The following is a 54041-nucleotide window of genomic DNA, read 5'->3' on the forward strand; positions in this document are numbered from 1 at the left end:
GGCCGGATCCCCTCGGGGTCCGGCCCGTCCGCCGTTTCCGCGGTGCTCCGGCCGTCAGACCGTCAGTGTCGGCACCTGGCTCCTGCCCGGGGCCCAGCAGCGGATGATGTCGCGGACCGAGACGATGCCGGTCGGTTCGTTGCCGTCCATCACGATCAGATGCCGGAAGCCGCCGTGCGACATGGCGTCGGCCGCCTCCTCCAGCGTCCAGGACGGTGCGGCGAAGACGACTTCGGTCGTGGTGTGGGTGCCTGCGGTCTCGGTGTCGGGGTTCTGCCCGAGACCCAACGAGATGAGGACGTCGCGCTCGGTCAGAATGCCTAGGCCGGTGTCGGCGTCGAGGACGACCGCCGCGCCGACGCGGCGCGTCGACATCAGCCTGGCCGCCTGGCGCAGTGTGTGGGCGGGACCGATGGTGAGGACCATCGTGCTCATGGCGTCGCGGACGAGCATGGGCTTGAGCCACCTCCTGAGTGGACCGCAAGAGAAGCGATTCACAAGTTCACAAGTGGGGGGACTCTCAGAGTCGCAGCCATGCGGGTCGTCAACAAGGGGGCGCGTGCTGCCGGTTCAGGGCGTGCGCGCGAGGGACGCGCGGGGTACGCGCGCCTCAGTAGCGCTGATTGAGGTAACCGAGCAGCTCGTCGTGGAGCAGGCCGTTCGAAGCCGCCGCGTTGCCGCTGTGCGGGCCAGGAGCGCCGTCGAGGCCGGTGAAGGTGCCGCCCGCCTCGGTCACGATGATCGCGGTGGCCGCCATGTCCCAGAGCGAGAGCTCGGGCTCCGCGCAGATGTCGACCGATCCCTCGGCGACCATCATGTACGGCCAGAAGTCGCCGTATCCGCGGGTGCGCCAGACCGCGCGCGTGAGGTCCATGAACCCGTCGAGGCGGCCCTGCTCCTCCCAGCCCGTGAGCGAGGAGTACGCGAAGGAGGCGTCCTGGAGCCGCGACACCTTGGAGGCGTGGATCCTGGTCGCGGAGGTCAGGCTGCGCCCGGTGTAGGCACCGGCGCCCTTCGCCGCCCACCAGCGACGGCCGAGCGCGGGCGCCGACACGACACCCACCACCGGCTGGAAGCCGCCCTCGCCCGCCTCCATCAGGGAGATCAGCGTGGCCCAGACCGGCACCCCGCGTACGTAGTTCTTGGTGCCGTCGATCGGGTCGATCACCCAGCGGCGCGGGCCCGTGCCCTCGACGCCGAACTCCTCGCCGAGGATCGCGTCGCGCGGCCGCCCCCGCTTCAGGTTCGACCGGATGAGTTCCTCGGCCGTTTTGTCCGCCTCGCTCACCGGCGTCATGTCCGGCTTGGTCTCGACCTTCAGGTCGAGGGCCTTGAACCGGTCCATCGTCGCGGCGTCGGCGGCGTCCGCGAGGACATGGGCAAGACGCAGATCATCGTGGTAGTCGGGCATGAGTGAACAGTATCGATCTCGTTCTGGCTGAGCCACAGCGCCGTATGTCCGGGCAGTTCCGGGACATGACGTATCCCGTGCGAGGTCGCGCCGGAGCTATTGACACCGCCTCTGGGCACGTCAACGCTGGCCGCAGAGCCGCTTCGGCCCCGGGAGGCGACGATGCCTGCAGCACGGGAATCCTTACTGGACGCGGCCGCCACGGCGTTGGCTCGCCGGCCGTGGCCAGCAGTCCGCATGGTCGATGTCGCGGCCACCGCCGGAGTGTCCCGGCAGACCCTCTACAACGAATTCGGCAGCAAGGACGGCCTGGCGCGCGCCCTGCTCCGGCGCGAGACCGACGCCTATCTCCAGGGCGTGGAGCGTGCGTTGGCCGTGGAGGGCGGTCCGGTGGACCGGCTCGCGGCCGTGAGCGCGTGGACGATCGCCGCCGCGCGCGGGAACGAACTCGCGCGGGCCATGCTCACCGGCTGCTGGAGCGAACGCCTGCCCGCGCCGACCAGGCCGGGGGTCTCCGCGTCGCCCGTACCGGCACAGCGGCGCGCGGACGCGGGTGTTCCGTCGCCCGCCGAACTGCTCGCCCTCGTCCGGGACAAGGCGGTGAACGCGCTGAACGGCAGGGCGAGGCCGAAGGACACGGAAGAGCTTTCCCTGGCGTGCGAGAGCGCGGTGCGGATGGCGTTGTCGTACGTCGTCGCGCCCTCGCCCGCGGGCGAGGATCCCGTGGAGCTGGTGCGCGGGGTCCTCGGGCGCTGGACCAACGCCTGAGGGCCCTGCTGCTGCCGGTGGATCAGTGGGCGGAGCCCGAGAGCTGGAGGCCGATGACGCCGGCGATCACCAGCGAGATGGAGACGATCTTGAGGGTGGAGACCACGTCACCGAGGAAGACCATTCCGTAGATCGCGGTGCCGGCGGCGCCGATGCCCGTCCAGACCGCGTACGCGGGGCCCACGTCGAGCTTGCGCAGGGCCAGCGTGAGCAGGCCGAAGCTGCCGAGCGCGAAAGCGGCGAAGGTGATGGTCGGCCAGAGCCGGGTGAAGCCGTGCGAGAGCTTGAGGCAGACCGCGAAACCGGTCTCCAGGAACCCCGCGACGATGACCAGCAGCCACGCCATGTTTCTGCCTCCCGCAACTCTGCGTCCGGTGACCGCTTCGCCTGGCTTGGTACGGGCTTGGCACAGGCTTGGTGTGATTATGCCTTTGCCGCGACGCCCCGGCGCAAACAACCGCGAGGTCAGTCGCCCTCGCGCCGCTCACGGGTCGCGAGGAGCCTGCGCAGTGAGTAGAGCCGCGCGGGATCCGCGTGTCCCTCCTCGACCCAGGCGTCCAGCGCGCAGTCCGGCTCGTCGTGGCTGCACGCGCGCGGACAGCCTTCCGTTCCCGGCACCAGGTCGGGGAAGGCGAGGATGACGCGGGACGGGTCGACGTGGTGCAGGCCGAAGGACCGCACGCCGGGCGTGTCGACCACCCAGCCGCCGGAGCTCCCCGACAGGGGGAGCGCGAGCGCCGACGTGGTGGTGTGCCGGCCGCGTCCCGTGACGGCGTTGACGTGCCCGGTGCTGCGCCTGCGCTCCTCCGGGACCAGGGCGTTGACCAGCGTCGTCTTGCCCACCCCGGAGTGCCCGACGAACGCGGTGATCTTGCCGTCGAGCAGCTCGTGCACGCGGGCGAGCTCCGCGCCGTCGGTGAACTCCTCGCGGCTGGTGACCACGTAGGGCACGTCGAGCGTGGAGTAGGTCTCCAGGAGCTTGTCGGCCGATGCCAGGTCGGACTTGGTCAGGACCAGGATCGGCTTGAGCCCGCCGTCGAACGCGGCCACGATGCAGCGGTCGATCAGACGCGGGCGCGGCTCCGGATCGGCGAGCGCGGTGACGATCGCGAGCTGGTCGGCATTGGCGACGACCACCCGCTCGTACGGGTCGTCGTCGTCGGCCGTGCGCCGCAGGACGGACGTGCGCGGCGAGATGCGCACGATGCGCGCGAGGGTGTCCTTTTTGCCGGAGAGATCGCCGACGAGCGAGACTTGGTCGCCCACCACAGCGGCCTTGCGGCCCAGTTCGCGGGCCTTCATGGCCATCACGATCCGGTCGTCGACCAGGACGGTCAGGCGGCCCCGGTCGACGGTGAGGACCATGCCGTCCGACGCGTCCTCGTGCTTGGGCCTGATGTGGGTGCGCGGGCGGTTGCCCTTGCGGTTGGGACGGACGCGGATGTCGTCCTCGTCGGGGTTCTTTCCGTAGCGGCGCATGTTCTGGATCCGCCCGTCAGTTCCCGAGCATTCCGGTCCAGAGGTCGGGGAAGTCGGGCAGCGTCTTCGCCGTCGTCGCGACATTCTCGATCTGTACGCCCTCCACCGCCAGGCCGATGATGGCGCCCGCGGTGGCCATGCGGTGGTCGTCGTACGTGTGGAAGATCCCGCCGTGCAGCCGTCGCGGGCGGATGTGCAGGCCGTCGGCGGTCTCGGTGACGTCGCCGCCGAGGCCGTTGATCTCCTTGGTGAGGGCCGCGAGGCGGTCCGTCTCGTGCAGCCGCAGGTGGGCCACGCCGCGCAGGGTCGAGGGGGAGTCGGCGAGCGCCGCGACGGCCGCGATGCCGGGGGTCAGCTCGCCGACCTCGCTCAGGTCCACGTCGATGCCGTGGATCGATCCGGAGCCGGTGAACACGAGCCCCTGCGGGGTCAGTTCGCAGGAACCGCCCATCTCGGTGAAGATCTCCCGCAGCTTGTCGCCGGGCTGCGTGGTGTGCGCGGGCCAGTCCGGGATGGTCACCCGGCCGCCGGTGACCAGGGCCGCGGCCAGGAACGGCTGGGCGTTGGAGAGGTCCGGCTCGACGGTCAGGTCGCGGCCGAGCAGGGCGCCGGGGGTGACCCGCCACACGTTCGGCTCGCCGCCCGACTCCGGGGTGTCCACCTGGGCGCCGACCGCGCGGAGCATGTCGACGGTCATGCGGATGTGCGGCATGGAGGGCAGCGCGGAGCCGGTGTGGCGGACCTCGACACCTTGGTTGAAACGCGGGCCCGAGAGCAGCAGGGCGCTGACGAACTGGGAGGACGAGGAGGCGTCGATCTCGACCGGACCGCCGTCCAGGGCGCCGCCGCCGTGCACGGTCAGCGGCAGGGCGCCGCGATTGTCGTCGTCGATGCGGGCGCCGAGCGCGCGCAGGGCGTCGATCACGCCGTGCAGCGGGCGCTCGTACGAACGGGGGTCGCCGTCGAAGCGGATCGGGCCGTCGGCGAGGGCGGCGACGGGGGGAAGGAAGCGCATGACCGTGCCGGCGTTGCCGACGTCGACCGTGGCGGGTCCGTGCAGGCCGGAGGGGATGATCCGCCAGGCCTCGCCGGAGCCGTCCGGGCCCACGCCCTCCTCGATGCCGACGCCGAGTGCGCGCAGGGCGCCCGCCATCAGGAGGGTGTCGCGGGAGCGCAGCGGGCGGCGCAGCCAGCCGGGCTCGGCGGCGAGTGCGGCCAGGACGAGGCCGCGGTTGGTGACCGATTTGGACCCGGGCACATGGACCGTCGCGGCGACGGCTCCGCTCGCGTGCGGGGCTGGCCAGAGGGTGTCGTGCGCTGGGTTCACGGTCATGCCCACACTTTAGTGGCTCACGGTGACGGCGCAGTCGGCGCTGCTCAGAGGCCGAGCAGCCAGCGTCCGCCGCCTATCAGTGAGCACAGTGAGACGGCGTGGAAGAGGAAGAGCCACATCCCCGCGGGTACGTGCGTGAGCCGGGAGAGCTGATCGGCGTCCGAGTCGCCCGCACCGCCGCGCCTGCGCTTGGACTGCAGCTCGAAGGCGGGCCGCACGCCTCCCAGGAGCAGGAACCACACCACCGCGTACGCGAACGCCGCCTGCACCTGCGAGCTGGTCAGCCAGGAGACGAGCAGGAAGGTGCCGCCGGTGAGGATCACGGTGAGGGCGCCGTACGCGTTCCGGATCATGACGAGCATCACGATGAGCAGCGCCGTCGCGATCCACAGGAACGCGGTGATGTGCCCGGCGGCCAGGAGCGCGGCACCGCCGAGGCCCAGCAGGGGCGGCGCGGTGTAGCCCGAGGCGGCGGTGAGGATCATGCCGAGCCCGGTGGGCTTGCCGCGGGAGACGGTGAGGCCGCTGGTGTCGGAGTGCAGCCGGATGCCGTCGAGGCGGCGCCCCGTGAGCAGGGCCACCAGGCCGTGGCCGCCCTCGTGCGCGATGGTGATGGCGTTGCGGGCGACCCGCCAGATCCCGTGCGGGACGACGACGGCGAGCGCGACGAGACCGGTGATGATCACCAGCCACTCGTCGGGGGCGGCCTGGGTGCCGAAGACCCGGTCCCAGAGGTCGGTCAGGCTGGCGTTCGCGGTGGTTTCCATTGCTGCAGCCATTGTCGGGACCGGCTCCTCTGGTCGTACGGGGTCTGGCAGTCTGGCACGTATGTGCGGACGGTATGCATCGAGTCGTAGGCCCGAGGATCTCGCAGGAATCTTTGAGATCGAGAAGTGGGAGCCGGAGGAGGCCCTCGCCCCCGATTTCAACGTGGCCCCCACCAAGGAGGTCTACGCGGTCCTGGACCGTCCGGTGAAAGACGCCGAGGACCCGCGTCCGGTTCGCCAGCTGCGCACGCTCAAGTGGGGCCTCGTGCCCTCCTGGTCCAAGACGCCCGAGGGCGGCGCCCGGATGATCAACGCCCGCGCGGAGACCGTCCACGAGAAGCCCTCGTACCGCCGGGCCTTCACCTCGCGCCGCTGCGTCATCCCGGCCGACGGCTACTACGAGTGGGTCACCGGAACCGGCGAGCGGGATCTTGAGGTCGAGGGCAAGAAGAAGCGCCCCCGCAAGCAGCCGTACTTCGTGACGCCCGCCGACGGCTCGGTCTTCGCGATGGCCGGGCTCTACGAGTTCTGGCGCGACAAGACACTGCCGGACGAGCACCCCCTCGCCTGGTGGGTGACGTGCACGGTGATCACCACCGAGGCGGAGACCGCGCCCCTGGCGGTCGCGCCGGAGGAGGGCCCGCGCTCGCTGCACGACATCCACCCGCGGATGCCCCTGATGCTGACGCCGGACCGCTGGGACGCCTGGCTCGACCCGTCCCGCACGGACCCCGAGGACCTGCGCACCCTCCTGGAGCCGCCGCCGCACGGCCTGATGCGGGCCTTCCCGGTGTCCACGGCGGTCAGCAACGTCCGCAACAACGGCCCGGAGCTGCTCAAGGAGCTGGAAGGGCCCGAGGAAGGCACACTCTTCTGACGTGACCAAGAGCGAGATCAAGAGCGGGACCAAGAGCGAGATCGTCGAGACCGACGCCGGTGAGGCGCGCATCACCTGGCACCACGCCCCCAAGAACAAGGCCCGCATGGTGCTGGCCGTCAGCCACGGCGCAGGCGGCGGCATCGAGGCCCGCGACCTGCGAGCCATCGCCGCCGCCCTGCCCGCCCACGGCGTCACCGTCGCCCTGGTGGAGCAGCCCTGGCGGGTGGCGGGCAAGAAGCTGGCGCCCGCCCCGAAGACCCTGGACGTGGGCTGGCGGGGCCTGTGGCCCGCTGTGGCGAAGCACGGCCTCCCAGTCATCGCGGGCGGCCGCAGTGCAGGGGCCCGCGTCGCCTGCCGCACCGCCACAGAGCTGGGCGCGGCCGCCGTGCTCGCCCTCAGCTTCCCCCTGCACCCGCCGGGCAAGCCGGAGAAGTCCCGCGCGGACGAGCTGCTCGGCGCCGGGGTGCCCACGCTCGTCGTACAGGGCGGCAACGACCCCTTCGGGAAGCCCGCCGAGTTCCCCGAAGGGGCGTACGAGCTCGTGGAGGTTCCCTACGGCGATCACGGCTTCGCTATTCCCAAACGCGCCGACATCTCGGAGGCCGAAGCCATGACGCTCATCACGGATGGCGTCGCTCGGTGGACGGGAATGTTGGGTGCGTGACCTCTGTTGTGCCGAACAGAAGCTAAACGCTGTTGGTACGAGAGGAAGTCAGCCGCATGGGTTCGACCATCTGCCCACCCGTCTCCCGCCGCCGCCCTTCTTCGGACGGGCAGAGCCCGGCACCTTCTTTCTCTCGCTCCAGCGCCCCTGACCTGGAATGGACGGTGCTGAGCGCGCCCAAGACCGCTCCTATTCGAGCGGCGGCGGGACCGGATCGTCGTCTATCCTCCGATTCGAGTGGGACTGCTTTTGGTTCCATCACGTCTTTGGAGGAGGTGGGTCCGGTCACTGGGACCGACGCAGGGGCCGAGAACGGCCAGGCGGAGCGACCCGACGGAGGCGCCGAGACGTCGGCGGAGCGCACGGCCCGCTTCGAGCGGGACGCCCTGGGCTTCCTCGACCAGATGTACTCGGCGGCGCTGCGCATGACGCGCAACCCGGCGGACGCGGAGGACCTGGTGCAGGAGACCTACGCCAAGGCGTACGCGTCGTTCCACCAGTTCCGTGAGGGCACCAACCTCAAGGCGTGGCTGTACCGCATCCTCACCAACACGTTCATCAACTCGTACCGCAAGAAGCAGCGCGAGCCCCAGCGCAGCGCCGCCGAGGAGATCGAGGACTGGCAGCTCGCGCGTGCCGAGTCGCACATGTCCACAGGTCTGCGCTCGGCCGAGTCGCAGGCGCTCGACCATCTGCCGGACTCGGACGTGAAGTCCGCGCTGCAGGCGATCCCCGAGGAATTCCGCATCGCCGTCTACCTCGCCGATGTAGAGGGCTTTGCGTACAAGGAGATCGCGGACATTATGGGGACACCCATCGGTACGGTGATGTCCCGGTTGCACCGCGGCCGTCGCCAACTGCGCGGCATGCTCGAGGACTACGCCCGTGACCGCGGCCTCGTCCCCGCAGGCGCCGCCTCAGAGTCGTCGAACGAAGCGAAAGGCTCAGGCTCATGAGCTGCGGAGAGCCGCACGAGACGGATTGCAGTGAGGTCCTGGACCATCTGTACGAGTTCCTGGACCGGGAGATGCCGGACAGCGACTGCACCAAGTTCGAGACGCACTTCGAGGAGTGCTCTCCGTGTCTGGAGAAGTACGGCCTCGAGCAGGCGGTCAAGAAGCTGGTGAAGCGCTGCTGCGGTCAGGACGACGTGCCGACCGACCTGCGCGCCAAGGTCATGGGCCGCATCGATCTGATCCGCTCGGGCGAGGCCGTGCCCGAGCACGACGTGACCGTGGAGACGGTGACCGCCGAGGGCGGTGTGCAGGCCAAGGGTCTGCGGGCCAAGGAAGCCTGATCTTGCGGTAGTTGAGGCAGTCGAGTCGAAGCAGGTCGTGACGGGAGTCCGTCACGACCTGCTTTTTTCTGTCCTCCATCACTCGTACGTGCCAATTTCCGCGAGCGGGGCTCGGAGCGGGGTGCGGCCGTTCTAGTCTCCGGACCTTGGACGGTCACGGGGAGGAGACAGAGCCATGCGGTCCATCGCTCCGTGGGCTCGTGCCTACATCCTGTGCGTCACCCTGGCCGGTGCCGCCTGCGCCGCGCCCGTACTGACCACGCACACGCCGTGGGGCGCGCTCGGGCTCCTCGCCGGGCTCTACGCCGGGTGCGAGCAGGCCTCGCGGTGCCGGGTCATCGGCCGCCGCGGACCGAACGGCCTCGGCACCTTCTTCCCCGTCCTGCTCGCCGCCGTCTTCCTGCTGCCGCCCGCCGCCGCCGCGCTCGTCGCGGTGCCGGGGGCGCTGCTCGCCCGCGTCGAGCGACGGCCCCGGTGGGTGCGCAAGGTCTGGCGCGCGGCCCAACTCGCCGTGGCCGCCTCGGTGTCGGCCCGGGTGTACGGGATGCTCGGCGGTGTCGACGCGGTGGCCGCGCCCGATTTCCCGTACGCGCTGCTGCCCGCGGGAGCGGCCGTGGTCGCGTTCTCCGCCGTACTGACCGTCCTGGACGGCGGCATCCTGGCCACCGCGGAACGGGTGCCGGTACGGGCCGCCTGGCGGGGGCTCTTCCTGCGCTCGTTCGCGCCGGTCGCCGTGCACGGCCTCGCAGGCCTGATGATGGCGGTCCTCTGGCGCAGTCCGTACGGGCCGCTCGCAGCCCTCCTCGTGCTGCTTCCGATGGGGGTCTCCTGCTGGGTCTTCGCGCAGTACCACCGGGAGCGGGCCGCCCACCAGGCCACGATCAGGGCGCTCGTCCAGGCCGTCGACATCAAGGACCGGTACACCCGCGGGCACAGCGAGCGCGTGGGGCACGCCTCCGTGCTGATCGCGCGGGAGCTGGCGATGGCGGACGAGCGGGTGGAGAGCCTGCGGTTCGCGGGGATCCTGCACGACGTCGGCAAACTCGGCGTACCGACCCGGCTGCTGCGCAAGGACGGGCCGCTGACCCCGGACGAGCGGCGGGTCATCGAGCTGCATCCCGAGTACGGACACGAGATGGTGCGGGGGATCGGCTTCCTCGGGGAGGCGCGGGCGGCGATCCTGCACCATCACGAGCGGATCGACGGGAGCGGGTATCCCTACGGGCTCGTGGGGCAGCAGATTCCGGAGTTCGCGCGGGTGGTGGCGGTCGCGGACGCGTTCGACGCCATGACGTCCACCAGGTCCTATCGCCGGGGGCGGCCTGTCGCTGCCGCTCTGGCCGAGCTTTCCCGGTGCGCGGGGTCTCAGTTCGACCCCGCGATGGTCGCCGCGTTGCGGCGGGCGCTTGACCGGCACGGGTGGGACCCGGCGGTTACCTCTGATACCGGGGAGGTGGTGCCCGGGCCCCGGCTGGGGGCTGAGGGTGTTCCGGCTGTACCCGGGGCGGGGGCGCGGTGAGCCCCCCTTCGTCGGCACCCGGCAACGGGGGTCGTGCCCACCCGTCCCGCCCTGCGGGACGCCTGCCCACGACGGTGGCGGTCATGATCTACGGCTCTGCCGGGCTGATCGTCCTGGTCGGTCTCGGGTGGACCCTCTGGCACGGGGTGGCCGAAGGCGGGGTTGCGCTTGCCTTTGGGGGGCTTGTCGCGGTGGGGGAGCTGGCCCGGTGGGGGGCCGGGGGCAGTGACCGGGAGCCCGCGCCGCTGGGGGCCGCGGGGGCGCTCGCCTACGCGCTGCTCGGGGAGGTCGGGGGGCGGCCCACGCACCACGGGGTGTTCCAGGTGATCGCGGTCGTGGTCGCCGCCGTGCTCGTCGGGGCCGTGCCGCACGTGGCGCTCGGCAGAGGCTCCGCCCTCGATCACGTGGCGCGGCGCGTGCTCACCGTCGGCTTCGCCGCAGCGTGCTTCCAACCGCTCTACAACGCCGGAAAGTTGGGGGAGTGGGCGGGACAGGGGCCCGGCTTCGCCGTCGTCATCGTCGCGCTGCTCGTCCTGACCGCGCTCTGTGACGCCGTGCTCGCCGCGGCCATGGCGTACGCCCGCACCCGCTGGCCCTTCGGACCGCTGCTGCGCGACGAGCTGCGGGCCATGCCCGGCATCGGGTCCGCCGTGTGCGCCACGGGGGCCGTCATGGCGCTCGCGGTCGCCGTGGCGGGGCTCTGGGCCCTTCCGGTGTTCAGCCTGCCGCTGCTCCTGACCCAGCTGTCCTTCGGGCGGTACGCGGCGGTGCGGACCACCTACCGGCAGACCATCACCTCGCTCGCCCGGTCCACCGAGATCGCCGGGTACACCCCGCAGGGCCATGCCCGCCGGGTCGCCGCGCTCAGCAGGGCCGTCGGACGTGAGCTGGGTCTCTCCACGCCCGACCTCGCCGTCCTGGAGTACGCGGCGCTGATGCACGACATCGGGCAGCTCTCCCTCGTCGACCCCGTGCCTGCGGGCGCCACCGCCGTTCTGCCGGACGCGGAACAGCGGCGGATCGCCCTGCTCGGGGGCGCCGTCGTGCGTCAGACCGGGGTGAAAGGCGACGTCGCCGTGGTCGTGGAGCGGCAGGCGGACCCGTACCGCGAGCAGCCGCTCACCGCCCGTATCGTGCGGGCGGCCAACGCGTACGACGAGATGGCCAGGGGAGAAGGACCCGGAGGCCCTCTCAACGCCCTGGAACGGCTGCGTCTGGGCACCGGGCGCGACTACCAGCCCGAAGTAGTGGAAGCCCTGGCCCGAGTGCTTTCACGGGGCGGTCATAGCTTGCCGCCGGTTGGGTAACCCATGGGTAATGAGCGGCCGTCCGACCGTACGTGGTTGGATGCGAAGAGGGCCCTCAGGGGCACGGCGGGACCACAGGAACTCAGTAATCGGCAGGCGGGAATCGTGAGGATCTTCGGCAAGGGACGGCACCGGCCCTCCGCCTCATGGCGGCAGGCCACCGACCGCGCCTTCACGCTGATCGGCGACGGGCGGTACGAGGACGCGGGCGCGCTGCTTACCCGCGCGGCGGATCTCGAGCCGTGGCTCTCGGAGTCCTGGTTCAACCTCGCGCTGCTCCACAAGTTCCGGCACGACTGGGAGCAGGCACGGGCCGCGGGCCTGCGGGCCGTGGCGCTGCTCGACAAGTCGGCCGGCGCCCCCGACTGGTGGAACGTGGGGATCGCGGCCACCGCCCTGCAGGACTGGCCGCTCGCCCGGCGCGCCTGGCAGGCATATGGCCTGAAAGTGCCCGGTGGCGTGGCCGCCTCCGGGGAGCCGACCGGCATGGACCTGGGCAGCGCCGCCGTGCGGCTCTCGCCCGAGGGCGAGGCCGAGGTGGTGTGGGGGCGCAGGCTGGACCCCGCACGCATCGAGGTGCTCTCCATCCCGCTGCCGTCCTCCGGGCGCCGCTGGGGCGAGGTCGTGCTGCACGACGGCGTCCCGCACGGCGAGCGGACGACAGGGGCCGGGGACTCGTACCCCGTCTTCGACGAAATCGAGCTGTGGGCTCCCTCACCCGTTCCGACCTGGGTGGTTCTCCTTGAGGCCGCCACCGAGGACGACCGGAACGCCCTGGAGAGGCTCGCGGCGGACGCGGGCTTCGCGGCCGAGGACTGGTCGTCGTCCGTGCGGCTGCTCTGTCGCATGTGCTCCGAGAGCCGCATGCCGAGCGACGAGGGCGACGGCGAGCACCTGGACCCGCACGACCACAGCGAGCCCGGTCACCCGGGGCCGCTGGGACATCGCAGCCCCGGCGCCCTGTGGGTGCCCGAGCGCGAGTGCGGCATCGCGGCTCCCGCGGCTCTGGTGCGCGGGTTGCTCGACGGCTGGGTCGCGGACAGCCCGGACTCCCGTGACTGGCGGGATCTGGAAGAGGTCTGCTGACTCCTGGCCGTAGGCTGTACCGGCACTATCTCTTGTGGTTTCCCAGGAAGGCGTACGTCGGACAATGGCGCAGGACACTGAGCAGCAGGCCTCGGGCGGGGTCCTCCCCGTGGACGACGAAGGCTTCGTCATCGACACGGAGGACTGCGAGGAGCGGGAGACGGCGTTCCGCGAGCGCGGCACGTCCCGGCCCATCACGGTCGTCGGCAACCCTGTGCTGCACAAGGAGTGCAAGGACGTCACCGCCTTCGACGACGAGCTCGCGCGGCTCATCGACGACATGTTCGCCAGCCAGCGGACCGCGCAGGGCGTGGGCCTCGCCGCCAACCAGGTCGGCGTCGACCTGAAGGTCTTCGTCTACGACTGCATGGACGACGAGGGCGTGCGGCACGTCGGCGTGGTCTGCAACCCCGTGGTGCGCGAGCTCCCCGCCGAGCGCCGCCGTCTGGACGAGTCGGGCGAGGGCTGCCTCTCCGTGCCCACCGCCTACGCCGACCTGGCCCGCCCGGACTACGCCGAGGTGACCGGGCAGGACGAGAAGGGCAACCCCATCAAGGTGCGGGGCACCGGCTACTTCTCGCGCTGCCTGCAGCACGAGACGGACCACCTGTACGGCTACCTCTACATCGACCGCCTCTCCAAGCGCGACCGCAAGGACGCGCTGCGGCAGATGGAAGAGGGCACTCCGCGCTACCCCGTCGTGCCGAACGACTGAGTCGGCGTGTGCCGAACGACTGAGTCGGCGTCGTGCCCCGTGACTGAACTGACGCCGTCCTGAACGGCTGAGATCACTTCAGGCCCGCGCGCACCGCGAGCCACCTGCGGCCCCTGGTCGGGAACTCCCTCCCGTCCGGGGGCCGTTCGCATTGGCCGGTCAGTTGTGCGAGCAAAACAGGCTTGTGATGATCCATAATCAGTCACGTAGGGGGATTTTTTCGGCGTTGGGGGGTAGTGAATGGCGCAAATCTGTTCCCTGAACGGTCAGTTGTGGTGCTGAATGGAAAGCGCGGGGATACGCAACGGCGCGCGCCCGGTACGGCGGGAGGGGCGTGCGTCCCCAGGCGGCTGAGAGGGGCTCGTTCGTGCCTGCATATTCATATGGCACTTCTTCGACACAGCCACAGACACCGGCGGTCTCCGTGCCACCGGCGTTGGCACTTCCGGTGATCGAGGCAGATTTTCCACGACGGCTACATCCGTATTGGCCGAAGCTTCAGGAAAAGTCCAGGACATGGCTGCGCGAAATGCGCCTGATGCCCCCGGACAAGGTGGAGCGGTACGCCGACAGCCTGTGCTACACGGACCTGGTGGCCGGCTACTACATTGGCGCGCCGGACGAGTTGCTCAGCGCGATAGCCGACCTCAGCAGTTGGTTCTTCGCGTGGGACGACCGGCACGACCGCGACTCGGTGCACGGCAGGGCGGCCCAGTGGCGGCGCCTGTGCCGGGGCCTGCACGAGACGCTCCGGGCGCCCCGGCAGCAACTGCGCCACCGCGACCCTCTGGTCGCGGGGTTCGCCGACTGCGTCCTCAGGCTGTACTCGCAGCTCGGCCCCAGTTGGAACGCCCGGTTCGCCAGGCACTTCCACAGCGTGATCGAGGCGTACGACCTGGAGTTCAGGAACCGCAGGACCGGCACGGTCCCCACGGTCGAGGCCTACATCGAGCTGCGCAGGCTGACGTTCGCCCACTGGGCGTGGATCGACCTGCTCGAGCCCACGGCGCGGCACGAGCTGCCGGGAGAGGTGCGGAAGCATCCCGCATATCGGCGGGCCGCGCTCGCCACGCAGGATTTCTCCGCCTGGTACAACGACCTGTGCTCGCTTCCCAAAGAACTCGCGGGAGATGAACTGCACAATCTCGGGATCAGTCTGATCCAGCACGAGGGCCTTTCGCTCGAAGAAGCCGTTGCGGAAGTGCACCGGCGGGTGACCCGATGCATCTCGGATTTCCTCGCGGCGGAAAAAGATGTACTGCGGCTCGCAGGTCAGCTGGCGGACGGAAGTGCGCACGGAAAGAAACTCTCGGACGCGGTGGAATCCTGCGTCTTCAACATGCGGAACTGGTTCTCCTCGGTGTACTGGTTCCACCACGAATCCGGCCGCTATCGGGTGGACAGTTGGGACGACAGGTCCATTCCTCCGTACGTGAGCGACGCGGGGATCAGCGAAACAGGAATCACCGACATGGCCGAAATCGAATTGGTAGGTGAGGAATGAGCGTCGAATCCGTCATACCCGCGACAACTCCCCCGCTTGTCAGCGGCGGCGCCCCGCTCATCGGCCACGCCTGGAATCTCGTGCGCGACCCGCTCGGCTTCTTCGCCGCACTACGGGATCACGGTGATCTCGTACGCATCAGGCTGGGACCCAAGACGGCGTACGCGGTCTGCGACCCGGAGTTGGTCGGGCAGCTCCTGCGGAGTCCCGACTACATCGTCGGAGGGCCGCTCTGGGACACCCTGGAGGTGCTCCTCGGCAAGGGCGTGGCGACCAGCAACGGCAAGCTGCACCGGCGCCAACGGCGCATGATGCAGCCCGCGTTCAAGCGCGAGCGGATCGCGGACTACGCCAAGGTGATGGAGGAGGAAGCCCGTGCCACGGCGGCGCGCTGGCGTCCCGACGACACGGTTGACATCGGATCGGAGATGTTCCGCACGGCCGTGCGCGTCATCTCGCGATCGCTCCTCGAGGTCGACGCGATCGGCGAGAAGGCGGACCGCATCGCCGAGTCGCTGCACACCGTCTTCGAGGGTCTCTACCGCCGGATGGTCCTCTCGGTCGGGCCGCTCTACCGCGTACCGACCCAGGGCAACCGGCGCTTCCAGAGTGCGCTCGCCGATCTGCACGCGGTGGTCGACGAGATCATCGCCGCCGGCCGGGAGGCGGGTGCGGAGCGGGACGACTTGTTGGCCGAAATGCTTCGGGCGCGCGATGAATCAGGGCAGCCGCTGAGCGATCAAGAAGTCCACGACCATGTGGTCTCCCTCATCGTGGCGGGTGCCGAGAATATCGCGTCGACCCTGGCGTGGACGTTCCATCTGCTGGCCGAACACCCCGAGCAGGAAAGGCGACTGGTTGAAGAGGTAAATTCCGTCGCGCCGGACCGGGAGATCACATTCCGCGACCTCGGGTCCCTTCCGCACACCAGAAATGTCGTCACCGAGGCCATGCGCATACAACCGGCCGCCTGGATATTCACCCGCCGGTCGGTGGGCGAAACCAACTTGGGTGGCTACCGCATTCCGGCCGACGCTGACATCGTATACAGCGTGTACGCGATGCAGCGCGATCCGCGTTCCTTCGAGCAACATCTCCGGTTCGACCCGGACCGCTGGAATCCGGAACGCGCTTCTGACGTGCCGGAGTTCGCGATGATGCCGTTCGGTACCGGTAACCGCAAGTGCCCGGGAGACCATTTCAGCCTGGCGGAACTCGCCATCATCCTGGCGACCGTGGCTCCGAAGTGGCACCTGGCGCCGGTCGCGGAGACCGACGCCGAGACGAAGATCGGCATCACCCTGCAGCCGAAGAAACTCGTCCTGCGGGCCGAGCGGCGCTGAGGGCCGACGGACCGCGGAAGGTGCGACGGTAGGCGTTCGGTGTGGTGCCGAGCGCCCGCAGGAACTGATGGCGCATCGCCGCGGCGTTGCCGAAACCGGCACGCCCGGCGATGGCGTCCACCGTCTCCTCCGAGCCTTCCAGCAACTCCTGCGCCAGGAGCACCCGTTGACGCAGGAGCCAGCGGTAGGGCGTGGTGCCGGTCTCCTGCTGGAAGCGGCGCGCGAAGGTGCGCGGTGACATGTGCGCCCGCTCGGCGAGCCGCTCGACCGTGATGTCGTCGGCGTCCAGATGGCGCTCCATCCAGGCAAGGACCCCGCCCACGGTGTCGCACTGCGTGCGCGGCAGCGGGCGCTCCACGAACTGGGCCTGCCCGCCGTCGCGGTGGGGCGGTACGACCATGCGGCGTGCGATGGCGTTGCCGACCTCGATGCCGTGCTCCTGGCGCACGATGTGCAGGCAGGCGTCGATCCCGGCGGCGGTGCCCGCGGACGTGATGACCGGGCCCTCGTCCACGTACAGGACGTCGGGCTCGACCCGGGCGCGCGGGTACTGCACGGCAAGCTCAGTGGAGTGCCGCCAGTGCACGGCGCAGCGGCGGCCGTCGAGCAGCCCGGCGGCGCCGAGCACGAAGACGCCGGAGCAGACGGAGAGGACACGGGCCCCGCGGTCCACCGCGCGGCGCAGGGCGGCGAGCAGATCCTCGGGATAGTCGCGGTGCGCGAACGACTGGCCAGCGGGGACGGCGATGAGGTCGGCCTCTTCGAGCCGGTCGAGACCGTGCCGCGTGGTGATCGTGAACCCCGCGTGATTGCTCAGGGCCCCGCTCTCCCCGGCGACCACCGCGAAGTCGTACACGGGAAGGCCGTCCTCGCTGCGGTCGAGGCCGAACACCTCGCAGACGACGCCGAGTTCGAAGGGATTGACGCCGTCGAGCAGCACGACGGCCACGTTGTTCAGCATGTCTGCCAGTGTGCCGCAGGGCTGGCAGTAAGTCGATGGTGTGTGGCAGTCCTGCCACTGACGCGCCGGCCCGGCGCGCAGGACAGTAAGGACATGAACGCAATCCTCGATTACGCGACCGTCCTGACCGTCCTCCTTCTCCTGGCCGCACCCGGGCTCGTCGGGTACGTCCACGACCGCCGGATCGACCGCGAGCTGCGGGAGGCGGCGTCCGCCGCCCCCCGCGGCCCGGTGGGGCTAGAACTCGTCGTCGAAGGAGACCGAACCCTCGACCGCGACCTGGTAGGCCGAAGGACGCCGCTCGAAGAAGTTGGTCAGCTCCTGGACTCCCTGGAGCTCCATGAACGAGAACGGGTTTGAGGAGCCGTAGACCGGCGCGAACCCGAGCCGCTGGAGCCGCTGGTCGGCGACGCACTGCAGGTACTCGCGCATGGAGTCGGTGTTCATGCCGGGCAGGCCCTCACCGCAGAGGTCGCGCGCGAACTGCAGCTCGGCCTCGACGGCCTCCTTGAGCATGTCCGTGACCTGCGTCTGCAGCGCGTCGTCGAAGAGCTCGGGCTCCTCCTTGCGCACGGTGTCCACGACGTCGAAGGCGAAGCTCATGTGCATCGTCTCGTCGCGGAACACCCAGTTCGTGCCGGTCGCCAGGCCGTGCAGCAGGCCGCGCGAGCGGAACCAGTAGACGTAGGCGAAGGCACCGTAGAAGAAGAGGCCCTCGATGCACGCGGCGAAGCAGATCAGGTTGAGCAGGAAACGGCGCCGGTCGGCCTTCGACTCGAGGCGGTCCAGCTTCTCGACCTCGTTGATCCACTTGAAGCAGAACTCCGCCTTCTCCCGGATGGAGGGGATCTCCTCCACCGCGTCGAAGGCCGCCGCGCGGTCCTCCGGGTCGGGCAGGTAGGTGTCGAGCAGCGTCAGATAGAACTGGACGTGCACGGCCTCCTCGAAGAGCTGGCGGCTCAAGTAGAGCCGGGCCTCGGGGGAGTTGATGTGCTTGTAGAGAGTGAGCACGAGGTTGTTGGAGACGATCGAGTCGCCGGTCGCGAAGAACGCGACCAGACGGCCGATCATGTGCTGCTCGCCGGGCGAGAGCTTGGCGAGGTCGGCGACGTCCGAGTGGAGGTCGACCTCCTCGACGGTCCAGGTGTTCTTGATCGCGTCCCGGTAGCGCTCGTAGAAGTCCGGGTAGCGCATGGGACGCAGGGTCAGCTCGAAGCCCGGGTCGAGGAGGTTCTTCTCGGTGTTGGTGGTGGAGCTCATTACTGGCAGGCCTCGCAGGACTCGGGGTTTTCCAGGGAGCAGGCGACGGCGTCTTCGTCGGCCGTGGCCTGCGCGGGTACGGGAACGGGCTCGGCGGCCTGGCCGGCCGCCGCGCGGGCGATCCGGGTCGCCGGGCGCGAACGCAGGTAGTACGTGGTCTTCAGACCCTGCTGCCAGGCGTAGGCGTACATCGAGGAGAGCTTGCCGATGGTCGGCGTCTCCAGGAACAGGTTCAGGGACTGCGCCTGGTCCAGGAACGGCGTGCGCGCGGCGGCCATGTCGATCAGGCCGCGCTGCGGGATCTCCCACGCGGTGCGGTAGAGGTCGCGCACCTCGGCGGGGATCCAGCTGAAGCCCTGCACGGAGCCGTTGGCCTCGCGCAGCGCCTCGCGGGTCTGGGCGTCCCAGACGCCGAGCCGTTTCAGCTCCTGCACCAGGTAGGCGTTGACCTGGAGGAACTCGCCGGACAGCGTCTCGCGCTTGAAGAGGTTGGAGACCTGCGGCTCGATGCACTCGTAGACGCCCGCGATGGACGCGATGGTGGCGGTCGGCGCGATGGCGAGCAGGAGCGAGTTGCGCATGCCGGTGACGGCGATACGTTCCCGCAGCGCGGCCCAGCGCTCCGGCCAGGTCAGCTCGACGCCGTAGTGGTCGGGGTGCAGGACGCCGCGCGCGGTGCGGGTCTTCTCCCAGGCGGGGACGGGGCCGTTGCGCTCGGCGAGGTCGGCGGACGCCTCGTACGCGGCGAGCATGATCCGCTCGGCGATGCGCGTCGAGAGGGCGCGCGCGGCGGGGGAGTCGAAGGGCAGCTTCAGCTGGAAGAAGACGTCCTGCAGACCCATGGCGCCCAGGCCCACCGGACGCCAGCGGGCGTTGGAGCGGCCGGCCTGCTCGGTCGGGTAGAAGTTGATGTCGACCACGCGGTCGAGGAAGGTGACGGCGGTGCGGACGGTCTCGTCGAGCCGCTCCCAGTCGATGTCACCGGCGGCCGTGTCCACGAACGCGCCGAGGTTCACCGAGCCCAGGTTGCAGACGGCCGTCTCCCCGTCGTCCGTCACCTCCAGGATCTCCGTGCAGAGGTTGGAGGAGTGGACCGTGTGGCCGGGCTCCGCGGTCTGGTTGGCGGTGCGGTTGGCGGCGTCCTTGAAGGTCATCCAGCCGTTGCCGGTCTGCGCGAGGGTGCGCATCATGCGGCCGTAGAGGTCACGGGCCGGGATGGACTTGCGGGCGAGCCCGGCGGCCTCGGCCTTGCGGTAGGCGGCGTCGAACTGCTCGCCCCACAGGTCGACGAGCTCGGGCACGTCGGCCGGCGAGAACAGCGACCAGTCCTGGTCTGCGGCGACCCGGCGCATGAACTCGTCCGGGATCCAGTGCGCGAGGTTGAGGTTGTGCGTACGCCGCTGGTCCTCACCCGTGTTGTCGCGCAGCTCCAGGAACTCCTCGATGTCGGAGTGCCACGTCTCCAGATAGACCGCGGCGGCGCCCTTGCGACGCCCGCCCTGGTTCACGGCGGCGACCGAGGCGTCCAGGGTCTTGAGGAACGGCACGATGCCGTTGGAGTGCCCGTTCGTGCCGCGGATCAGCGAACCGCGGGCGCGGATGCGGGAGTACGAGAGGCCGATGCCGCCCGCGTGCTTGGAGAGGCGCGCGACCTGGTGGTAGCGGTCGTAGATGGAGTCCAGCTCGTCCAGCGGGGAGTCGAGGAGGTAGCAGGAGGACATCTGCGGGTGGCGGGTGCCGGAGTTGAAGAGCGTCGGCGAGGACGGCAGGTAGTCCAGGCGGCTCATCAGGGCGTACAGGGAGGCGACTTCGTCCACCGAGCGGGTGCTGCCGTCCTCGGCCAGGCCGCTCGCCACGCGCAGCATGAAGTGCTGCGGGGTCTCGATGACGTGCCGGGTGATCGGGTGGCGAAGGAGATAGCGGCTGTGCAGGGTGCGCAGGCCGAAGTAACCGAAGCGGAAGTCGGCGCCGTCCTCGATGGCGGCGTCCACGAGAGAGTCCAGGCGCTGAGCGTGGTCCACGACGAACTCGGCGGTGCGGTCCGCGATCAGGCCCTCGCGATGCCCCACGGCGACCGAGTCGGAGAAGCTGCGCACGCCCTGCGAAGCGGCCTCGTCCCGGATGCTGAGGCTGAGCAGCCTCGCCGCCAGCTGCGAGTACGTGGGGTCCTCGGAGATGAGCCCGGCGGCCGCCTCGGTCGCCAGCTCCCGCAGCTCCGCCAGGTCCGCCCTGGCCGAGCGGCCCCGCAGCGCGGCGGCGGCGACTCTGCCGGGGTCGGCGTCGGGGAGGTCGGCGGTCAGTTCGGTCAGGGTACGCAGCAGCGCGGTTCCCGGGCCGTCGGCGGTCTGCTGACCGTCGGTGGTCTGCGCTGACGCAGGTTCGGCTGGCGCGATGGTCACGGAGCACTCCCTCGCTCGGCTCGGAGCCTTGAGGAGGGGAGGCGTGACACACGGGGGCCGCAACCGGGCACGGCTGCGCTCCGCGTCCACCAGCCCATTCCACGAGGCCCGGACGTCGTCGGCACCCGAACCGGGCGGAACGGGTGCGCTGTCGACAGGTCCTCGGACTCACGGGCACGACAAATGCGTACTCATACACCGTTGCGGGACAGTTCCGGACTTGCACCGGATTCCCCTGCGGCGACAGCGAGCACGAGCATACATCTTGTGCTGGCTCTGAGCGGCAGCCCCATATCTTGTGTCGGTGCGTGTATCGCCTAGGGTGGCGGCCGAACTGAAGGCCGAACAGGGGGAGACGGCGTGCGAGGTCGGGTCGCGGGTTGTGCCGCGCTGTTGATGATGCTGCTCAGCGCGTGCGGTGGCGGTGAGGACCAGGTGAGGAAGGCCGATCCGAAGCCCGTACCGACGCAGAAGCGGACCGGGGCGGTCGGGGTCGACGACAAGGCCGATCCCCGCAAGGTCTTCACGGAGGCCGAACTCAAGGCCGCTCTGCTGCCCGCGAAGGAGGTCGGGCCGAAGGCCAAAGCGTACGACGTCACCACCGGCCTCTCCGGGCTGCATTACGCCGACGGCGACTGGGGCAGCTGCGCTCCCGGCAAGGACGCTCGCGAGGAGTTGGCGCGACTGCGGGGGAACAGCGCGGGCCACACGGTGCGTCCCTTCCCGGGTGCGACCGAGGACAAGGACCCCTTCGTCCACGTGAGCCTGGTCTCGATGCCGGTCGAGCGGGCGCGGCGCCACGTCGAACTGCGCAGGCAGCTCAACGACGCGTGCCCCCGCGTCACCGTCGACACCGAGGGCGCTCCGGTGCAGGAGCACCACACGGTCGGGAAGCTGCCCGACCTCGGCGACGAAGCCATCGTGGAGAGCACGCGGACCACGGGCGGCGACGAGTACGACGGCACCGCGCGCCACAAGGTCGAGGTGCGGGTCGGCGGCGTGCTCGTGCTTGTGGACGCGGGCACCGACAAGGACGTGGCGACCCTCGCGGCGGCCAAGGCGGCCGCACATGTCCGAACGGATCTCTACAAGACCTCGTGACGCCGCACGGACGACGAGGGGCCGCCGCACGCACGACGACGGGCCGCCGGATTGCTCCGGCGGCCCGTCGGCGTGTGCGTACGTACGCAAGTCGTGTGCGTACGTACACGAGAAGGCTCAGTGCCCGCCCGGCGCCCCCGCCGTGGCCGGCGGCAGTTCCTCGACGACGCCGGGGTCGCCGACGTCCGCCGTGTAGTCGCCCGGAGAGGTCTCGTCGATGCCGTCAGGGGCCTTCATGGCGCGCAGGACGAAGGTGAGGACCACGGTGACCACCACGTTCAGGACGAACGCCGTGAGGCCGATGTAGCCGATCTCGCCGATGCCGGGGATCTCCTTGGACGAGCCGCCGAAGTGCTTCTGCGTCGGCGAGGCGACGCCGTACGCGGCGACCGTTCCGTAGACCATGCCGACCGCCCAGCCCGCGAGCAGCGCCCAGCGGTGGAACCACCGCGTGAACAGGCCGCCGACCAGTGCGGGCATGGTCTGCAGGATCCAGATGCCGCCCAGGAGCTGGAAGTTGATCGCGACCGTCTTGTCCATGGTGAGGACGAAGGCGAGCGCGCCCACCTTCACCAGGAGCGAGACCAGCTTGGAGACCTTGGTCTCCTGCTCGGGCGTCGCGTCCGGCTTGAGGAAGTCCTTGTAGATGTTCCTGGTGAAGAGGTTCGCGGCCGCGATCGACATGATGGCGGCGGGCACGAGCGCGCCGATACCGATGGCGGCGAACGCGACGCCGGTGAACCAGTCGGGGAACATGTTCTCGAACAGCTGCGGGATCGCCAGCTGGCCGTTCTCCACCTTGACCCCGGCCGCGATCGCCATGAAGCCGAGCAGCGCGAGCAGGCCCAGCATCAGCGAGTAGAGCGGCAGGATCGTGGTGTTGCGGCGGATCACGTTGCGGCTCTTGGAGGAGAGCGTCGCCGTGATCGAGTGCGGGTACATGAACAGGGCGAGCGCGGAGCCGAGCGCGAGCGTGGCGTAGGTCCACTGCCCGGTGTGCCCGGGCGCGAGGCCCGCGACGGGCTTGCCCGCCGCCTCGTTGGCCGCGGAGAACTTGTCGTTCGCCGCCGAGAAGATCGCGTCGAAACCGCCGAGCTTGATCGGGATGTAGATGATCGCGACGGCGATGACGAGGTAGATCAGGCCGTCCTTCACGAACGCGATCAGCGCGGGGGCGCGCAGACCCGACGAGTACGTGTACGCGGCGAGCACCGCGAACGCGATCAGGAGCGGCAGGTCCTTGATGAACCAGTTCGTGTCGGGGCCGCCGCCGACGCCCATCACGTCGAGCACGGCCTGGATGCCGACCAGCTGGAGCGCGATGTACGGCATCGTGGCGAGGATGCCGGTGACCGCGACGGCGAGGGAGAGCCCCTTGGAGCCGAAGCGCCCGCGCACGAAGTCCGAGGTGGTCACGTATCCGTGCTTGTGCGAGACGGACCACAGGCGCGGCAGGAAGGTGAAGATCAGCGGGTACACGAGGATCGTGTACGGCACGGCGAAGAAGCCGGCCGCGCCCGCCGCGTAGATCGCCGCCGGGACGGCCACGAACGTATAGGCCGTGTAGAGGTCGCCGCCGAGCAGGAACCACGTGACCCAGGTGCCGAACGACCGGCCGCCCAGGCCCCACTCGTCCAGGCTCTCGGTCTCGGCCTTGCGCCAGCGCGCGGCCAGGAAGCCCATCGCCGTGACGGCGACGAAGAAGAAGATGAAGACGGCGAGGGCGATGCCGTTGACGCCGCCCTCCGCTGCGAGCTCGGTCATCGGGTCGCACCCCCCTGGGCCTGCTCGGCCTTGCGGGCGCGCTGGTCACGCTGCCACAGCTTGTAAGCGATCATGGTGAGAGCGGTGGAGACGAGCACCCACAGCATCTGGTACCAGTAGAAGAACGGGATGCCGATGAAGGTCGGGTCGACCTTCGCGTAGGAGCTCACCCAGAGCATCGCCACGAACGGCGCGACGAGACAGAGGGCAATGACCACGCGGACCGGCGTGACCACCGGTCTGCTCACTTCAGGCGCATCTGACACTTCGCGGCTCCGCTCCCTCGCTTATCCCACCTTTAACGTGCGGGAAATCTAAGCGAGAGTGTTGATCTATGGAACCCCCGTCCGGATACCGGACGCGCTCGAAGTGCCGCTCAGCAGCAGCGGAAACCCTGTCGCGGGTCCGCCTCCTGCTGATCCGTCCGCATACGCTCGAACTCCCTCCGAGAAGGGACGGATGCCCCCGGATGCGTCTTCCGCGTATGGGCGACATAACGGTCGTACGCGGACTCGTCGGTCAACTCCCGCGCGTACCAGCGCACCCAGCGCAGCCCGCGCAGGACCCACGTCATGACGGGACCCGCGCATCGTCGGAAGCCTTCGCCGCCGCCAGTTCCGCCTTCTCCTCCGGGGTCGCGATGAGCCCGGCCGGTGCGACCACCTTCGACTCGACGTACTCCGCCTCGCTCAGCTTCGACGCCTGCGGGTTGCGGACGTGCTTCACGCAGATGCGGGCCGCGTCGGCGATCACGATGACGATGAGCAGGGCGAGGGCGGCCGAGAGGACGCCGTCCACCGTGGAGTTGGTGACGACGGTGTGCATGTCGTCCATGGTCTTGGCGGGCGGCAGGATCTTCCCGTCGTCGATCGCGTCCTGGTAGATCGAACGCTGCTTGAAGAAACCGACGCGTGGATCGCTGGAGAACACCTTCTGCCAGCTCGCGGTCAGGGTCACCGTGGCGTCCCAGGCCAGCGGAATCCCGGTGATCCAGGCCCACTTGAGGCGCCCCGACTTCACCAGGAGCGTCGTGCAGACGGCGAGCGCGACCGCGGCGAGGAGCTGATTGGAGATGCCGAAGATCGGGAAGAGCTGGTTGATCCCGCCGAGCGGCTCGTGCACGCCCACCCACAGGAAGTAGCCCCACAGGCCGGTGACGACGGCGCTGGTGATGATGAGCCCGGGCTTCCAGCTGACCTTCTTGAACGGCTTGTAGACGTTGCCGAGCATGTCCTGCAGCATGAAGCGGCCCACCCGGGTGCCCGCGTCGAGCGCGGTGAGGATGAACAGCGCCTCAAACATGATCGCGAAGTGGTACCAGAACGCCTTCATGGAGTCGCCGGTGACCTTCGAGAAGATCTCGGAGACGCCGACCGCGAGGGTGGGCGCGCCGCCGGTGCGCGAGAGCAGCGAGGATTCCTCGACGTTCTTGGCGGCCTGCGCCAGGTCCTCGGGCGAGATGGAGTACCCGAGGCCGGCGACGGCCTGGGAGGCGGCCTGGACGTTGTCCCCGATGACGCCGGCCGGCGCGTTCATCGCGAAGTACAGGCCCGGGTCGACGATGCTCGCCGCGACGAGCGCCATGACCGCGACCGACGACTCCATCAGCATGGAGCCGTAGCCGATCATCCGGATCTGCGTCTCCTTCTGGACCATCTTCGGCGTCGTGCCCGAGGAGATCAGCGCGTGGAAGCCGGACAGAGCCCCGCAGGCGATGGTGATGAAGACGAACGGGAAGAGCGACCCGGCGAAGACGGGCCCGTCGCCGCGCGAGGCGAAGTCGGTCACCGGGTCCATCTTCAGCGTCGGCAGCGTGAAGACGACGCCGAGCGCGAGCAGCAGGATCGTGCCGATCTTCATGAACGTGGAGAGGTAGTCGCGCGGCGCGAGCAGCATCCACACCGGCAGGATCGAGGCGACGAATCCGTACGCCACCAGCCAGATGACCAGCGTCGAGGGCGCCAGAGTGAACGTATCCGCGAGGGAGGATTCGGCGACCCAGCGCCCGGCTACGAGCGCGATCAGGAGCAGCGTGATCCCGATCAGGGAGACCTCGCTGACCCGCCCCGGCCGCAGGACGCGCAGGTAGAAGCCCATGAACAGCGCGATCGGAATGGTCATCGCGATGGAGAAGGTGCCCCACGGCGAGTCCGCGAGCGCGTTCACGACGACGAGTGCGAGCACCCCGAGCAGGACGATCATGATGGCGAACGCGGCGAGCAGCGCGGCGGCCCCGCCGAAGGGACCGATCTCCTCGCGTGCCATCTGGCCGAGCGACTTGCCGTCGCGCCGCGTGGAGAAGAAGAGGACGACCATGTCCTGCACGGCGCCCGCGAAGATCACGCCGACGATGATCCAGATCGTGCCCGGCAGATAACCCATCTGCGCGGCCAGTACGGGCCCCACCAGCGGCCCCGCGCCCGCGATCGCCGCGAAGTGGTGGCCGAGCAGGACGCGGCGGTCGGTCGGGTGGAAGTCGATGCCGTTGTTCAGGCGCTCGGCCGGAGTGGCCCGATTCTTGTCGACCTTCAGGACGCGGTTGACGATGAATTTGGAGTAGAAGCGATAGGCGATGGCGTACGAGCCGAGGGCCGCGGCCACCATCCAGGCCGCAGACACCTCCTCGTCCCGCGAGAGCGCAAGGACGGTCCAGCCCGCGGCGCCCACAAGGGCGACGAGGGTCCAGATGACAATGGATCGGGGATTCGCTGTGCGCACCGGGTCGTCCTCCCGTTCATCATGCGATGACGGGAGGAACGTAGAGCAGCACGGTTACCCGGCGCCAGACCCCGTACGCGGGTCAGTCGGTGGGGCGCTTGAGGCGTGCCACGAATTTGTAGCGGTCGCCGCGGTAGACCGAGCGGACCCATTCCACCGGCTGACCTCCGCCGTCCAGGGAGTGCCGCGACAGGAGCAGCATCGGCAGGCCCACGTCCGTACCGAGCAGACCGGCCTCGCGGGGAGTGGCGAGCGAGGTCTCGATCGTCTCCTCGGCCTCCGCGAGATGGACGTCGTAGACCTCGGCGAGTGCGGTGTAGAGCGAGGTGTACTTGACCAGGGAGCGGCGCAGGGCGGGAAAGCGTTTCGCCGAGAGGTGCGTCGTCTCGATGGCCATGGCCTCGCCGTTGGCGAGGCGCAGCCGCTCGATCCTGAGCACCCGGCCGCCCGCGCTTATGTCGAGCAGCCCGGCGAGGGTGTCGTCGGCGGTGATGTAGCCGATGTCCAGGAGCTGCGAGGTGGGTTCGAGGCCCTGGGCCCGCATGTCCTCGGTGTACGAGGTCAGTTGCAGGGCCTGGGAGACCTTGGGCTTGGCCACGAAGGTGCCCTTGCCCTGGATACGCTCCAGGCGGCCCTCGACGACCAGCTCCTGCAGGGCCTGGCGCACCGTCGTGCGCGAGGTGTCGAACTCGGCGGCCAGCGTGCGCTCCGGGGGGACCGGGGTGCCGGGCGGCAGCGTCTCCGTCATGTCGAGCAAGTGCCGCTTCAGGCGGTAGTACTTGGGCACGCGGGCGGTGCGGCCGACTCCGGTGGCCGCGCCGGTCTCAGTTCCCGTACTCACCGCATCGGTGCCCATGGCTTGCCTTCCCGGCTCCTGTGCTGCTGCCGTCACCGGCTCCTCCGTCTGTCGCGGCTCACATGGTGGCACGTACCGGGCTGAGCAGGATGTGCCCGCTCAGGTGTCGGTCCGATAACGGACCTGACAGCCCTTCTTATACACCCTTGACACCCCTAAAGGTCTAGGCCAAGCTCCCCGTACTGGTCTACACCATTAAAGACCAGGTTCCAGTCCCACGGGCAGATCTCGGTCCATTTGGTCGCTGCGGGTGGGGGGTTGACTGGCATCCCTTGAGGAGGGTGACGTGAAGCGCAAGCTCATAGCGGCCATCGGTGTCGCGGGCATGTTGGTCTCGATCGCGGCCTGTGGCGGCGACGACGGCGGTGACAAGAAGGCCGGAGCGGACGGCTTCAAGGGGGAGACCCTGACGCTCTGGGCGATGGACGGCTCCACGCCCGACGGCTGGACCAAGGACGTCAAGGCCGCCTTCGAGAAGAAGACCGGCGCCAAGCTGAAGCTCGAAGTCCAGCAGTGGAACGGCATCCAGCAGAAGCTGACCACGGCCCTCTCCGAGGAGAACCCGCCGGACGTCTTCGAGATCGGCAACACCCAGACCGCCGCGTACGCCAAGACCGGCGGCCTCGCCGACCTGAGCGACCTGAAGAAGGGGCTCGGCGCCGACTGGACCGAGTCGATCAACACCTCCTCGGTCGTGGACGGCAAGCAGTACGCCGCCCCGTGGTTCGTCCTGAACCGCGTCGTGATCTACAACAAGAAGGTCTGGGCCGACGCCGGCATCAAGGAGACCCCCAAGACCCGCGCCGAGTTCCTCAAGGACCTCAAGACGATCGGCTCCAAGACCGAAGCCGAGCCGATCTACCTGCCGGGCCAGAACTGGTACCACTTCGTCGGCCTGACCATCGGTGAGGGCGCCGAGCTCGTCAAGAAGGACGGCGACAAGTACGTCTCCAACCTGACCGACCCCAAGGTCGCCAAGGCCATGAAGACGTACAAGCAGTTCGCGGACCTCTCCAAGGCCCCCAAGAACAAGGACGAGGCCACCCCGCAGCAGGCCGAGGTCTTCGCCAAGGGCAAGACCGGCGCCTTCATCGGCATGAGCTGGGAAGCCGCGACCGCGATCAAGGCCAACCCGAAGATCGAGAAGGACATCGGTTACTTCACGATCCCCGGCGCCACCGCCGCCAAGCCCGAGGGCGTCTTCCTCGGCGGCTCGAACCTCGCCGTCGCCGCGACCAGCAAGAAGCAGGAGCTGGCCAAGGAGTTCCTGAAGATCGCGCTGTCGGACAAGTACGAGGGCGCGCTCGCCAAGGAGAGCGGCGTCCTGCCGAACAAGGACTCGCTGCAGTCCAACCTCAAGGGCAACGCGGCCGCCGAGGCCATGGCACCCGCCACCGCCGGCGGCGGCATCACCCCGCTGATCCCGGAGTGGGCCGCGGTGGAGAACCCGCCGAACCCGATCAAGAACTACATGACCGCGGTGCTGAACGGTAAGTCGAACGACGAAGCCGCCAAGCAGGTCGAGGGCGAGTTCAACAAGCGCCTGTCGCAGAAGCAGTAAGGACGCGCTTTCGCCGGGGACTTCGGGCCCGGGGTGTCATCCGCCCCCGGGCCCGCTGCCCCGGCTCAGCGCTGCGTTCCGCGATGCCCACGAAAGAGATGGCAAGCATGACCGTGCAGACCGAACGGCCGCCCTCCGGCCCGACGGAGGATCTGAAATCGGACAGAAAGCCGGCGGATCCGGGTAAGCCCCGCACGCGGGGCCGGTCGCTCGGGCCCTATCTGCTACTGCTTCCCGCAGTCGCGGCCACCCTGGTGTTCCTCGGCTGGCCGCTGGTCAACAACGGGATGCTGTCGTTCCAGAACCTCAACATGAGGCAGTTCATCCTCCACCTCACGGAGTGGAACGGGATCGACAACTTCAAGGAGGTCCTCAGCGGCGAGGACTTCTGGCGGGTCACCGGCCGCTCGATCGCGTTCACCGCGGCCAACGTCGTACTGATCATGCTGCTCGGCACCCTGGTCGGCCTGCTGCTCGCACGGCTCGGCAAGCGGATGCGGACGATGCTCCTGGTCGGGCTCGTGCTCGCCTGGGCGATGCCGGTCATCGCGGCGACGACCGTCTACCAGTGGCTCTTCGCCCAGCGCTTCGGCGTCGTCAACTGGGTCCTCGACAAGGCCGGCTGGCACTCGATGGCCGACTTCGACTGGATGGGCAGCCAGTACTCCACGTTCTTCGTGGTCCTGGTCCTGATCGTCTGGCAGTCGATCCCCTTCGTGGCGATCAACCTGTACGCCGCGACGACGACGATCCCCAAGGAGCTCTACGAGGCCGCGTCGCTCGACGGCGCAGGCGCCTGGAAGCGCTTCACGAACGTCACGCTGCCCTACCTGCGGCCCTTCCTCTACGCGACGACGTTCCTGGAGATCATCTGGGTCTTCAAGGCGTTCGCCCAGGTCTTCGCGCTCAACGAGGGCGGCCCCGACCGGCTCACCGAGATCCTGCCCGTCTACGCCTACATCGAGGGCATGGGCAACCAGCACTTCGGCATGGGTGCGGCGATCGCGCTGCTGACCATCGTCATCCTGCTGGCCCTGACTTCCTTCTACCTGCGGATCGTGCTCAAGCAAGAGGAGGACGAGCTGTGAACGGCACCGCATCGTCGAGGTTCCGCCGCATCTGGCCCAACGTCGTGGCCGTCGTACTCTTCATCGGCTTCGTCTTCCCGGTCTACTGGATGTTCGCCACGGCCTTCAAGCCGACCGGCGACATCATCAGCGAGGACCCGGTGTGGTTCCCGACCAACGCGACGTTCGAGCACTTCAAGACGGCCGTCGAGGCCGACCACTTCTGGACGATGGTCGGCAACTCCCTCACCGTCACGGTGCTCGCCGTGCTCTTCTCGCTGATCATCGGCCTGGCGTCGGCGTTCGCGCTCGCCCGGATGCGCTTCAAGGGCCGCAAGGGCTTCATCATCGGCTTCATGCTGGCCCAGATGGCTCCCTGGGAAGTCATGGTCATCGCGATCTACATCATCGTGCGCGACGCCGACATGCTGAACAGCCTGGTTCCGCTCACCCTCTTCTACATGGTGATGATCCTGCCCTTCACGCTCCTGACGCTGCGCGGCTTCGTCGCCGCGGTGCCGCGCGAGCTCGAGGAGTCGGCGATGGTCGACGGCTGTTCCCGGATGCAGGCGTTCCGCCGGGTGATCCTGCCGCTGCTCGCGCCGGGCCTGATGTCCACCTCGCTCTTCGGCTTCATCACCGCCTGGAACGAATTCCCGCTCGTCCTTGTCCTCAACAAGGAGGCGGAGGCCAAGACGCTTCCGGTGTGGCTTTCCGGCTTCCAGTCCGTCTACGGCGACGACTGGGGCGCCACCATGGCCGCCGCCTCGCTCTTCGCCATCCCGATCCTCGTCCTCTTCGTCTTCCTGCAGCGCAGGGCCGTCAGCGGTCTGACCGACGGCGCCGTGAAGGGATAACCGCCATATGACGACACTCACCAGCCCCACCGACACCCTGACCCGCGACGCCCTGACCGTCCTGCAGCCCGGCTTCGTCGGGACCAGCGCGCCGGACTGGCTGCTCCGCAGGATCGGCGAGGGCCTCGCCTCGGTCGGCCTGTTCGGCCGCAACATCGCCTCGCCCGAACAACTGGCCGCCCTTACGGCGCAGCTGCGGGCCGAGCGCGACGACGTCCTGGTCGCCATCGACGAGGAGGGCGGTGACGTGACCCGCCTGGAGGTCCGCTCCGGCTCCTCCTTCCCCGGCAACCACGCGCTCGGCGCGGTCGACGACACGGAGCTCACCCGTGACGTGGCCGCCGAGCTGGGCCGCCGGCTCGCCGCGTGCGGCGTCAACCTCAACTGGGCGCCGTCCGCCGACGTCAACTCCAACCCGGACAACCCCGTCATCGGCGTACGGTCCTTCGGCTCGGACCCGCTCCTGGTGGCCCGGCACACCGCCGCGTACGTGGAGGGGCTGCAGTCCGCGGGCGTCGCCGCCTGCACCAAGCACTTCCCGGGCCACGGCGACACCGCGGTCGACTCGCACCACGACGTGCCGCGCATCGGGGTCGACCCCGAGGTGCTCCGGGCACGTGACCTCGCGCCGTTCCGGGCCGCGATCGCCGCGGGCTCGCGTGCGGTGATGAGCGCGCACATCCTCGTCCCGTCCCTGGACGCGGAGTACCCGGCGACCCTGTCGCGCCGCATCCTGACGGGCATCCTGCGCGAGGAACTGAACTACGACGGCCTGATCGTCACGGACGGCATGGAGATGCAGGCCATCGCCGCCACCTACGGCATCGAGCGCGGCAGCGTCCTCGCGATCGCCGCCGGCGCCGACGCGATCTGCGTGGGCGGCGGCCTCGCGGACGACGACACGGTCCTGCGCCTTCGCGACGCGCTTGTCGGGGCCGTCCGCTCGGGCGAGCTCTCCGAGGAGCGCCTCGCCGACGCGGCCACGCGCGTACGGGCGCTCGCCCACTGGACTTCGGTGTCGGGCGCGGCCGATCGTTCGGGGGGCGCGCCCGGCACCGAAATCGGCCTGGTCGCGGCCCGCCGTGCCCTGACGGTCACCCGCGGCGAGTCCTACACGGCGCCGCTCACCGAAGCCCCCTTCGTCGCCGCCTTCACCCCGATGGCCAACATCGCGGTGGGCGACGAGACCCCGTGGGGCGTGGCCGCCGAGCTGGCACGCCTGCTCCCCGGCACGCAGACGGGCAGCTTCACGGGCGCGGACGCGGGTGCGCTCGCGCTTGCCGAGGCGGGGGAGCGGCGGATGGTGGCCGTCGTCCGCGACGCCCACCGCCACGCGTGGATGGCAGAGGCCCTGACCACACTCCTGTCGGCCCGCCCCGACACGATCGTGGTCGAAATGGGCGTCCCCCAGTCCCCGCCGACGGGCTCCCTCCACATCGCGACACACGGCGCGGCAAGGGTCTGCGGCCTGGCGGCGGCAGAGGTGATCACTACCCGGTAGTCCTGTCTGTGGGCAGGCGTTCCGCAAGGGCGGAACGGGTGGGCACAGACCACCCACCGGCCCGCACACAAGCAACAAACAGCAAGGTGCCGGGCATCCCCAGCAATGGGGGTGCCCGGCACCTTTGTCCGACGCAGAGCCTTACAGCCCCTGCCAATCAGGCTTCGCGGCGTACGTCGCCCGGAAGTACTCCCCAAGCTTCAGCTTGGAGGCAGCCGCCTCGTCCACGACGACAGTCGCATGCGGATGCAACTGCAGAGCCGACGCCGGAACCACCGCGGCAACAGGCCCCTCCACCGTCGCGGCCACCGCATCCGCCTTGCCCTCGCCCGTGGCGAGCAGCACCAGATGCCGGGCCTCCAGGATCGTCCCGATCCCCTGGGTGATCACGTGGTGCGGGACCTGCTCGATGTCGCCGTCGAAGAAGCGCGCGTTGTCCACCCGCGTCTGCTCCGTCAGCGTCTTGATGCGCGTACGCGAGGCGAGCGAGGAGCACGGTTCGTTGAACCCGATGTGCCCGTCGGTGCCGATTCCGAGCAGCTGGAGGTCCACGCCGCCGGCCGCCGCGAGCGCCTGGTCGTACGCCTCGCAGGCCGCCTGGACGTCCTTCGCGCTGCCGTCGGGCCCCATGAAGGACTTCTCGCTGAGCCCCAGCGGCTCGACGACCTCGCGCAGCACCACGGAGCGGTAGGACTCGGGGTGGCCCGCGGGCAGTCCGACGTACTCGTCGAGCTGGCAGATCCGCGCCCGCGACGCGTCCACGGCACCGGAGCCGACCTTGGCGGCGAGGGCTTCGTAGATGGGCAGCGGGGTGGATCCGGTGGCGACACCGAGCAGGGCGTCAGGCTTACGGCGCACCAGGGCGGCCATGGCCTCCGCGATGAGCTCGCCGCCTGCCTTGGCGTCCGGGACGATGACAACTTCCACGCTGGGCCTGCCGATCTGGAGAGGGGGACTCACGGGTCTGGAGAGGACCCACGGGGGTCAATGTGGTATAGACCAATCTAGCAGAGCTGACCCGCCTGCGCCCGGAGAGAAAAAGAGACAACAACAAACATCTGCCAACGCGTAGACACAGGTGAATGGTCTAGTCCACAATGCGGTGGTAAAGCATCCGCCCTTCCCGCACAGGAGGGCGGACCGAGGAGCCGGCACTCTCTGCCCTGACCGTGTCGGATCCTCCGATCGGCCGTCCGGTACCGCACATTCCGGTGGTCGGTGTTCCTGAAGGGCTGCGGTGCCGTGGGTGGGTTGAGGGTCCCGCCCTGGCGCCGCGGCTCGTCGGGAAATCTCCCGGAGCGGCCCCGCCGGACCTGCCAGGTACGCTCGCACACGTGCCCTCCATGAACGATCTCGTACGCCAGCACACCGCTCTCGGTGACTCCGATCTCGAGTGGCTGCACCTGCTGGTCTCGGAGTGGCAATTGCTCTCCGACCTCTCCTTCGCCGACCTCGTGCTGTGGGTTCCCACCCTCGACGGCACCCGCTATGTCTCCGTGGCGCAGATGCGGCCCAACACCGGCCCCACCTCCTACCAGGACGACATGGTCGGCCACCTCGTCCCGCGCGGCCGTCGCCCGCTGCTCGACGCCGCCCTCGACGAGGGCCGCATCGTGCGCGAGGGCGACCCCGAGTGGCGCGAAGAGGTCCCGGTGCGGGTCGAGTCCATTCCCGTACGCAGGGAAGGGCGCGTCCTGGGTGTCATCGCCCGCAACACGAACCTGCTCACGGTGCGCACCCCCTCACGCCTGGAGCTGACCTACCTCCAGTCGGCGTCCGACCTGGCCCAGATGATCGCCGCAGGATCCTTTCCCTTCCCCGGCCAGCAGGTCGACATGGACGCATCGCCGCGCGTGGGCGACGGCCTGCTCCGCCTCGACGCCGACGGCATCGTCCAGTACGCGTCACCGAACGCGCTCTCCGCGTACCACCGCCTCGGCCTCGCCGCCGACCTGGTCGGTCATCACCTCGGCACGGCGACCGCCGAACTCGCCCCGTCCCGCGGCCCGGTGGACGAGGCGCTCGCCAAGGTCGCGAGCGGCTGGGCGCCCCGCGAGTTCGAGATCGAGGGCGGCGACGGAGTGATCCAGCTGCGCGCGATCCCGCTCAAGCCCAAGGGGCCCCGCATCGGATCGCTCGTACTCCTGCGCGACGTCACGGAACTGCGCCGCCGGGAGCGGGAGTTGATCACCAAGGACGCGACCATCCGGGAGATCCACCACCGGGTGAAGAACAACCTCCAGACGGTGGCCGCCCTTCTGCGCCTGCAGGCACGCCGCATCGACTCCGCCACGGGCCGTGAAGCCCTCGAAGAGGCCGTACGCCGCGTGGGTTCGATCGCGATCGTGCACGAGACGCTCTCCCAGAACCTGGACGAGCGCGTGGAGTTCGACGAGATCGCCGACCGCGTCCTCGCGATGGTCGCGGAGATCTCGCCGGGCAAGGTCACCGGCCGGCGGACCGGACGCTTCGGCATCCTGGACGCCGAGGTCGCGACGCCGCTTTCGATGGTCCTCACGGAAGTGCTGCAGAACGCCCTGGAGCACGGCTTCCAGGAAGGCGACACCGGCACGGTCGAGGTATCCGCCGTACGCGGCGGCACCAGCAAGGACGGCCGGCTCCTCATCACCGTCCAGGACGACGGCGTCGGTCTGCCCGACGGTTTCGATCCGCATCGCTCGGGCAACCTCGGCCTGCAGATCGTCCGCACCCTGGTCGAGGGCGAGATGGGCGGCACGTTCGACATGGTGCGGGCCCCGGAGCGCGGCACGCAGGTCGTCCTCGACATCCCGGTGCGCGGCGACAAGTAGCGCACTCCCACACAGAACTCACACACACGCGTACGGCAGAACTCGCGTACGGAACACCGCATACGCAAAAGCAGTGAGCCCCGGACCGAAGTGGTCCGGGGCTCACTGCTCACGTTGCGTTGCGCATCGGGGGTACTGCGCGGCTGCGGCTCGGGGGCGGGAGATGCGTACTCGCTGTACGCGCCGCCAAGCTCAGGCTCGTAGGGGGCGTGACCGTCAGGCGCTTGCCTGGCGTGCACGGTTGCGAGCGGCGCGGCGCTTCATTGCGCGGCGCTCGTCCTCGCTGAGGCCACCCCAGACGCCGGAGTCCTGGCCGGACTCGAGCGCCCACTGCAGGCACTGCTCCATGACGGGGCAGCGGCGGCAGACGGCCTTGGCTTCCTCGATCTGCAGCAGCGCAGGACCGGTGTTGCCGATGGGGAAGAAGAGCTCGGGGTCTTCCTCGCGGCAAACGGCGTTGTGACGCCAGTCCATGGCTGCTACCTCTCCTTGGTATTACATGCAAGTTGCTTGTGAATGTGAACGCTTTCACGAATCCCTCGACGACGGAAGGGACTTTCGTCACATACGCGACGATGTCCTATGTGTTGAGGAGGGGGTTCTGGCTCTCTGTGGGGCCGATGTTGCGGGCCGTCCCGATCGCCATGTAGAGATTCGCAAACCTCGGCGGCGGATACAACCCCTTCAAGGAAGTTTTTTTTGATTCCTTAGTGTCGGCTGAGTCACAGCCGTACTTCCATGGGGTGGAGCCTGGCCTAAACGTTCGAGTGAAAGGACTTTGGGCCCTTCTACTCACACAATCACACGCAGTGCACGGCGTACGCCTGTGAACGTCACGCTCGTGCGCAGTCCCAGGTGGTCGCCGTCCATCTGGAGGGGCAGCGGCACCTTCGAATGCAAGGTGAAGTCGGTGAGGTCATGGAGCGTAACCGCGTGCTTGCCGTGAGGTCCGCGATCGGGCGTCGAGGTCAGGAGCTGCGTCCCGTACCGGGCCACCGCGCCGGTGGAGAGCTTGCTCAGACCGAGCACGTCGAGGCCCGTGTCGAAGGAGGCCCCCGGGGACGCGTACATCGGGCGATTGCCCAGGTAGGTGTAGGGAGAGGTGTTGCAGACTATGGAGAGCACGAGGTCGGTCACCGGGTCCTCGCCGGCCCGTTCCAGCGTGATCATTCCGTGCCTGCGGTGCGGCTCGTCGAGGAACTGACGGAACACCTGGCGCAAATACAGAGCATGGGTGGACCGCTTCCCGCGCTCCCTCTGTTGTTCGACCCGTCCCACCACTCCCGCGTCGAAACCGAATCCCGCGGCGAAGGTGAACCAGCGCGAGGGGACGGCTTCGTCCTCAGTGCCGGGGGTACCCGACACCTGCCCGAGGCTCACTGTGCGTTCACTTCCCTCACGCAGGGCGTCGAGAAGTGCGCCGGTCGCCTCCACGGCGTCGTTGGGCAGACCGAGGGCGCGCGCGAAGACGTTGGTGGAGCCGCCGGGGACGACGGCGAGGCGGGGCAGCCGGTCCGGATCGGGGCCGTTGTGCAGCAGGCCGTTGACGACCTCGTTGACGGTGCCGTCCCCGCCGAGGGCGACGACGAGCTCGATGTCCTTGCTCTCCGCGGCCTGTCTGCCGAGGTCCCTGGCGTGGCCGCGGTACTCGGTGGTGACCGCCTCGAGTTTCATCTCGCTCGCCAGCGCATGGATCAGTACGTCACGCGTGCGCGCACTGGTGGTGGTTGCCGCCGGGTTGACCACAAGAAGTGCACGCATGCGAAGCAGGGTACCTAGCTGTCTTGAACCGGCCTAGACCGAGGGGTCGGACCGGGGGCCGGAGCGCGGACACGCACGGCTACCCTGCAAGGGTGAGCACTGAGCGGAAACCCACCCCCGAAGCCCCGGAAACAGGCCCGCGTCCCGGACGTCTGACGGCCGCCGCGGCCCTCGCCGCGCTGGAGGGCGTCGCACTCATCGCCGCCGGTGTCTACATGCTCGTCATGGGCCTCGCGGGTGACCCCGACAACCCGGAACAGGCCACGACGGGCGGCGTCACGCTGATCGTCCTCGCGCTGCTGCCGCTGCTCGCCGCCCGCGGTCTCCTGCGCCGCCGCAGCTGGAGCAGGGGGCCCGCCATCATCACGCAGATCATGGCGCTTCCGGTGGCCTGGCAGCTGCTGCAGGCCGACAGCATGGCTATCCCGGCCGGTATCGCGCTCGCCGCCGTCGCGGTGGCCGCGCTCGTCCTGCTGGTCAATCCCGCGACCACCGAGGCTCTGGGCATCCGGGGTCCGGGGAACGCACAGGACGACGTGAAGTAGCCGTCCCGCACGAGACGCCTTGCGAAGCGAAGGAGCAGGCCCGGAGGGGCGGCCTGCTCCTTCGTCACTCCTCGACGAGGAGCTTCTCGCGCAGCTGCGCGAGTGTGCGGGCGAGGAGCCGGGAGACGTGCATCTGGGAGATGCCGACTTCCTGTGCGATCTGCGACTGCGTCATGTTGCCGAAGAACCGCAGCAGCAGGATGCGCTTCTCGCGTGGTGGAAGGTCTTCCAGGAGCGGTTTGAGGGACTCCCTGTACTCGACGCCCTCCAGGGCCTCGTCCTCCGCGCCCAGGGTGTCCGCGACCGCCGGGGACTCGTCGTCCGTGTCCGGGACGTCCAGGGACAGCGTGGAGTAGGCGTTGGCGGACTCCAGGCCCTCCAGGACCTCCTCTTCGGAGATGGCCAGCTTCTCGGCCAGCTCGTGCACCGTGGGGGAGCGGCCGTGCTGCTGGGACAGCTCGGCGGTCGCCGTGGTCAGGGCGAGCCGCAGCTCCTGGAGGCGCCGCGGGACTCTGACCGCCCACCCCTTGTCGCGGAAGTGCCGCTTGATCTCACCGACGACCGTGGGCGTCGCGTACGTGGAGAACTCCACGCCGCGCTCCGGGTCGAACCGGTCCACGGACTTGATCAGGCCGATGGTGGCGACCTGCGTGAGGTCGTCGAGGGGCTCGCCGCGATTGCGGAAGCGGCGGGCCAGGTGCTCGACGAGCGGCAGGTGCATGCGGACCAGCTTGTTGCGCAGCTCCGCGTACGCGGCGCTGCCGCTCTCCAGCGTGCGCAGCTCGATGAACATCGCGCGTGCGCCACTGCGGTCCTGCGGATCGTGCCGGGTGTGCTGACGCTCACCGTGTTCGCTCATGTATCCCGCCCGTTGCGCGCCGCCCCGGGCGGAGGGCTTTGCGCGCTCCTCCCGGGCGGTCGGCTCTGTCTGCTCCGACGCGTCGGCCACGGTCGGCGGACCCGGCTGCTCCGGATCCTCCGGGTGCGGCCTGGCCTGCTGCTCGGGGATGCCCGTGAGCGCCGGCTCCACCGGAGCCCCGCGCCCCCTCATCGGCGTTCCTCCCCGGCCATCGGGCAGATCCCGTGTGCCGCGCTCTTCCTCCCGCACCGGCCCCTCCCCGTCCCTCACGCCGGCCCGGGTCCCGCGCCGCGCTTCTTGTAGAGGCTGATCGAGACGGTGTTGTCCTCGGCCACGGAGGAGTCGACCTGACCCGCGAGGGCGGACAGCACTGTCCAGGCGAAGGTGTCCCGTTCCGGGGCCCGGCCGTCGGTGGTCGGCGCCGAGACGGTCACCTCCAGCGAGTCGTCGACGAGCCGGAAGACGCAGCTGAGCACCGAACCGGGCACGGCCTGCTGGAGCAGGATCGCGCAGGCCTCGTCGACCGCGATGCGCAGGTCCTCGATCTCGTCGAGAGTGAAGTCCAAACGGGCCGCGAGACCGGCCGTGGCCGTACGCAGCACCGACAGGTAGGCACCCGCAGCCGGAAGGCGGACCTCGACGAAGTCCTGATTCCCGGGCTCGCCTGCGATCTGGGACACCCTCACCTCCAAGGTGGTACAAGCACTTTCGGGGCTCCAGGACCGCCGTCCAGCGGCGGTCCGGACTGCGTCACACGGGTAACGCACCACGTAGTTCTGCGGTGACGCTACCGCGCTCCCCAGTTCCGTGTCCCGGGGACCCCGCTCCGTTGCTGTCACTCATAGTAAGCCTAAGGGTACGGAGAGTGGCTAGGGGTCTCACGGTCCCAATTGGAGAGTACGGGCGTCGGGTTGACGTACCCAGGCCTCAGACGATCGAACCGTCCACGAAGCACCAACGCCAGCTCTCGCCCGGTTCGAAGGTCCTCATCACGGCGTGCCCGGTGGCCTTGAAATGCCCCGTCGCGTGCCGGAAAGGCGAGGAGTCGCAGCAGCCCACATGCCCGCAGTCCAGGCAGAGCCGCAGTTGCACCGGGTGACTACCGGCCGCGAGGCACTCGGGGCAGGTCTCGCTCAGCGGCTTGGGCTCAGGGTGCGGCAGCGTTGCCACATGCGGGCACTCGTTCATGATTGCCAGGTTACGACGGGATCGCGTATCGCGGAGGGCCTTACCCATGGACGTACTGCCCCTGGTGGCACTGATCGCGGCGAGTGCCGCGGTGGCCGGAGCCGCGCGCTGGACACCGGTGCCCGCGCCGCTGCTGCTCGTCGCGGTGGGGCTCGGCGCCGCCTACGTGCCGGGGGTGCCGGACTACCACCTGGACCCACACATCGTGCTGCCGTTGATCCTGCCGCCCCTGCTGCACACCGCGGCCCTGGAGAGCTCGTACCTCGATCTGCGGGCCAACATCAGACCCGTGGCGCTGCTCTCGGTCGGGTACACGCTGTTCGCCACCCTCGCCGTCGGCTGGCTCGCGTATCTGCTGATCCCCGACCTGCCGCTGACCGCGGCCCTGGTCCTCGGCGCGGTGATCGCGCCGCCGGACGCGGTGGCGGCCACGGCGATCGCGCGGAAGGTGGGGCTGCCGTCGCGGATCACCACGATCCTGCAGGGCGAGTCCCTGGTGAACGACGCGACCGCGATCACCGCCTACAAGGTCGCCCTGGCGGCGGCGGTCGGCGAGGGCGCGAGCTGGGCGGGCGGGATCAGGGAGTTCCTGGTGGCCGCGGTCGGCGGGGTCGGCGTCGGGCTGATCCTCATGGTGCCGCTGCACTGGCTGCGGCGGCACATGAAGGAGGCGATGCTGCAGAACACCCTCTCCTTGCTGATCCCCTTCGTCGCGTACGCGGCCGCAGAGCAGGTCGGCGCCTCCGGGGTGCTCGCCGTGGTCGTCGTCGCCCTGTTCATCGGGCACCGCTCCTGGGAGGTCGACTTCGAGACGCGGCTCCAGGAGGCCGCCGTGTGGAAGGTGGTCGCGTTCATCCTGGAGTCGGCGGTCTTCGCGCTCATCGGCCTGCAACTGCCGCTCGTGGTCGAGGGCCTCGGCGAGTACAGCGGCGTCCAGGTGACCTGGTACGCCCTGGGCGTCTTCTTCTTCGTCGTCCTCGCGCGCTTCGTCTGGTCGTATCCGGCCACCTATCTGCCGCGGCTGATGTCGAAGCGCATCAAGGCGCGCGAGAGCGACATGGACTGGCGGCGGCCGCTGATCGTCAGCTGGGCCGGGATGCGCGGGGTGGTGTCGCTTGCGATCGCCTTCTCGATCCCGCTCGTCATGGACGACGGCGAGCCGTTCCCCGCGCGCAACCTCGTGCTCTTCCTGACCTTCACCACGGTCATCGGGACGCTGGTCGTGCAAGGGCTCTCGCTGCCGTGGCTCATCCGGGTCCTGAAGCTGCCGGGGCGGGACGCGCAGGCGGAGACGCTTGCGGAGGCGCAGGCGCAGAACGCCGCCTCGCAGGCCGCGGAGCGGCGGGTGGACGAACTCATGGAGGACGAGCGCAACTGCCTTCCACAGCCGCTCCAGGACCGTCTGCGCACCGTCCTGGAACGGCGCCGCAACTCCGTGTGGGAGCGGCTCGGTCAGCCCAACCCGGTGACGGGGGAGTCCGCGGACGACACCTACCGCCGGCTCGCCAGGGAGGCCATCGCCGCGGAGCGGGAGGTGTTCGTGACGATGCGGGACGAGCGGCGCATCGACGACGAGATGATGCGGACGCTGCTGCGGAAGCTGGACCTGGAGGAGGCGGCGGCCTACCGGGAGGTCGAGGACTGAGCCGCGGGAGCCGCCTGCTCCGTCGCGGTGATCACGGCCGTGACCCTGGTGCCCCGGGGAAACGCGCCCTCTTCGGAGAGGGCCGTGAGCGCGTACAGGAGCTTGGCCACGTAGACGCGCTCCACGGAGAGGCCGTGCCGGTCCTCGAAGTCCTCTGCGAACGCGGTGAGTTCGGAGGGCATACGGGCGTAGCCGCCGAAGTGGAAGCGTTCGTCCAGGTGCCAGTTGGCGGTGGGGGCACCGAGGGCCCGCTGTTGCAGCGCCCGTATCTCGCGGCCGAGGAAGCCGCCCTTGAGCACCGGTATGCCCAGTGCCCGCTGGTCCGGGGCCAGGCCCGCCGCCATGCCGGCCAGGGTGCCGCCGGTGCCGCAGGCCACGGCCGCCGTGTCGGTGAGGCCGCGCAACTCCTCGCCCAGGGCCGCGCAGCCCCGTACGGCCAGGGAATTGCTGCCCCCTTCGGGGATGACGTAGGGGTTCTCGGCGCCCGACGCGCGCAGGAGGGCGGCCAGGACCTCCGGGTCGGTCTTCCTGCGGTAGGTCGAGCGGTCGGTGAAGTGCAGGCGCATCCCGTCGGCCGCGCATTGCGCCAGCGACGGGTTCAGGGGGCGCCCGGCGAGTTCGTCGCCGCGGACCACGCCGATGGTGTCCATGCCGAGGAGGCGTCCCGCCGCGGCGGTCGCCCTGAGGTGGTTGGAATAGGCGCCGCCGAAGGTCAGCAGGGCCGTGTGGCCCGCTGCGACGGCGGCGTCCAGGTTCAGGAAGAGCTTGCGGTACTTGTTGCCCGGCAGGTCCGGGTGGATCAGGTCGTCCCGCTTGAGCACGAGAGCGACCCCGTGCCGTGCGAACCGCTCGTCCCGGAGCTCCTGGAGCGGGGACGGGAGCCGCGGGCGCGGAGTGGTCGGCGGGGTGGTGCTCACCCCGCCCATTCTGCCCGCGGCCGTGCCGGCGGGCACGGCCGCGGTCCTTCTACTTGAGGCGTTCCTCGATGCGCTCCCGCATCCATTCCATGGTGAAGCCCTTGGGGTCCACCTTGCCCGGCTGCCACTCCAGGTGGCCGATCACCGAGCGCTCGGTCCAGCCGTGATGGCGGCAGATGGCTGCCGACACCTTCTCGATGGCTTCCAGCTGCTCGTCCGGCCACGGATCCTCGCCGTCGCCGAGGTTCTCGCACTCGAAGCCGTAGAAGTGACGGTTTCCGTCGGTGTTCGCCTCGTTGTCCGGCGGGAGCCGCTTCTCCGCGATGACCGCGCGCAGGACGTCGTCGTCGCCCAGGCCCGCGTGGTTGGCGCGGCCGTATCCGACGAGGTGGACGCGGCCGTCCTTGGTGATGACGCCGTGACAGAGCGGGCCGGGCAGGGAGGGGTGCCCGTCGCGGCAGATCTCCACCGTCCGCTTGCTGCCCGAGGTGACCGTGTGGTGGATCACGACGCCGTGTACGGGGCCCCACGGCCCCTTGTGGTTGCGGTTGTGGTGGGGCCAGTCGCCGACTTCGACGACCGTCACCCCTTCGTCCTTGAGCGCGTCGAGGAACTTGCCCGCGGACATGGGTGGGGCCATGGCCGACTCCTTCGCGGAGCACGACGGCCGCCGATCGCGGACCATCTCGTAAGTCCGCTTTTACCCCGAACCACGGTGCCCGGACCAGCCGTTCGGAACTATTCCGCGGCTGTTCGGGCACCGTGCGAGCCGATTTCGTCAGCCGCGGTTGTCGCTGTTGTGCAGGAACGCGTCGCCGTTCGTCGCGATGTGGGCCTCCAGTGCCTGAAGGGCCTGCTGGGTGGCCTGGGGAGTGCCCTCGCCCTGCTGCTGCGCGTAATACGCCGCGCCCAGCTTCTTCAGGAGATCGCCGCCCGTGCGCTGCGCCTGGACCTCGTCGATCTTCTGCTTGCCCTGGGTGAGTCCGCGCTGCGCCTGTTCCTTGGCGCGATCCAGGAAGCCTGCCATTGCCGTCTCCTACGGATTGGTGCGGAGTGGTGCATATCGGTACAGATGCTATCGGTCGTTGTGTCCTGTTCAACGGGTGTGCGGATCTTCGAGTTCCCCTGGGGTCGCGGGCGGATGCCCCGTCCGTGCGAGATCCAACCCCGCTCTTTTGTGTAATGGCGCGAACACTCTCCGTACTGGAAGGGTTGTCGGCGCAGATCAGCGCTTGAGCGGAAGGCATCGCAAATGTCGGTAGGCGAAGAGGTCCGTGCGGAGCAGGCCGAGCCGCAGCAGAGCTTGGGCACATCAGCCGCACGGAATCTGGCCACCACCACCAAGTCCGTGCCGCAGATGCAGGAGATCAGCTCCCGCTGGCTCCTGCGGACGCTGCCGTGGGTGCAGGTGCAGGGCGGCACGTATCGAGTCAACCGGAGGCTGAGTTACTCGGTCGGCGACGGCCGCGTGACGTTCGTGAAGACCGGGGACCGGGTGCAGGTCATCCCCGCGGAGCTCGGCGAGCTGCCGGTCCTCAGGGACTACGAGGACGTCGAGGTCCTCGGAGAGCTGGCCCAGCGCTGCCAGCAGCGCGAATTCGCGCCGGGTGCCGTCATCACCTCCTTCGGCAGCCAGGCGGACGAGGTGTTCCTGCTCGCGCACGGCAGGGTCGAGAAGATCGGCACCGGTCCGTACGGCGACGACACGGTCCTCGGCTCGCTCGCCGACGGTTCGTACTTCGGCGAACAGGCACTGCTCGACCCCGAGGCCATCTGGGAGTACACGACGCGTGCGGTGACCGCGTGCACCGTGCTCACGCTGCCCCGCCAGGACCTGGAGCAGGTCGCGGAGCGCGCGGACTCGCTGCGCGAGCACCTGCAGCGGCTGCGGGCCATCCCGACCCAGCGCACGAACAACTTCGGCGAGGCGCCCATCGACCTCTCCGCGGGACACGTCGGCGAAGCCGTCCTGCCGGGCACCTACGTCGACTACGAAGCGGCGCCGCGCGAGTACGAACTGAGCGTCGCCCAGACCGTCCTGCGCGTCCACACGCGCGTGGCCGATCTCTACAACCAGCCGATGAACCAGACCGAGCAGCAGCTGCGGCTGACGGTCGAGGCGCTCAAGGAGCGCCAGGAGCACGAGCTGATCAACCACCGCGAGTTCGGGCTGCTCAACAACTGCGAGTACGAACAGCGGATGCAGCCGCACGACGGCGTGCCGAGCCCGGACGACATGGACGAACTGCTCAGCCGCAGGCGGGGATCGAAGCTCTTCCTGGCGCACCCGCGGGCGATCTCCGCGTTCGGCCGCGAGCTCAACAAGCGCGGGCTCGTGCCGGAGACCATCGACGTGGCGGGCAGCCGCATCCCCACCTGGCGCGGGGTGCCGATCTTCCCGTGCAACAAGATCCCGGTCACCGAGGCCCGCACCACCTCGATCATCTGCATGCGTACGGGCGAGGAGGAGCAGGGCGTCGTGGGCCTGCACCAGGCCGGCATCCCGGACGAGATCGAGCCGAGCCTGTCGGTGCGCTTCATGGGGATCAGCGAGCAGGCGATCATGTCGTACCTCGTGTCGACCTACTACTCGGCGGCCGTCCTCGTGCCGGACGCCCTGGGCATTCTGGAGAACGTCGAGATCGGTCGCTGGAGTTGAGCCCGTGTCTGTGGGCGCGCTGCCGGGTACACCCTCTGCGTACGCGCCCACAGGCCCAGGAAACGCCACCGTCCGCATCCTCCCCGGGGTGAGTTCATGACGGATACGACGACGGACATGACGGAGATGGCGCAAGGCCCCGCCGAACAGGGGCCCACCGGAGAGCTCGAGACCCACGACGAGCACGGAGGATACGAATCGTCCGAAGCGGCGGAGATCTTGACGTCGGCGCGGCTGTGCGTCGACCCGGAGGTGCGCAGGGCGGTCGACTCGCTGCCAGGAGCCATGCGCCGTGTCGCGCGCTACCACTTCGGCTGGGAGCACGCGGACGGCACACCGGCGGCCGGGCACGCGGGCAAGGCGATCAGGCCCGCGCTGGTGCTCGCCGCGGTGCGGGCACTGGGCGGGGAGCAGGCCATGGCCGCCAGGGCCGCGGCAGCGGTGGAGCTGACCCACAACTTCACCCTGCTGCACGACGACGTCATGGACCGCGACCCCACCCGCAGGCACCGGCCCACCGCATGGGCCGTGTTCGGCGAACCCGACGCGATCCTGGTCGGTGACGCGCTGCAGGCGCTCGCGCAGCGGCTGCTCGCCGAGGACCCGCACCCCGGGGCAGCCGAGGCGGCGGCCCGGCTCGCCGCCTGCGTGGTGGAGCTCTGCGCGGGCCAGCACGCGGACAGCGCCTTCGAGCGGCGCGGCCCCGGCGAGGTCACGCTCGACGAGTGCCTCGCCATGGCCGAGGCGAAGACGGGAGCGCTGCTCGGCTGCGCCTGTGCCCTGGGGGCGTTGTACGCGGGGGCGGGGCGCAGCGAGGTGGAGGCGCTCGACGGCTTCGGCCGCGAGGCCGGGCTCGCCTTCCAGCTCATCGACGACGTGATCGGCATCTGGGGCGACCCCGGGCACACCGGAAAGCCCGCCAGGGCCGACCTCGCGTCCCGCAAGAAGTCCCTGCCGGTGGTCGCGGCGCTGGCTTCCGGCACCCCGGCCGCCGCCGAACTGGCCGAGCTGTACGGACGCACGCCGCCAGGCCCCGAGAGCGACGCCGACCTGGAACGCATGGCGCACGCCGTCGAGGCCGCGGGCGGCAAGGACTGGGCGCTGATGCACGCGGCCGACCGGATGTCCCGCGCACTCAACCAGCTCTCTCGCGCGGTCCCGGTCCCGGAGGCGGCGGGCAGCCTGCTCGCGCTCGCGGAGTTCGTGACGAGGCGTACGTACTGAACGAGGCATGACGGACTGGCCCGGGCATGACCGACTGAACGAGACATGATCGACGAGCCCCGCATCCCGCCGAGATCCGGTCAGGGTGCGGGGCTCGCGCATGTGCCAGGGCCAAATCCCCTAGGCTGCAACCGAAGCAACCGGGTGGGCGTCACACGCAATTGAGCGTGGTCGAGGGGCAAGTCGAGCGGTAAAAGGGGCGGGCTGTGGGCGTAGTGATCCGGAGGGCCGGGGAGAGCGACCGGGCGGACGTGGTCCGGCTGCTCGACGAGGCGTTCCAGGACGATCCGGTGAGCAGCTGGGTCTTCCCGGGCGAGGAGCACCGCCGCCGCAGACACGGAGCTCTGATGGAAGCTTTCCTCGACCTCGCGCTGAGCCAGGGCTACGTCGACATCACGGAGGACGGCACGGCCGTCGCACTGTGGTGGTCCGTACCCGCGGGCGAGGACGAGGACGCGGAAGAGGGGCCCGCGCAGCTGCGCGCGGCCGTCGACCCGGACAACGCACGGGTCGAGGAGATAGGCAGGCTGACCGGCGAGGCGCACCCGACCGACCGGCCCCACCAGTATCTGCACATGATCGGCGTGAGCCCCGGACGGCAGGGCGAAGGACTCGGCTCCGCCCTGATCGAAGCCGTGCTCGAACGGTGCGACAGGGAAGGGCTGCACGCCTATCTGGAGGCGAGCAACAGCCGCAGCCGCGCGCTGTACACACGGCTCGGATTCCACTTCACTGGAAACGCCATCGATCTGCCGGACGGCCCGCAACTGTGGCCGATGTGGCGGGAACCCCGGCCCTTTGTCACGGACAGTGGCCGGGCCGGTCGATTCGCATAAAGTCTATGCAGCACCGCTGTGTTGTCCGTAGACACACTGAAGGGGGGACGCGAGCCCCATGTCACGCGAAATGTCACGCGAAATGTCACGCGAAATGACCCGTGCAATGACCCGTGAAGTGTCCGGAGATATGTCCCGCGAACGACGTCTGGCGGAGGCGTTCGTGGAGGTGGCCGACTCCTTGAACGGCGTTTTCGATGTCGCCGCGTTCCTGCAGAGCCTCGCCGTGCGCTGCGTGGAACTGCTCGACGTTTCGGCCGCGGGTGTCCTGCTGGCCGACGCTCAGGGGGAGTTGCGACTCGTGGCGGCCTCCGGCGAGCACGCCTGGGTGCTCGATCTGTTCGCCCTGCAACAGGAACAGGGGCCCTGCCTGGACTGCTACCGCTCGGGCACGGCGCATACGAACATCGCCCTCGGCGGTCTCGAAGCGACCACCGCCTGGCCGCAGTTCTCGGCGCGCGCCCTCGCCGCTGGCTACGAGATGACGCAGGTGCTTCCCCTGCAACAGGGGGATCAGATTCTCGGCACGCTGAACCTGTTCCAGGCGAAGCCGCGGGTGCTGAGCCCCGACGAGGTCGCGCTCGCACAGGCCCTCGCGGATGTCGCCGCGATCACCATCGTCCAGCGGCGTTCCCTGGAGCAGAGCGAGGCGGAGCGAGGCCAGTTGCAGGAGGCCCTCACCAGCCGGATCGCCATCGAGCAGGCCAAGGGTGTGCTCGCCGAGCGGTGGAAGTGCACGGTGGACGAGGCCTTCGGGGCGCTGCGGCGCCATGCGCGGGCCAACCGGCTGCGGCTCGCGGAGTGTGCGCGGCAGGTGGTGGAGGGCGAGCTCGACACGGAGGGCATCCGCCGGCCCTAGACAAACGGAATCCGCAGGCCCAAGTCAGGAGACCCTTTGCGCAAGCTTGTCTACTTCGTCGCCGTATCGATCGACGGCTTCATCGGCGATCGGAGCGGCGACGCGGAATCCTTCATGCCGTTCGTGGACGAGGAGTTCCTGGAGTTCCTCAAGACGGAATATCCGGAGACCATTTCGGTCGAGGGCCGCCGGGCCCTCGGTGTCGGAGACCTGCCGAACAAGCACTTCGACACGGTCGTCCAGGGCCGGGGCAGCTACCGGCTCGCCCTGGACGCCGACATCACGAGTCCGTACGGGCACCTGCGCGAGTACGTGGCTTCCCGCACCCTCGACAAGTCGCCCGACCCGAACGTCGAGATCATCTCCGGCGACATCGTCGGGAAGATCCGCGAACTCAAGCAGGAGGAGAGCGCGTTCGACATCTGGCTCTGCGGTGGCGCCAGGATCGCGGGGGAACTGCGGGACGAGGTCGACGAGCTGGTGATCAAGACGTACCCCGTGCTTCTGGGGGCCGGTATGCCGATGTTCGACGGGGGCGAGAACGAGGGCGCGGAGAGCGTGATCAGTGAGTTCACGCTGGACGCCTCCCGGGTCTTCGGGAACGGCCTCGTCGTGCGGACATACCGCCGCAAGCGCTGACAGACACTGACGAGCGCTGACGAGCGCTGACAGTCGGGTGGCAGCCGGGTGGCAGCGGGCTTTCCGGCCCGCGTCACCCGCCATATTCTCGACCCATGGGCAGCGATGGGCGCCGGTCCGTCCCCCGCCCGCAGAGCGAGCCGGTGTGCGCGAGCTGCGGACGGCCCGTCGGTACGGCCATCAAGCGGCGCAAGACGCTCGGGGTGTTCGTCCCTGTGTGGGGGCCCGGCCCGTGCCGCAATCCGCGGTGCGAGGCGTGCGTCGCCGAACCCGAAGAGCGCGGGAAGCGCGGAAGGCACGGGAAGCACGGGAAGCGCTGGAAGCGCGGGGCACGTGGGACGCGCGAAGAGCGCGGGACGGCCGAAGTGGTTGAAGCGGAAGCCGAAGCCGGAGCCGGAGCTGACGCGGTACCCGAAGCCGAAACGGAAGCCGAAGCCGACGTAGAAGCCGACGTAGAAGCCGCGCCGGCTCGCTCCGACGACGACTGACGTCGCAAGGACCGACCGTGCGGGTGTGCATCCGCGTCCGCATGCTTTCCCCGGCCTCCATTGTTCTACTAGGATGCAAACAATGGAGGTTTCAGTGACCAAGCCTGCTCGCTCGTCCACCCGCCCCCGCGTCGCGCCGCTCGTCGCATTGCTGGCCGCGCTGCCCTTTGTGCTCGGACTCGTCGCCGACCTGGCGGTGTATGTGACCGTCCGCGACCAACTCCCCGAACGGCTGGCCCGGCACTTCGGAGCCGACGGCGAGGCGGACGGCTATGTCGGGCACGGCGGGTTCCTCGCGATGCTCGTGGGGATGTTCGTCGTACTCGGCGCGGTCGGCGTCTTCCTCGCGCTCAGGAGCGACTTCGCCACCTACCGGCGCGGGCTGGGAGGGCTGCTCGCCGTCGTGTACGCGAGCTCCGCGTTCCTGGCCTGGCTGCTGGGCGCGAGCCTCGTGGCCAACCGTGGCACCGCTGACGGCGCCGCGGCGGTGTTCCCTCTGTGGCACCTCGCTGTCGCGGTCGCCGTCGCCGCGCTCGCGGCGGGCGCGGGGGCAGGGCTCGCGCGGCTCGTGCCGCTGCCCGACGCGCGTCCGTCGTTCGGTGCGGACGGCCGGGCAGCGGCCGACCGCATCGACCTGGGGCGCGACGAGGTTGCCGGGTGGGTACGGCGGACGGGCTCGCGGGTGCTGAGCGGGACGGGCATCGCCCTTGCGGTCGCGGGCGCCGCCACCCTGTGGCTGACGGACGAGGGCTGGGTGGCGCCGGTGTCCCTGTTCGTGCCCGGTTTGGTGATCGCCGCCTTCGCGCGGGCCTGCGTCACCGTGGACCGGCGCGGGCTCACGGTGGCCTCGGGCCTTGTGCCGTGGCCGCGCATCCGGCTGCCGCTCGACCGCATCGAGCGCGCGGAAGCCCGCCGGATCAGCGCCTTCGCGGACTACGGGGGCTGGGGCTACCGCATCGTCCCCGGACGCTCCGGCGTCATCATGCGGTCGGGCGAGGCACTGGTCGTACGGCGGGCCGACGGCAACGACTTCGCCGTCACCGTCGAGGACTCCGCGACGGCAGCCGCGCTCCTCAACACGCTGGTGGACCGCGCGACATCTTCCAGGGACGGGCGAGACTGACGGCATGTTGTTCCGGATCGATACGACGTCGTCGGTGCCACTCGGCGACCAGATCGCTGCCTGCGCCCGCCGCGCCGTCGCCGACGGCTCGGTGCGGCCGGGCGAGAGGCTGCCCGCCGCGCGGATGCTGGCCGACTCCCTCGGGGTCAACGTCCATACGGTGCTGCGTGGTTACCAGCGGCTGCGCGAGGAGGGTCTGATCGAGCTCCGGCGGGGGCGTGGCGCGATCGTCGTGGACGGTGCGGTGGCGCAGGCGCGGGCCCAACTGGGTGAGCGGGTAAGGGCGTTCGTCGCCGACGCGCTGGAGCTCGGGCTCTCGGAGGATGAGGTGCGCTCACTGGTGGACGCGGCGCTGAGGGCGTGAGGGCGGGTATGGTCCGACGGTCGCGGTTCCGGTTCGTTCGTGAGTCGCACGGGGAGGGGGCGGACTGATGGGGCTGCTGGGGATGACCCGGTGGGCTGTTGCGGGCCTTGTGGTGGCGTCGGGGATCGCGGGCTGCGGTTCCGGGTCGTCCGGGGGAGAGGCGGGGGACGGCGGTATGCCCTCCGCGCCCGCCGTGAAGGAGGAAAAGGACCTGCCTGAACTGCCCCTGGATCGCTACGAGTTCAGTACGCGTGACAGCAAGCGTCACACGGAGGCGCAGGCGCGCATGACGCGGAGCTGCATGCGGAAGCTCGGTTTCGAGGACTTTCCCCTCCATCCGTCGTGGCGGAAGATGGCGAATTCGCATGCGATGACCATGGTGGCGATGCCGTCGTATCCGTACGGGACGCTCGACCTCGACAGCGCTCGCCGCTGGGGCTACGGCTGGGACCCGGCGCGGTCCCGTACCGGCTCCGGGTGGCCGTCCGAGGGGCGCGCCGTGCGGGAGAACGAGCAGGAGGCGCTGTACGGCACCGACGGCGACGGCAAGTCCGTAGCCGGCAAGCCCGCGGGCGGCTGCGAGAACACCGCTGCCGAGCGCCTCACCGAAGGCGTACGGGACAAGACGCGCATGTACACGTACGTCCCGAAGCGGAGCCAGAGCCTGGACAAGGCGGTCGCCCGCGACAAGCGGGTCCGCGAGGCTCTCGACACCTGGTCCGACTGCCTGGAGAGCAAGGGCGTCAAGCGTTACAAGACCCCGAGCGCGGCGTTCGGTGACAAGGCGTGGCACCGCGGGAACGACCACGGCGGCAATACCGGCCGGACGGAGAACGAGCTGGCCACGGCGACCGCCGACGTCGAGTGCAAGCGGGAGCACAACACGGCCGGTGTGTGGTGGGCGGTGCGCGAGGAGAAGCAGCGCGACGACGTGGCCCGCCACAAGGATGCGTACGAGGCGGTGCGCGCGGACCAGGGCCGGCTGCGGGCCAATGTGAAGCGAGCACTCGGCGAGCGGTAGCGGACGCCTGCATCGCGAGCAGTAGTGCACACCCGCATCACAAGAAGCAGCGGACAGTTGCATCATGGGCGGATGGACATGACCGAGCTTGACGTACTTCCGTCGGCTGTCGACGCCGATCAACTGATGGCCCTCGCCGACGGCCATCACACGCGCACCGCACGGGCCCTCGGCGTCCGCGAGGCCGGCGGCCATCTCGTGAAGGCGTATGCCGTCGAGGCGCCGGGGCGGAAGGTGACCGGGCAGGACGAGGAGTCCGCGCTCGCGATCGCGGGGGCGCACCTGGGGCTCGGTCGTGCCCGCGGGTCGGCCGGACTCGCCGTGCTGATCGTGCACGCGGGAGGTGACGGGGACTACGTCCTCGTGCAGAGCTGGATCGAGGGGTACATGTCGGACCTCGCGGTCTTCACCGGGCCCGCCGGGGACCCCGGACAGCTGCGACCGGGACGGGCCGGTCTCGCGCCCTGCGTGTGGGAGGCGGCCGTGCTCACGCACGAGCGGGACGCGTATGTGCGGTGCGTGCTCGACGGGAGCGGAACCCTCGCGGAGCGGCTCAGCGCGTGGGGCCGGGACGTCGTCGAGGGGGATCTGCGATGACGTCGTACGGAGGACCGCGCGAACCCCGCGTCCGCCACGCCCGCCCCGCCGACCTCCCCCGCGTCGTGGAACTCGTCGCCGAGCACGCCGCGTACGAGAAGGGCACGCCGCCCGCCCCCGGCCTCGACCGGCGTCTGGACGACCTGCTCTTCGGGGTGCCGGAACCGCGGCTGCGCTGCCTGGTGGCCGAGCTGCCCGGTGGCGAGGTCGTCGGCTACGCCACGTGTGCGCCGGAGATCTCCACCTGGGACGGCACCGAGTACCTCCACATGGACTGCCTCTTCCTGCGCGACGGCCACCGGGGTCTCGGCCTCGGCGAGCGCCTGACGGACGCGGTGGCCGCGGAGGCCCGCACCCTCGGACTGACCGAGGTCCAGTGGCAGACGCCCGCGTGGAACGAGGGCGCGATCCGCTTCTACGGCCGCATCGGCGCCGACGCCAAGGAAAAACTGCGCTTCACCTGGCAGGTACCGTCCGCGCCCCCGCTGCCCTTCGACGCCGTGCTCTGTGACCTCGACGGCGTGATCCGCTTCTACGACATGTCGGAGATGGAGGCGATGGAGAGTGCCGCCGGCCTCCCGCACGGCAGCACCGCCGAGATCGCCTTCGCGCCCGAGACCGATCTGCCGCTGATGCTCGGGCGCACCGGCAAGGAGGAGTGGGTCCAGGCCATCGCACGCGGCCTCGCGGACCGCGTGCCGTACGAGCGCGGGCACGCCCTGGGCACCGCGCTCGCCGGGGCCGGGTTCTCCGCCGACGCCACCGTGGTCGACCTGCTCCGGCGGGCCCGCGCGCACCTGCACGTGGCGCTCGTGACGAACGCGACCCCGTGGCTCGACGAGGATCTGGCAGAGCTCGGTATCGCCGGCCTCGCGCACACCGTGGTCAGCAGTGCCGCAGTCGGCATCGTCAAGCCGGACCGCCGGATCTACGAGATTGCCCTGGAGCGGACGGGGATCCCCGCCGAACGCTGCCTGTTCGTCGACGACCGCAAGGAGAACGTGGACGCGGCGGTCGCGCTCGGCATGGTGGGCCTCCACTACACGGGGCCCGACGATCTACGGGAGGCGCTGGCACCGGTGCTCGGCCGGGACTGACCCCCGGCCCCCACCCCCGGCAGGCTCACCTCACCCGACCGTCCACCGCCCGCCCCGCATCAGCTGGAAGGACAGCGGGACCAGATACGGGGTTCCGCCGCGTCCTGCTTGCGCTGCTCGGGCGGGCGGGGTGTGTTCATTACTGTTCTCCTCCAAGTGGCAGGAACGGTCCGTCACTTCAACGACGGATCGCGACGAGGGAATGTGACTGATGGACCACAACGAAGCAGCGGTTGACCGGGGCGAAGCACTCGCGGCCCGCTTCGAGGAGCACCGGCCGCACCTGAAGGCCGTCGCCTACCGCATGCTCGGCTCGCTCAGCGAGTCCGACGACGCGGTCCAGGAGTCCTGGATCCGGCTCAGCCGTTCCGACACCGGCGAGGTGACGAATCTGGGGGGCTGGCTGACGACCGTCGTCGGCCGGATCTGCCTCGACATGCTGCGTACGAGGAAGTCGCGGCGCGAGGAGTCCCTGTCCTTCCCGACGGACACCCATGTGCCGGACCCGGTGGTGAGCTGGGGGGACGTGGTCGATCCCGAGCAGGAGGCGCTGCGCGCCGACTCGGTCGGTCTCGCGCTCCTCGTCGTCCTTGAGACCCTCGCGCCCGCCGAACGCCTCGCCTTCGTGCTGCACGACATGTTCGCCGTGCCCTTCGACGAGGTCGCCCCCATCGTGGAGCGCACCCCGGCCGCGACCCGCCAGCTGGCCAGCCGGGCCCGCCGCCGGGTGCAGGACTCGGCGCCCGCGCCCGACAACGACCCCGTACGCCAGCGCGAGGTCGTCGGCGCCTTCCTCGCCGCCGCGAGGGAGGGCGACTTCGACGCGCTGCTCGAACTGCTCGACCCCGATGTGGTGCTGCGCGCCGACTCCGGCGAACTGGCCTCCGGGCTCTCGAAGCTGGTCCGCGGCGCGAGTGCGGTGGCCGGGCAGGCGGCGATGTTCTCGACGGGGGCGCCGAGCACCGAGAAGGCCTTCGTCAACGGCCGCGTCGGCGCAGTCGGCGTACCGGACGGCGAGGTCGTCCTGGTCATGGAGTTCACGATCTCGAACGGCAGGATCGCCGAGATCAACCTCCTCGTCGACCCCGCCCGGGTACGCGCTCTCGGCCTTCCCCCGTTCAGCGCCTGACACCCGCCACCTCCCGCAGGTACTCCTTGCGGCAGAGCGGATTGCGGTCGGTGCGCGGGCGGGGGGGGGGGGGGGCCCCCCCCCCCCCCCCCCCCCCCCCCCGGGGGGCCCCCCCCCCCCCCCCCCCCCGCCCCCGGGGGGGGGGGGGGGGCCACACCAGGA

The 54041-nt window shown here is 69.7% G+C and carries 53 protein-coding genes and 1 riboswitch; of the genes, 30 read left to right on the forward strand and 23 right to left on the reverse strand.

The features are described 5' to 3' along the window. Positions 1-54: 54 nt before the first annotated feature. Both ACWFR3_RS24600 and hisN read right to left on the reverse strand, forming a co-directional pair. The gene (locus ACWFR3_RS24600) at positions 55-453 is read right to left on the reverse strand and encodes a CBS domain-containing protein (RefSeq protein ID WP_453736776.1); all 399 of its coding nucleotides are present in this window, start codon (positions 451-453) and stop codon (positions 55-57) included. 157 nt (positions 454-610) lie between these two features. Further along, the gene (gene hisN / locus ACWFR3_RS24605; RefSeq protein WP_453736777.1) at positions 611-1411 is read right to left on the reverse strand and encodes a histidinol-phosphatase; all 801 of its coding nucleotides are present in this window, start codon (positions 1409-1411) and stop codon (positions 611-613) included. 162 nt (positions 1412-1573) lie between these two features. On the opposite strand from hisN, the gene ACWFR3_RS24610 reads away from it, so the two are divergent. Further along, positions 1574-2179 carry a TetR/AcrR family transcriptional regulator gene (locus ACWFR3_RS24610; RefSeq protein ID WP_453736778.1) on the forward strand — a complete coding sequence of 202 codons (606 nt, stop codon included), beginning with the start codon at positions 1574-1576 and terminating at the stop codon, positions 2177-2179. A 22-nt stretch (positions 2180-2201) separates the two neighbouring features. Here the strand turns inward: ACWFR3_RS24610 and ACWFR3_RS24615 are convergent, their stop codons facing one another. The 4 genes from ACWFR3_RS24615 to ACWFR3_RS24630 form a co-directional block, all read right to left on the reverse strand. Next, entirely contained in the window at positions 2202-2525 is a 324-nt protein-coding gene (locus ACWFR3_RS24615; RefSeq protein ID WP_249587857.1) for a DMT family transporter, read from the reverse strand. Positions 2526-2644: 119 nt separating this feature from the next. Next, positions 2645-3658 carry a ribosome small subunit-dependent GTPase A gene (rsgA, locus tag ACWFR3_RS24620; RefSeq protein WP_453736779.1) on the reverse strand — a complete coding sequence of 338 codons (1014 nt, stop codon included), beginning with the start codon at positions 3656-3658 and terminating at the stop codon, positions 2645-2647. A 16-nt stretch (positions 3659-3674) separates the two neighbouring features. Further along, positions 3675-4991, reverse strand: a complete 1317-nt coding sequence (gene aroA, locus ACWFR3_RS24625; RefSeq protein ID WP_453736780.1) for a 3-phosphoshikimate 1-carboxyvinyltransferase — start codon at positions 4989-4991, stop codon at positions 3675-3677. Between the two features lie 44 nt (positions 4992-5035). Next, on the reverse strand, positions 5036-5758 hold the full coding sequence (locus ACWFR3_RS24630) for a M50 family metallopeptidase (RefSeq protein WP_453736837.1): 723 nt from the start codon (positions 5756-5758) through the stop codon (positions 5036-5038). Positions 5759-5819: 61 nt separating this feature from the next. Between ACWFR3_RS24630 and ACWFR3_RS24635 the strand changes: the two genes are divergently transcribed. From ACWFR3_RS24635 to ACWFR3_RS24680, 10 genes are all read left to right on the forward strand, one after another. After that, positions 5820-6635, forward strand: a complete 816-nt coding sequence (locus ACWFR3_RS24635) for an SOS response-associated peptidase (RefSeq protein WP_453736781.1) — start codon at positions 5820-5822, stop codon at positions 6633-6635. Position 6636: 1 nt separating this feature from the next. Further along, positions 6637-7302, forward strand: a complete 666-nt coding sequence (locus ACWFR3_RS24640) for an alpha/beta hydrolase family protein (RefSeq protein ID WP_453736782.1) — start codon at positions 6637-6639, stop codon at positions 7300-7302. Positions 7303-7577: 275 nt separating this feature from the next. After that, entirely contained in the window at positions 7578-8258 is a 681-nt protein-coding gene (locus tag ACWFR3_RS24645) for a sigma-70 family RNA polymerase sigma factor (protein ID WP_361833409.1), read from the forward strand. Then, a complete protein-coding gene (gene rsrA, locus ACWFR3_RS24650) occupies positions 8255-8599 on the forward strand; it encodes a mycothiol system anti-sigma-R factor (RefSeq protein WP_453736783.1) in 345 nt (114 codons plus the stop codon). The genes ACWFR3_RS24645 and rsrA overlap by 4 nt, the downstream gene beginning before the upstream one ends. 175 nt (positions 8600-8774) lie before the next feature. Beyond that, on the forward strand, positions 8775-10118 hold the full coding sequence (locus tag ACWFR3_RS24655) for an HD-GYP domain-containing protein (RefSeq protein ID WP_453736784.1): 1344 nt from the start codon (positions 8775-8777) through the stop codon (positions 10116-10118). Between the two features lie 83 nt (positions 10119-10201). Next, positions 10202-11425 (forward strand): HD-GYP domain-containing protein, encoded by a 1224-nt coding sequence (locus tag ACWFR3_RS24660; RefSeq protein WP_453736785.1) that lies wholly within the window; start codon positions 10202-10204, stop codon positions 11423-11425. Positions 11426-11530: 105 nt separating this feature from the next. After that, positions 11531-12511, forward strand: a complete 981-nt coding sequence (locus ACWFR3_RS24665) for a tetratricopeptide repeat protein (protein WP_453736786.1) — start codon at positions 11531-11533, stop codon at positions 12509-12511. Positions 12512-12575: 64 nt separating this feature from the next. Next, the gene (gene def, locus ACWFR3_RS24670) at positions 12576-13226 is read left to right on the forward strand and encodes a peptide deformylase (protein WP_453736787.1); all 651 of its coding nucleotides are present in this window, start codon (positions 12576-12578) and stop codon (positions 13224-13226) included. A 367-nt stretch (positions 13227-13593) separates the two neighbouring features. Beyond that, a complete protein-coding gene (cyc1, locus tag ACWFR3_RS24675) occupies positions 13594-14730 on the forward strand; it encodes an epi-isozizaene synthase (RefSeq protein WP_453736838.1) in 1137 nt (378 codons plus the stop codon). Beyond that, positions 14727-16073, forward strand: a complete 1347-nt coding sequence (locus ACWFR3_RS24680; RefSeq protein ID WP_453736788.1) for a bifunctional albaflavenone monooxygenase/terpene synthase — start codon at positions 14727-14729, stop codon at positions 16071-16073. The genes cyc1 and ACWFR3_RS24680 overlap by 4 nt, the downstream gene beginning before the upstream one ends. On the opposite strand, the gene ACWFR3_RS24685 is transcribed toward ACWFR3_RS24680, so the two are convergent. The 3 genes from ACWFR3_RS24685 to ACWFR3_RS24695 all read right to left on the reverse strand — a co-directional run bounded on the left by ACWFR3_RS24685 (position 16027) and on the right by ACWFR3_RS24695 (position 20693). Further along, positions 16027-17034: a helix-turn-helix domain-containing protein gene (locus ACWFR3_RS24685; RefSeq protein ID WP_453736789.1), complete on the reverse strand. Its 1008-nt coding sequence runs from the start codon at positions 17032-17034 to the stop codon at positions 16027-16029. The genes ACWFR3_RS24680 and ACWFR3_RS24685 overlap by 47 nt on opposite strands. A gap of 237 nt (positions 17035-17271) precedes the next feature. Further along, positions 17272-18294 (reverse strand): ribonucleotide-diphosphate reductase subunit beta, encoded by a 1023-nt coding sequence (locus tag ACWFR3_RS24690; protein WP_453736790.1) that lies wholly within the window; start codon positions 18292-18294, stop codon positions 17272-17274. Beyond that, positions 18294-20693, reverse strand: a complete 2400-nt coding sequence (locus ACWFR3_RS24695) for a ribonucleoside-diphosphate reductase subunit alpha (RefSeq protein ID WP_453736791.1) — start codon at positions 20691-20693, stop codon at positions 18294-18296. The genes ACWFR3_RS24690 and ACWFR3_RS24695 overlap by 1 nt, the downstream gene beginning before the upstream one ends. Before the next feature lie 136 nt (positions 20694-20829). Further along, positions 20830-20953: riboswitch (cobalamin riboswitch) on the reverse strand. A 100-nt stretch (positions 20954-21053) separates the two neighbouring features. Here ACWFR3_RS24695 and ACWFR3_RS24700 point away from each other — a divergent pair. Further along, positions 21054-21794 carry a hypothetical protein gene (locus tag ACWFR3_RS24700; RefSeq protein ID WP_453736792.1) on the forward strand — a complete coding sequence of 247 codons (741 nt, stop codon included), beginning with the start codon at positions 21054-21056 and terminating at the stop codon, positions 21792-21794. Between the two features lie 117 nt (positions 21795-21911). Here ACWFR3_RS24700 and mctP read toward each other — a convergent pair whose 3' ends face one another. The 5 genes from mctP to ACWFR3_RS24725 all read right to left on the reverse strand — a co-directional run bounded on the left by mctP (position 21912) and on the right by ACWFR3_RS24725 (position 27132). Continuing rightward, a complete protein-coding gene (gene mctP, locus ACWFR3_RS24705) occupies positions 21912-23558 on the reverse strand; it encodes a monocarboxylate uptake permease MctP (protein WP_453736793.1) in 1647 nt (548 codons plus the stop codon). Next, positions 23555-23824, reverse strand: coding sequence for a DUF3311 domain-containing protein (locus ACWFR3_RS24710; protein ID WP_453736794.1), 270 nt, complete (start codon positions 23822-23824; stop codon positions 23555-23557). The genes mctP and ACWFR3_RS24710 overlap by 4 nt, the downstream gene beginning before the upstream one ends. Before the next feature lie 110 nt (positions 23825-23934). Next, on the reverse strand, positions 23935-24132 hold the full coding sequence (locus ACWFR3_RS24715; protein ID WP_361181582.1) for a YbdD/YjiX family protein: 198 nt from the start codon (positions 24130-24132) through the stop codon (positions 23935-23937). Continuing rightward, complete coding sequence (locus ACWFR3_RS24720) at positions 24129-26276, reverse strand: carbon starvation CstA family protein (protein WP_453736795.1); 2148 nt, start codon at positions 26274-26276, stop codon at positions 24129-24131. The genes ACWFR3_RS24715 and ACWFR3_RS24720 overlap by 4 nt, the downstream gene beginning before the upstream one ends. A gap of 82 nt (positions 26277-26358) precedes the next feature. Next, the gene (locus ACWFR3_RS24725) at positions 26359-27132 is read right to left on the reverse strand and encodes a GntR family transcriptional regulator (protein ID WP_453736839.1); all 774 of its coding nucleotides are present in this window, start codon (positions 27130-27132) and stop codon (positions 26359-26361) included. A 286-nt stretch (positions 27133-27418) separates the two neighbouring features. On the opposite strand from ACWFR3_RS24725, the gene ACWFR3_RS24730 reads away from it, so the two are divergent. From ACWFR3_RS24730 to ACWFR3_RS24745, 4 genes are all read left to right on the forward strand, one after another. Further along, the gene (locus tag ACWFR3_RS24730) at positions 27419-28693 is read left to right on the forward strand and encodes an extracellular solute-binding protein (RefSeq protein WP_453736796.1); all 1275 of its coding nucleotides are present in this window, start codon (positions 27419-27421) and stop codon (positions 28691-28693) included. Between the two features lie 107 nt (positions 28694-28800). Beyond that, positions 28801-29781: a carbohydrate ABC transporter permease gene (locus ACWFR3_RS24735; protein ID WP_453736797.1), complete on the forward strand. Its 981-nt coding sequence runs from the start codon at positions 28801-28803 to the stop codon at positions 29779-29781. 29 nt (positions 29782-29810) lie between these two features. Next, positions 29811-30617 (forward strand): carbohydrate ABC transporter permease, encoded by an 807-nt coding sequence (locus ACWFR3_RS24740; RefSeq protein WP_453736840.1) that lies wholly within the window; start codon positions 29811-29813, stop codon positions 30615-30617. 7 nt (positions 30618-30624) lie between these two features. Continuing rightward, positions 30625-32118, forward strand: a complete 1494-nt coding sequence (locus ACWFR3_RS24745; RefSeq protein ID WP_453736798.1) for a glycoside hydrolase family 3 protein — start codon at positions 30625-30627, stop codon at positions 32116-32118. A gap of 141 nt (positions 32119-32259) precedes the next feature. Here ACWFR3_RS24745 and nagB read toward each other — a convergent pair whose 3' ends face one another. Next, a complete protein-coding gene (gene nagB, locus ACWFR3_RS24750) occupies positions 32260-33045 on the reverse strand; it encodes a glucosamine-6-phosphate deaminase (protein ID WP_453736841.1) in 786 nt (261 codons plus the stop codon). Positions 33046-33461: 416 nt separating this feature from the next. Here nagB and ACWFR3_RS24755 point away from each other — a divergent pair, with 416 nt between their 5' ends. Beyond that, positions 33462-34928: a sensor histidine kinase gene (locus ACWFR3_RS24755; RefSeq protein WP_453736842.1), complete on the forward strand. Its 1467-nt coding sequence runs from the start codon at positions 33462-33464 to the stop codon at positions 34926-34928. 216 nt (positions 34929-35144) lie between these two features. Here the strand turns inward: ACWFR3_RS24755 and ACWFR3_RS24760 are convergent, their stop codons facing one another. Both ACWFR3_RS24760 and ACWFR3_RS24765 read right to left on the reverse strand, forming a co-directional pair. Then, on the reverse strand, positions 35145-35402 hold the full coding sequence (locus ACWFR3_RS24760) for a WhiB family transcriptional regulator (RefSeq protein WP_016639615.1): 258 nt from the start codon (positions 35400-35402) through the stop codon (positions 35145-35147). Between the two features lie 318 nt (positions 35403-35720). After that, a complete protein-coding gene (locus ACWFR3_RS24765) occupies positions 35721-36689 on the reverse strand; it encodes a diacylglycerol/lipid kinase family protein (RefSeq protein WP_453736799.1) in 969 nt (322 codons plus the stop codon). 92 nt (positions 36690-36781) lie between these two features. Between ACWFR3_RS24765 and ACWFR3_RS24770 the strand changes: the two genes are divergently transcribed. Then, positions 36782-37234: a hypothetical protein gene (locus ACWFR3_RS24770; RefSeq protein ID WP_453736800.1), complete on the forward strand. Its 453-nt coding sequence runs from the start codon at positions 36782-36784 to the stop codon at positions 37232-37234. A 64-nt stretch (positions 37235-37298) separates the two neighbouring features. Here the strand turns inward: ACWFR3_RS24770 and ACWFR3_RS24775 are convergent, their stop codons facing one another. The 3 genes from ACWFR3_RS24775 to ACWFR3_RS24785 all read right to left on the reverse strand — a co-directional run bounded on the left by ACWFR3_RS24775 (position 37299) and on the right by ACWFR3_RS24785 (position 39281). Continuing rightward, entirely contained in the window at positions 37299-38363 is a 1065-nt protein-coding gene (locus tag ACWFR3_RS24775; protein WP_453736801.1) for an RNA polymerase sigma factor SigF, read from the reverse strand. Further along, positions 38360-38773, reverse strand: coding sequence for an ATP-binding protein (locus tag ACWFR3_RS24780; RefSeq protein ID WP_135332116.1), 414 nt, complete (start codon positions 38771-38773; stop codon positions 38360-38362). Before ACWFR3_RS24780 ends, ACWFR3_RS24775 begins: the two co-directional genes overlap by 4 nt. Before the next feature lie 247 nt (positions 38774-39020). Further along, a complete protein-coding gene (locus tag ACWFR3_RS24785) occupies positions 39021-39281 on the reverse strand; it encodes a UBP-type zinc finger domain-containing protein (protein ID WP_453736802.1) in 261 nt (86 codons plus the stop codon). 46 nt (positions 39282-39327) lie between these two features. On the opposite strand from ACWFR3_RS24785, the gene ACWFR3_RS24790 reads away from it, so the two are divergent. After that, positions 39328-40926, forward strand: coding sequence for a Na+/H+ antiporter (locus ACWFR3_RS24790; protein ID WP_453736803.1), 1599 nt, complete (start codon positions 39328-39330; stop codon positions 40924-40926). Here ACWFR3_RS24790 and ACWFR3_RS24795 read toward each other — a convergent pair. From ACWFR3_RS24795 to ACWFR3_RS24805, 3 genes are all read right to left on the reverse strand, one after another. Further along, positions 40905-41852 carry a 1-aminocyclopropane-1-carboxylate deaminase/D-cysteine desulfhydrase gene (locus tag ACWFR3_RS24795; RefSeq protein WP_453736843.1) on the reverse strand — a complete coding sequence of 316 codons (948 nt, stop codon included), beginning with the start codon at positions 41850-41852 and terminating at the stop codon, positions 40905-40907. The two genes, ACWFR3_RS24790 and ACWFR3_RS24795, sit on opposite strands and share 22 nt — an antisense overlap. 40 nt (positions 41853-41892) lie before the next feature. Next, positions 41893-42483: an N-acetylmuramoyl-L-alanine amidase gene (locus ACWFR3_RS24800; RefSeq protein ID WP_453736804.1), complete on the reverse strand. Its 591-nt coding sequence runs from the start codon at positions 42481-42483 to the stop codon at positions 41893-41895. A gap of 138 nt (positions 42484-42621) precedes the next feature. Next, positions 42622-42870 carry a hypothetical protein gene (locus tag ACWFR3_RS24805; protein WP_453736805.1) on the reverse strand — a complete coding sequence of 83 codons (249 nt, stop codon included), beginning with the start codon at positions 42868-42870 and terminating at the stop codon, positions 42622-42624. A 225-nt stretch (positions 42871-43095) separates the two neighbouring features. Here ACWFR3_RS24805 and ACWFR3_RS24810 point away from each other — a divergent pair, with 225 nt between their 5' ends. The 11 genes from ACWFR3_RS24810 (at position 43096) to ACWFR3_RS24860 (ending at position 53879) form a co-directional block, all read left to right on the forward strand. Continuing rightward, positions 43096-44502: a family 2B encapsulin nanocompartment shell protein gene (locus ACWFR3_RS24810; RefSeq protein WP_453736806.1), complete on the forward strand. Its 1407-nt coding sequence runs from the start codon at positions 43096-43098 to the stop codon at positions 44500-44502. Positions 44503-44598: 96 nt separating this feature from the next. Beyond that, complete coding sequence (locus tag ACWFR3_RS24815) at positions 44599-45726, forward strand: family 2 encapsulin nanocompartment cargo protein polyprenyl transferase (protein WP_453736807.1); 1128 nt, start codon at positions 44599-44601, stop codon at positions 45724-45726. A gap of 206 nt (positions 45727-45932) precedes the next feature. Continuing rightward, the gene (locus tag ACWFR3_RS24820; protein WP_453736808.1) at positions 45933-46562 is read left to right on the forward strand and encodes a GNAT family N-acetyltransferase; all 630 of its coding nucleotides are present in this window, start codon (positions 45933-45935) and stop codon (positions 46560-46562) included. Positions 46563-46668: 106 nt separating this feature from the next. After that, entirely contained in the window at positions 46669-47421 is a 753-nt protein-coding gene (locus ACWFR3_RS24825; protein WP_453736809.1) for an ANTAR domain-containing protein, read from the forward strand. A 36-nt stretch (positions 47422-47457) separates the two neighbouring features. Further along, positions 47458-48060, forward strand: a complete 603-nt coding sequence (locus ACWFR3_RS24830; protein ID WP_453736810.1) for a dihydrofolate reductase family protein — start codon at positions 47458-47460, stop codon at positions 48058-48060. A gap of 582 nt (positions 48061-48642) precedes the next feature. Then, the gene (locus ACWFR3_RS24835) at positions 48643-49671 is read left to right on the forward strand and encodes a DUF1648 domain-containing protein (protein WP_453736811.1); all 1029 of its coding nucleotides are present in this window, start codon (positions 48643-48645) and stop codon (positions 49669-49671) included. Positions 49672-49675: 4 nt separating this feature from the next. Continuing rightward, positions 49676-50035: a GntR family transcriptional regulator gene (locus tag ACWFR3_RS24840; RefSeq protein ID WP_453736812.1), complete on the forward strand. Its 360-nt coding sequence runs from the start codon at positions 49676-49678 to the stop codon at positions 50033-50035. A gap of 67 nt (positions 50036-50102) precedes the next feature. Beyond that, positions 50103-51056, forward strand: coding sequence for a hypothetical protein (locus tag ACWFR3_RS24845; protein WP_453736813.1), 954 nt, complete (start codon positions 50103-50105; stop codon positions 51054-51056). A 72-nt stretch (positions 51057-51128) separates the two neighbouring features. Further along, positions 51129-51653, forward strand: a complete 525-nt coding sequence (locus ACWFR3_RS24850; protein ID WP_453736814.1) for a hypothetical protein — start codon at positions 51129-51131, stop codon at positions 51651-51653. Then, the gene (locus tag ACWFR3_RS24855) at positions 51650-52750 is read left to right on the forward strand and encodes a GNAT family N-acetyltransferase (protein WP_453736815.1); all 1101 of its coding nucleotides are present in this window, start codon (positions 51650-51652) and stop codon (positions 52748-52750) included. Before ACWFR3_RS24850 ends, ACWFR3_RS24855 begins: the two co-directional genes overlap by 4 nt. Positions 52751-52961: 211 nt before the next feature. Continuing rightward, positions 52962-53879, forward strand: coding sequence for a sigma-70 family RNA polymerase sigma factor (locus ACWFR3_RS24860; RefSeq protein ID WP_453736816.1), 918 nt, complete (start codon positions 52962-52964; stop codon positions 53877-53879). The last annotated feature ends 162 nt before the right edge of the window (positions 53880-54041 follow it).

It is taken from the genome of Streptomyces sp. NPDC055189, assembly GCF_053606765.1.

What these genes read in the sequence shown, in the direction of transcription:
- ACWFR3_RS24600 (WP_453736776.1), bottom strand. Translation starts at nt 453, where the DNA reads ATGCTCGTCCGCGACGCCATGAGCACGATGGTCCTCACCATCGGTCCC.
- hisN (WP_453736777.1), bottom strand. Translation starts at nt 1,411, where the DNA reads ATGCCCGACTACCACGATGATCTGCGTCTTGCCCATGTCCTCGCGGAC.
- ACWFR3_RS24610 (WP_453736778.1), top strand. Translation starts at nt 1,574, where the DNA reads ATGCCTGCAGCACGGGAATCCTTACTGGACGCGGCCGCCACGGCGTTG.
- ACWFR3_RS24615 (WP_249587857.1), bottom strand. Translation starts at nt 2,525, where the DNA reads ATGGCGTGGCTGCTGGTCATCGTCGCGGGGTTCCTGGAGACCGGTTTC.
- rsgA (WP_453736779.1), bottom strand. Translation starts at nt 3,658, where the DNA reads ATGCGCCGCTACGGAAAGAACCCCGACGAGGACGACATCCGCGTCCGT.
- aroA (WP_453736780.1), bottom strand. Translation starts at nt 4,991, where the DNA reads ATGACCGTGAACCCAGCGCACGACACCCTCTGGCCAGCCCCGCACGCG.
- ACWFR3_RS24630 (WP_453736837.1), bottom strand. Translation starts at nt 5,758, where the DNA reads ATGGAAACCACCGCGAACGCCAGCCTGACCGACCTCTGGGACCGGGTC.
- ACWFR3_RS24635 (WP_453736781.1), top strand. Translation starts at nt 5,820, where the DNA reads ATGTGCGGACGGTATGCATCGAGTCGTAGGCCCGAGGATCTCGCAGGA.
- rsrA (WP_453736783.1), top strand. Translation starts at nt 8,255, where the DNA reads ATGAGCTGCGGAGAGCCGCACGAGACGGATTGCAGTGAGGTCCTGGAC.
- ACWFR3_RS24655 (WP_453736784.1), top strand. Translation starts at nt 8,775, where the DNA reads ATGCGGTCCATCGCTCCGTGGGCTCGTGCCTACATCCTGTGCGTCACC.
- ACWFR3_RS24660 (WP_453736785.1), top strand. Translation starts at nt 10,202, where the DNA reads ATGATCTACGGCTCTGCCGGGCTGATCGTCCTGGTCGGTCTCGGGTGG.
- def (WP_453736787.1), top strand. Translation starts at nt 12,576, where the DNA reads ATGGCGCAGGACACTGAGCAGCAGGCCTCGGGCGGGGTCCTCCCCGTG.
- ACWFR3_RS24680 (WP_453736788.1), top strand. Translation starts at nt 14,727, where the DNA reads ATGAGCGTCGAATCCGTCATACCCGCGACAACTCCCCCGCTTGTCAGC.
- ACWFR3_RS24685 (WP_453736789.1), bottom strand. Translation starts at nt 17,034, where the DNA reads ATGCTGAACAACGTGGCCGTCGTGCTGCTCGACGGCGTCAATCCCTTC.
- ACWFR3_RS24690 (WP_453736790.1), bottom strand. Translation starts at nt 18,294, where the DNA reads ATGAGCTCCACCACCAACACCGAGAAGAACCTCCTCGACCCGGGCTTC.
- mctP (WP_453736793.1), bottom strand. Translation starts at nt 23,558, where the DNA reads ATGACCGAGCTCGCAGCGGAGGGCGGCGTCAACGGCATCGCCCTCGCC.
- ACWFR3_RS24715 (WP_361181582.1), bottom strand. Translation starts at nt 24,132, where the DNA reads ATGACGTGGGTCCTGCGCGGGCTGCGCTGGGTGCGCTGGTACGCGCGG.
- ACWFR3_RS24725 (WP_453736839.1), bottom strand. Translation starts at nt 27,132, where the DNA reads ATGGGCACCGATGCGGTGAGTACGGGAACTGAGACCGGCGCGGCCACC.
- ACWFR3_RS24735 (WP_453736797.1), top strand. Translation starts at nt 28,801, where the DNA reads ATGACCGTGCAGACCGAACGGCCGCCCTCCGGCCCGACGGAGGATCTG.
- ACWFR3_RS24745 (WP_453736798.1), top strand. Translation starts at nt 30,625, where the DNA reads ATGACGACACTCACCAGCCCCACCGACACCCTGACCCGCGACGCCCTG.
- ACWFR3_RS24755 (WP_453736842.1), top strand. Translation starts at nt 33,462, where the DNA reads ATGAACGATCTCGTACGCCAGCACACCGCTCTCGGTGACTCCGATCTC.
- ACWFR3_RS24760 (WP_016639615.1), bottom strand. Translation starts at nt 35,402, where the DNA reads ATGGACTGGCGTCACAACGCCGTTTGCCGCGAGGAAGACCCCGAGCTC.
- ACWFR3_RS24765 (WP_453736799.1), bottom strand. Translation starts at nt 36,689, where the DNA reads ATGCGTGCACTTCTTGTGGTCAACCCGGCGGCAACCACCACCAGTGCG.
- ACWFR3_RS24785 (WP_453736802.1), bottom strand. Translation starts at nt 39,281, where the DNA reads ATGAACGAGTGCCCGCATGTGGCAACGCTGCCGCACCCTGAGCCCAAG.
- ACWFR3_RS24790 (WP_453736803.1), top strand. Translation starts at nt 39,328, where the DNA reads ATGGACGTACTGCCCCTGGTGGCACTGATCGCGGCGAGTGCCGCGGTG.
- ACWFR3_RS24795 (WP_453736843.1), bottom strand. Translation starts at nt 41,852, where the DNA reads ATGGGCGGGGTGAGCACCACCCCGCCGACCACTCCGCGCCCGCGGCTC.
- ACWFR3_RS24800 (WP_453736804.1), bottom strand. Translation starts at nt 42,483, where the DNA reads ATGGCCCCACCCATGTCCGCGGGCAAGTTCCTCGACGCGCTCAAGGAC.
- ACWFR3_RS24805 (WP_453736805.1), bottom strand. Translation starts at nt 42,870, where the DNA reads ATGGCAGGCTTCCTGGATCGCGCCAAGGAACAGGCGCAGCGCGGACTC.
- ACWFR3_RS24810 (WP_453736806.1), top strand. Translation starts at nt 43,096, where the DNA reads ATGTCGGTAGGCGAAGAGGTCCGTGCGGAGCAGGCCGAGCCGCAGCAG.
- ACWFR3_RS24815 (WP_453736807.1), top strand. Translation starts at nt 44,599, where the DNA reads ATGACGGATACGACGACGGACATGACGGAGATGGCGCAAGGCCCCGCC.
- ACWFR3_RS24825 (WP_453736809.1), top strand. Translation starts at nt 46,669, where the DNA reads ATGACCCGTGAAGTGTCCGGAGATATGTCCCGCGAACGACGTCTGGCG.
- ACWFR3_RS24840 (WP_453736812.1), top strand. Translation starts at nt 49,676, where the DNA reads ATGTTGTTCCGGATCGATACGACGTCGTCGGTGCCACTCGGCGACCAG.
- ACWFR3_RS24845 (WP_453736813.1), top strand. Translation starts at nt 50,103, where the DNA reads ATGGGGCTGCTGGGGATGACCCGGTGGGCTGTTGCGGGCCTTGTGGTG.
- ACWFR3_RS24850 (WP_453736814.1), top strand. Translation starts at nt 51,129, where the DNA reads ATGGACATGACCGAGCTTGACGTACTTCCGTCGGCTGTCGACGCCGAT.
- ACWFR3_RS24855 (WP_453736815.1), top strand. Translation starts at nt 51,650, where the DNA reads ATGACGTCGTACGGAGGACCGCGCGAACCCCGCGTCCGCCACGCCCGC.
- ACWFR3_RS24860 (WP_453736816.1), top strand. Translation starts at nt 52,962, where the DNA reads ATGGACCACAACGAAGCAGCGGTTGACCGGGGCGAAGCACTCGCGGCC.